Raw genomic sequence first — 57,671 nt, forward strand, 5'->3', positions numbered from 1 at the left:
CCTGCACCTGCGAGATAGCGGTGGCACCCACACACCCTCCAGAAGATCGTTGCACCGCGCCGCCCAGCATAATGACATCAAACAGTGGTTTTTTTAGTAAAACGGCGGCAATCTCCGGGGAATTTGTTACCACGGTTAACGCCAGCTCGGCGGGTAGGGCTTCAGCCATCGCCAGATTAGTACTGCCTGTGTCGATAAAAATGCAGCTTCCGGATTTGACCATCCGGGCGCATCTCTGCGCGATATTGCTCTTTTTCGCCACATTAATACTCTTGCGCACGGTGATGTCTTCGGATTCAGGGAGTGCAATGACTGCGCCGCCATAGACTTTTTTACACACGCCATCTTTACTCAGTTCATGCAGATCGCGACGGATTGTATGTTCCGAAACGCCTAACCTACTGGCGAGTTCGGAACAGATGACTCTGCCGTTTTCCTGCAAGATCTGATAGATAAGCGCCTGGCGCTGTTCAGGGAATGCTGCGTAATCGAGCATCAATACTCCAGTGAAATAAACATCGAGCAATAACAAGCATAATTGTGCATTATGGTTCACGATGTCAACATCCCTTTAGGGAACCTATTGTTTGGATACAACAAGAAGAGGTTAGCTATGAAGGTTGCGCATGTGGCGTTATGGACACGGGATCTTGAGCAACAAGCTCAATTCTGGGTCACGTTTTTTGACGCAAAGATCAACGAAAAATACTGCAGTAAAACCAATCCAGGATTTGAATCCTATTTTGTCAAAATTGGTGAGGATATCGCGATTGAGTTAATGACTAAGCCTGGACTGACAAAACATGCTCCCGACAATAACACCTCAGGCTGGGTGCATCTCGCCATTTCAGTTGGCGGCAGTGAAAACGTTGATGCCATGGCGATGCGTGCAAAAGAACAGGGAATATTAGTTTCTGGCCCGCGCACCACCGGTGATGGCTATTACGAAGCGGTGATACGCGATCCTGACGGCAACTTGATTGAAATTGTGGCCTAAGGCTTCACGCCATCTCCAGTAGAAACGTCGTACCTGTTACCGACTATTGATGAGCATGATTCATAAGGTTGTCCTTCTTTTCATCTCTAATCACCCGCCTGTCGAGTCTCTATAATTTTTATAGTTTTCAGCATCCGGTGGCGCGTGCTGCCACCGTTTTGGAGAGTCGAAATGCAAAATCAACGGAATACCGTCTCCAGCGCCGGCGCGGAGATTATGAATCAACAATTTGATGGTAACAGCGTCTTTCCTCGCGGAGAGAAAAATGAAGCGTATGCGAAATATTTCACTGGCGACAGCTATCTGACCATGCTCTCCATGGAAGGCGTGGTCATTGGCAACGTAGCATTTGAGCCGGGCTGTCGTAACTTCTGGCATATCCATCATCAAGGGGGACAAATCTTGCTGGTGACCGGCGGCAGAGGCTGGTATCAGGCGTGGAATCAACCGGCGCGTGAACTGAAAACCGGTGACGTCGTACACATCCCGGCGGGAATGAAACACTGGCACGGCGCCGCGCGTGATAGCTGGTTTGCCCATATCGCTGTGGAAATCCCGGCCGCTGGCACATCGAACGAGTGGCTTGAACCGGTAAGCGACGCTGAGTACAACCGGCTCCCCTGAGCTGTGCGGGGCACGCGTTCTGCAGGTAAAGAATCCGATGCCCGAAGTGAATCAGTTTGAGCTGATTATTGATACAGTCCCGTATCTACATGACCTGAATCCGTATATTCCAACGCTGGCGCTGGTACTGCTTTGTCATTGATATTGCCTCATTGAAATGAGTGCAGAAAAAAGACGCGGATTTCCGCGCCTTTTCTTTTGTTAGTGTGTCGATGGAGCTGCTTCAGGATTATCCATATACAGCGTCTGGCTGGGGAACGCAAAGTCGGCGTCGTGTGCCTTGACTATCGAAATAATCTTTAAATAAACGTCCTGCTGTACCGCAAGCCATTCCTGCCACACGGTGGTTTTCGTGAAGCAATACACCATGATATTCAGCGATGAATCGGCGAATTCATTAAAATAAACCAGCAGGGTTTGTTTCTGGTCTATTCCCGGATGGTTTTGCAGCATTTCTCTGACCGACTCGACAACGGCACTGACTTTATCAGCATCTTCATATCGTAACCCGATCACCGTTTTGATGCGGCGATTCGTCATCCTTCCTGGGTTTTCTACGCTGATAGAGGAGAAAATCGAGTTTGGGACATATAACGGACGATGATCGAAGGTGTTTATTTTGGTCATTCGCCAGCCGATTTCCGTAACTGTACCTTCAATATTGCGGTCCGGGGAGCGGATCCAGTCGCCGATGCTAAAGGGTCTGTCGAAGTAGAGCATAATCCCTGAGAAAAAGTTGCTCAGAATGTCTTTGCCTGCCATACCTACAGCGATACCGCCAATGCCGCCGAAGGTTAACAGGCCGGATAAGCTCATACCGAAATGTTCGCCATACAGCAAAATGATGGCAACCACGATGGTAATCTTGATGATTCGCGACAGGATCCTCGCGCTGGTGATATCTCTGCCTTTATTAATCTGCGTCTTTTCAAACTGATTAATTACCAGAAAAAGTTTGATGGTAAGGATCAGCGCAATCAACGAGGTGCAGATAAAGTCGACCACGCTGGAGGAGATAAATTTCAGGCTGTAATTTTCGATAACGTTATTAGCAATACTGCCTAACGTCCCGATGATAATGGCATAGACAAAAAATTGCGCGGCATGAAATATGAATCCTTTGCAGCGACGCTCTCCACGATGATACCAGACGCTCATCAGAACCAGCGCGGCACAGCAGCTGAGAATTACCGTCAAATTAAACGCATTATTTATAAACAGTTCAGCGATCATGATTCTTCCAACAGCTCCGTGGTAGTGAAATATCTTCTGATATCCTAATCCTCGAATATTTTACTCAGTTCTGGCGGTCAAATCATTAATCCATAGGGGAGATATATAATGCAATTAGCGCTATTTTCGGCGAAATAGCGCTGGTATCCACCCTGAAAGCGGTTTATGTAGCAGACAGTCAGTTGATGTCATGGTATTGTTAGCGCAAAGTAACAAGGTTTTCATCTGCAAAAGGACAGTACTATGATCATGGCTAAGCTGAAGACAGCGAAGGGACGGAAGTTTCTGTTGTGCCTGCTTGGGGTGTTTATTATCGCAGCGTCGGTCGTGACGCGAGCGACGATCGGTGGTGTGATTGAACAGTATGACATTCCGCTATCCGACTGGACCGCTTCAATGTACGCCATTCAATCGGCAATGATTTGTGTCTACAGCATGGTGTTTACGATTCTGTTGGCTATCCCGCTGGGAATCTATTTCCTCGGCGGCGAGGAGCAACACTAAGCGTTTGTTATGCCGGATGAGATCGCCATCCGGCATTGAGTTGTGTGGTTAATCGTCTTCTTCGTCATCCAGTTCAACTGGCGTCTGATATTCATCCGGCTTGATGACCAGCAGGTCGCAGCGTAGGTGATCGATAACCTGTTCAGCGGTGTTACCAAGGAACGCGGCAGAAATACCGGTACGACCGACGGTACCCAGTACTACAATACCCGCCTGCAAGTGCTCGGCTAAATCAGGAATGACCTCTTCAGGCAATCCTTTTTCAACGTGCGTCACTTTCTCATCGATACTGAATTTCTGGCGCAACGCCTTCATGGCCAGCAGATGCTGTCCACGGATCGCGTCGTTATAAACGCTGGGGTCAAACTCAGGTAGTTCAATTGCGATATTGATTGGCGTAACAGGGTAGGCGCCAACCAGATGCACTTCAGTATGGTTAACCTGTTCTGCTAGTTGCAGCGTCTCTTTGACCAGTTTTTCATTGAGCGCGTTGTGATAAGGCTCTTCACTGGCGAGGTTCACCGCAACCAGCGCTTTACCCTCTTCAGGCCATGGCTGGTCTTTAACCATCCATACCGGGCTTGGACATTTGCGCAATAAATGCCAGTCGGTAGGCGTGAAAATTACGGCTTCGAGGCGGTCGTGTTGGTGTGCCATTTTGAGGACCAGGTCATGCTGAGCGCTAATGACTTCCTGGATGATGGCTTCAAAGGGACGGTTGTGCCATACCACTTTAATTTCAAGAGGGATCCCTGCTTCGATGTAGTATTTTGCTTGTTCACGGATCCATGCTGTTCGCTGGCTGATGACCCCCTGACGCATTGCCGTACGCTCATCGGGCGACAGCAGGGTAGTCATCTCGTAGGAAAAGTCATAGATTGGCAAAAAGGCTTTAATTTTGCCACCAATCCGTTGATGCAAATAAACAGCTCGCCGTAATGCTGGTTGATCGTCCTGGTTTGGATCGATGACGACCAGCATATTTTTATACATAGCCATACAGGGTCTCCTTACAACTGTCATCGCAGTTTGTAATTAAAAGAGTAACCCAATAATGTGGATTGAAACAGGGGAGAACCTCCTGCCAGATCAATAAATCGGGAAAATTTAGCGATTTGACAGAAGGATAACAGAAATGCTTGCGGAAAGATTACGCTACGTTACGCGTGTGGCCAGCAAGAACTGCCAGCGCGTCGCTATTCTCAATAGTTATGTATTTGCCTTTCACTGCCAGCATACCGCTTTTCTGGAAACGACCCAACAGGCGGCTGATGGTTTCAACCGTCAGACCCAGGTAGTTACCGATGTCGCCGCGGGTCATGGTCAGGCGGAACTCACGAGGCGAGAACCCGCGCTGGGCAAAGCGGCGAGACAAGTTGTAGATAAAGGCCGCCAGGCGCTCTTCTGCATTTTTCTTCGACAACAGCAGGATCATATCCTGGTCGCCTTTGATTTCGCCACTCATCAGACGCATCATCTGCTGACGCAGATTCGGCATTTTTCCGGACAGGTCATCAAGGGTTTCGAAAGGAATTTCGCAAACCATTGAGGTTTCCAGCGCCTGGGCAAAGCTCGGGTGATGTCCGCTGCCAATCGCGTCAAAACCGACCAGATCACCCGCCAGATGGAAGCCGGTAATTTGCTCATCGCCTTGTTCGGTAATGGTATAGCTTTTAATCGTTCCGGAGCGGATAGCGTAGAGTGATTTAAGTTCATCACCTGCTTTAAAGAGCGTTTGCCCCTTTTGGATAGGCTTTTTGCGCTCGATGATGTTATCGAGCTGGTCAAGCTCATGCTCGTTAAGTGTGAACGGGATGCAAAGCTGGCTGATGCTGCAATCCTGGCAATGGATAGCACAACCGCCAGACTGAATGCGCCGTATAATTCGCTTTTCCGGGATCATAGGTCTGCTCAAGCCGTAATTGATATTTGTCAATTTTAACATCTTTTTGGTGAGCACGTAAGCCTGAGCTACTCCCAATAGAGAATAATTCAGGTATAACCGGAATGAATGTTTGTAACTCCTTGATTAACCGCATTAAATTTGTGGTCACATTATGCGAAAGTGTGACGAATAAGGCATTAATTGCCTGGAATCTAGAGTAGCAAATAACCTTCGTGACGCAATAACCACTCTTTTCGCTGCACGCCGCCAGCATATCCAGTCATGGTGCCGTTACGCCCAATGACGCGATGGCAGGGGACCACAATGCTTACCGGGTTGGCGCCATTGGCCGCACCGACGGCTCTTGCTGCACCGGGGCGCCCTAACTGTTCGGCCAGTTGACCATAGTGCATGACCTGCCCACACGGGATAGTGCGTAATGCTTGCCAGACTTCACGCTGGAAAGGCGTGCCAGCCGTTGCCGTTTCCAGCGTGTCAATAATGCTGAGATTCCCGGCAAAATACTCCGACAGTTTATCGCTTAATCCGCCAGGGTTTTTGGCTGTAATACGCTGATAACCTTCTGTGCGGTAATGAATATCCAGCAATTGTTCCATGCGATCGCGGTGCTGATCCCATTCCACCGCGCGCAGGCGAAATTGCTCATCACAAATAACCCACAGCGGGCCCAGCGGCGTGTCGATGGTGTCTTCCAGTAAGTTCAGCATCCGTTTCTCTCATTACAGCGTTCAGGCGAGGTTACACATTATCACGGCAGCAACAGTTGCAGCTATACCCCTAAAAACGGATATCTGTATGTCGTGAGTAGATCTTTTCAGCGGAGCGAGCCAGGTGAATTATTGGAAATAATCGTAAACCGTTGTCGGTATAATAGTGCGCGGTTATGATAATGCTCGTCGTAATTCGCTGGAGGAAGAAACATGAATCTTGATGATGCTTCGCTGTTTCTGGATGCTATGGGGGATGTCCAACCACTGAAGGGCTGCGCCGATGTACACTGGCAGCCAACGCGTAATATCCGCACTCCGGCGCGTATCGATACGCTTCAACTGGATAACTTTCTCACGACGGGGTTTCTCGATATTATCCCGTTGAACGAGCCGCTGGAGTTTCGTCGCGAAGGTTTACAGCACGGCGTGACTGACAAACTGCGAACCGGAAGATATCCGCAGCAGGCGAGCCTTAATCTCATCCGCCAGCCCGTAGAAACATGCCGCCAGATGCTATTCAGTTTTATTCTGCAGGCACAGCAAGATGGATTACGTAATGTGCTAGTGATACACGGTAAGGGGCGTGACGATAACGCTCATGCCAATATTGTTCGCAGCTATGTGGCGCGCTGGCTGACAGAATTTGATGACGTCCAGGCCTACTGCGCCGCTTTGCCGCATCACGGCGGCAGCGGGGCATGCTATGTGGCATTACGTAAAACCGCGCAGGCAAAACAGGAAAACTGGGAGCGTCACGCTAAGCGCAGCCGTTGAGCCACGTATTCATCAGGCGGCCAATACTCTGTTCCTGCCTTCGTGCTTGGCTTTGTACAACGCGTCGTCCACGCGTTTGAATAATTCATCAATACTTTCGTTCGTTTCGTGCCGCGCAACGCCAATGCTGACGGTAAAGCGGGGAAGACCAGGGAGAGTAACCTTGGCTACCGTTGCGCGGATCACTTCTGCAAGATTGAGGGCGACATCCAGCGAGGTTCGCGGCAGCAGCAGCACAAATTCTTCACCACCCCAGCGAAAAATAAGATCGTCTTTTCGTGCACAGGATTCCAGTGTGCGGGCCAGAGCACAAAGCACTTCATCGCCTTTTAAATGACCGAAGAGATCGTTAATGCTTTTAAAACGATCGGTGTCGATCAATAAAAGGCTGTAGTCCTGCGTCAATGATACCGCATGCGTCTGCTCCGGCTCGGTTACCTGATAAAAATGTCGGCGATTAAGTAATCCCGTTAAAGGGTCACGCAGAGCGGCATGCTCAAGCTCCTGTTCCAGCCGTTTTTGTTCGGTAATGTCATGAATAATGCACAACATGAGTTTATTACCGTAAATTTCAATCGGTCCGGCGTAGGTTTGTACATGACGTGAGGTGCCGTCTGCCAGTTTATGGACAAAGTGCAAAGGCTTATGGCCGCCGGGCAGATGGGCGATTTCATGCATTACCGGCAATATATGGCGGCCCAGCATGTTGATCTCCCAGGTATGTTTCTGGCACATCACATCAAGGTTGTAACCATAAAAATTCAGGGCACTGAGGTTTGCATCAACGATCAGGCCATCGCGGGACGGATCAATCAGTAACATTGGCGCGGAGTTGGTCTGGAAAAAACGCGCATAAAAGCCCTGTTTTTTTCGTTGATAAGTTGCTGAACGGCTGGCTTTCAGACCTTGCGCAGTTGGCGTTTCAATGCCTTCGAAAAGGATAACATCCCCCACGCCCGGCAGAGATTTAATGGACAGGCGGCTGGCCAACGCGATTTCCTCACCATCGCGGTAAACCGTGAGGATCTCAACAACGTGATGATGATTGCTCAAGTCACTGAGATACATGGTTAAATCATTTTGAGAATGCGTTGAGAATATGCCCTTGCGCAGTGGGGAAAAACAGAGATCCTGCATTAACTCACGTGCAACGATATTAGCGAACACCAGTTCTTCGGTTTGTGGCGAAACAATCCACACCGGAAAGGTTAACAAATCCAGTGAATGCAGCTCGGTTGTGCTCATCGATAATCCCGTTATCTTTATCTGCTGTGTTGCCCGTTTAATGGCGAATATTTTAGATATTACAGTCTCACAAAGTTATTGATTGTCGGTGAGACAAGGGTTGTACGACTGGCTTTTGTTTGATGCTGTTTTCTGATTGGATCAGTTCATGAATCTTATGCGCTGGCAGCGGTTTTGCAAACAGGAAACCTTGCAGCATGCTACATCCCATCTGGGTAAGAAGTAATTCCTGCTCCTGGGTTTCTATTCCTTCAGCCACCACGCGCATATTCATGGAGTGAGCTATGTCAATAATGGTAGACACAATTTTTGTATTTTTACTGTTCTCGCTAATATCTTTGACAAATATCCTGTCGATTTTTAATTCCCGTGCCGGAAGTGACTTCAACATCAATATATTTGAATAACCAGTGCCGAAATCATCAATAGAAACGGTGATCCCCAAAGCAGAGAAAGCATTCAGGATTTCAATACTGCGTTTTAAATTTTTAAGTGCAGTGCTCTCCGTGAGCTCCAGCGTGAGATAGGCAGGTGAAAGTTGGTATTGCGCCAGGGCGTTGCAAACAACATCAATAATATCATGCTGTTCAAACTGGGCGGGGGAGAGGTTAACGGCGAGCGTCCATTCTGTATTCCCTTGTAATGTCCACTGATGCAACTGCAAACATGCCTGTTGGATAACCCATTTGCCGACGGGAATAATCAGGCCCGTTTCTTCCAGCGCAGGCAGAAATTCAGCCGGTAGCAGCATGCCGCGCTCCGGATGATGCCAGCGTAATAACGCTTCAAAACCAGTCAGGGAATGATCTCCGGCGGTATATTTAGGCTGATACCATAGCTCAAACTGGTTGCGTTCAAGCGCTTGTGAAAGTTCCTGTAGAAATGTCGGCGGCGTATCAGCGATAGCTTCCATCTGGGGACTATAAATAGCCCAGCCGTTTCTGCCCGCCTGTTTGACATGATACATCGCCATATCGGCCTTCACTTTTAGCTCATGCAGTGTCGAGCCATGTTCGGGATAAATACTGCTCCCCGCACTTAACGAAACCCGAATGGTATGACCGAATAAGGTAAAGGGGTCACCGATCGCATCTGAAATTCGCGCAAGTAAGGCGGAGATAGCCTGCTGGTTGCAGTCTGGAACCAGCAAGATAAATTCATCTCCCCCCAGTCTTGCCAGCGTCATTGAATCATCAAGGCAACTGTAGATACGCTGTGTACTGGCAATCAGCAGTTGATCGCCGATGTGATGCCCCCAGGTATCGTTAACGACTTTAAAACGATCGAGGTCGATAAATACCAACGCGAAATGCTGTTGATGCAATTTGGAATGCCGCAGGCAGGCCTGTAAGCGGGTATCTATTTGCGTTCGATTAGCAAGTCCGGTCAGTGCGTCGAAGTGGACCTGATGTTCAAGCTGGCAGTTCAACTGATGCAGGTTGTCAGCCAGTCGGGAAGTGCGCAGTTGTGAATCCACCATCGAGACGACCAGCATGATACCCAAAATAATTAGCGTGACGGCACAGACCCAGACAGAGAGTTCCAGCGTACTGAGCCCATCGTGCGCAGTGTGTCCAAAATGGGTGAACGTTGCCGCTCCCATACCGGTGTAATGCATAGAAGCAATTGCCAGCGCCATAATAAGGGCAGCAATAAGTCGGTTAATCAGTACGCGACGAGTGTTTTGGCGTAAATGGAAGGCGAGCCATAAACCTACGCCAGACGCAACGACGGCAATAATCACAGAGAGCAAAATCAGCGAGCGATCCCATGAGATGGCCACATGTTCGATAATGGCATACATGCCAACGTAGTGCATCGTGACAACGCCGGCACTCAATATGCTGGTGGCAATGACCAGTCGTTTTGTTGATAACGTATTACCGGAAATAGCGATATTGATGGCGAGGGTTGCAGAAATGAGCGCAATAAAGAACGAAAACGCGGTGAGTGATAGGTGATAATTGATCGGCATAGTCATTTTCATGGCCAGCATACCGATAAAATGCATCGACCAGATCCCCATACCCAGCGTAGCGCCGCCAGATAGCCGCCAGAAGGTAGATTCACGTTTGCTGGAGATTGCTACCTTACCCGCACTGTCGAGGGCAATAAAGGAGGCAATAAATGCGACAACAAAGGAAATCCCAATCAATACAGGGTCCCACGACACGTGCAACATCTTGCTACCTATCGAAAAAAAGCCGTGATGATAAATCTAGCAGGTTTTGTCCAGTTAACCTGATAAAACCAGGAATGTTCTTGTGTTTTTACAATGAGTATTAGAGCGAAGAGCAAGATATTGAAAATGACAAGCCATTACTTATATAAACATTCATAAAAATTATGTTTCTGTGTGTTTTATGCTCGTCACGTGCTCGCCATCACAATAATCTGATGGTGGGGAACATTACCGCCATTGGCGGGATAAAGTGCTGAACTATTATGAATGGCTAGTGTAATTTATTGACTTAAGTAAAAGGGCTGCTGGCTCTCATTGAAAGTTCAGCTTTCGTCACAGAGCAATGGAAATCTGTATTGCAGATGCTATAAAAATAACATCCACGTTATTTCTTGGTGCACAGGGTTAAAATGTTAAATGATATTAGCGTCAGAACCTTTATTGTTTTATTTCTGCTCATTACAGCGGTTGCGCTCAATGTTGTTGAAATGATTTTTTCGGCTACCCCAGAAATTATTATTGGCACTAATGCGGTAAGCATTATTTCTATATTATGTTTGTGGTGGTACATGACGAAATATCTGGTCATGCCGATTAATACGGTTAAAAGAAGCATTGAAGAAGTAACATCCGGGAATCTGGCAATCAGTATTCCCGAATTTGGTAATAACTGTGCGGGTAGACTAATTCCTGGCATCAATAGCTTATCAAGTAATATTTCAGCACTCGTTAATGAGATCAGAACATCCTCGCAAACGGCGATGACGCTTTCTGAACAGCTGGCGGAACGCAGCGCCGAGCTTTCAGTGAAAACAGAACAGCAATCCGGAGCATTAATGCAGACGGCTGCCAACATGGATGAAATAGCGGTTAATACGCGGAATAATGCTGATAACACGCAAATAGCCAGCGCTCAGGCAACAATTGCCACGCAATGCGCCCGTCAGGGTGGCGAATTAATGGTGCAGGTTGCGACAAATATGCGTTCAATCACCGAATGCGCACAGCAAATGACAGAAATTATTACGCTGATAGATGGTATTGCATTCCAGACAAATATTCTGGCATTGAATGCTGCTGTGGAAGCTGCAAGGGCCGGTGAACATGGCAAAGGGTTTTCCGTGGTGGCCGGTGAGGTAAGAATGCTTGCACACCGTAGTGCAGATGCTGCTAAGAATATTAAGCAACTGATTGCCCAAACCCATCAAAATGTTCAGCAAGGCGCTGCTATTGTGCGTGAAGCTGAAAAAAACATGCATGATATTGTCGGGGGGGCCGGGCAATTAAACCAACTGATGGGCGAGATATTAACCACTACGCAGGAGCAGGAGAAAGGAATTATCAGAATTACCCATGCTCTGGCCGAACTGGAGAACGTCACCCAAAGTAATGCCATTATGGTTGATGAGCTTTCTGACTCCTCAGGTATCCTGAAAAATCAGGTGATTGACCTTCAATCGCGAACGCATAAATTTCGCTTAAGTCATGCGCTTGAATCAGAGAGACACCAGCGGGCCTGAGAGGGGCATCTCGTAACCAGCGCCGCATTCGTCGGCGCTTTTCTTATTATCAGATACTTTTTATGAATCATTTCAGCACAATGGGACAATGAGATATTGCTTAACATATTCTGACAGCTAGACTATCGAAAAAAGCTGAATGTTTGTGGAGGCGCTGTGGAAGCCATTAAGGGAACGGATGTTAATGTGCCGGATGCTGTGTTTGCCTGGCTGTTGGATGGCCGTGGTGGGGTGAAGCCACTGGAAGATAACGATGTTATCGACAGTCAACATCCCTGCTGGCTGCATCTTAATTATACCCATCCTGAAAGCGCGCAATGGCTGGCGACAACGCCTTTACTTCCCAATAACGTGCGTGATGCGCTGGCGGGTGAAAGCACGCGCCCACGCGTAAGCCGGGTAGGGGAAGGTACGTTGATTACGCTGCGCTGTATTAACGGCAGCACCGACGAGCGACCTGACCAACTGGTTGCGATGCGCTTATATATGGATGAACGTCTGATTGTCTCAACGCGTCAGCGTAAAGTCTTGGCGCTGGATGATGTGGTCAGCGATCTCCAGGAAGGCACGGGAGCGGCTGATTGTGGTAGTTGGCTGGTGGATGTTTGCGATGCACTAACCGATCATGCCAGTGAGTTTATCGAACAACTGCACGATAAGATTATCGATCTGGAAGATAACCTGCTTGATCAGCAGATTCCGCCGCGTGGTTTCCTGGCATTGCTGCGTAAGCAGTTAATTGTGATGCGCCGCTATATGGCGCCTCAACGCGATGTCTATTCCCGGCTGGCGAGCGAACGTTTTTCCTGGATGACCGACGACCATCGGCGGCGGATGCAGGATATCGCTGACAGGCTAGGGAGAGGGCTGGATGAAATAGATGCCTGTATTGCCAGGACCGGTATTATGGCGGATGAAATTGCGCAGGTTATGCAGGAGTCTCTGGCTCGCCGAACGTATACAATGTCATTGATGGCAATGGTTTTTCTTCCCAGCACATTTTTAACCGGGCTGTTTGGCGTTAACCTAGGCGGTATCCCTGGCGGTGGCTGGCAGTTTGGCTTCTCACTTTTTTGTATTCTGTTAGTGGTCCTGATTGGTGGTGTTACTTTATGGTTGCATCGTAGTAAATGGTTGTAACAACAACGTTTTTTAGTGACTTTTGCGCATGAAAACGTCCTGGTTTTTGAGCGAAGTCAATAAACCATCTACCTATTCGGGGCAATATCTCTCTCGCAGGTGAATGCAACGTCAAGCGATGGGCGTTGCGCTCCATATTGTCTTACTTCCTTTTTTGAATTACTGCATAGCACAATTGATTCGTACGACGCCGACTTAGATTAGTCGGCTTTTTTTTGCCTGCAGGAAATCAGCGTCTACCCTAAAAGAGCCAACCTGAATAACTGGAGGGGTATATGAACTGTCTGATTGCAACGCCGCACACTGATTCGCTACCGACCGACCCGGTTCCCATTCCCGATCCCATACCTCGTCCGCAGCCAATGCCGGATCCGCCACCGGATGAAGAGCCGATTAAATTGTCGCATCGCGGGCGCAGATCTGCGAGGATACGCGCCTGCTGATTGTGAGTTTTTACCGCGAGATTAAATTGTGACCGCTTTTTCAACCCTGAATGTTTTACCTGCTGCCCAACTCGAGAATCTTAACGAGCTGGGTTATCTTGAAATGACGCCTGTTCAGGCTGCTGCGTTACCGGCAATTCTGGCGGGGAAAGATGTTCGCGTGCAGGCTAAAACCGGCAGTGGCAAAACGGCGGCTTTTGGTCTTGGATTATTACAGCATGTTGATGTCGCGCTGTTTCAGACGCAGTCCCTGGTGCTGTGCCCAACGCGCGAGCTTGCTGACCAGGTGGCGGGTGAGCTGCGTCGCTTAGCGCGCTTTCTGCCTAACACCAAGATCTTAACGTTGTGCGGTGGGCAGCCCTTTGGCGCACAACGTGACTCCCTGCAGCATGCGCCACATATTATTGTCGCCACGCCGGGGCGTTTACTCGACCATCTGCAAAAAGGCACTGTTTCTCTGGATGCCCTGAATACGCTGGTGATGGATGAAGCCGATCGCATGCTGGATATGGGCTTTAGCGATGCGATTGATGATGTCATTCGCTTTGCGCCAGCTTCGCGTCAGACCTTACTGTTTTCTGCGACCTGGCCGGAAGCCATTGCTGCCATTAGTGGCCGGGTGCAACAAAATCCATTAACGATCGAAATTGATACCGTTGACGCGCTGCCGGCGATTGAGCAGCAGTTTTTCGAAACTTCCAGCCACGGCAAAATTGCGCTGTTGCAGAAATTGCTCAGTCAGCATCAACCTGCATCATGCGTAGTTTTTTGTAATACCAAAAAAGATTGTCAGGCCGTGTGTGACGCACTGAATGCGGCGGGGCAAAGCGCGCTCTCACTGCATGGCGATCTTGAGCAGCGTGATCGCGATCAGACGCTGGTACGTTTTGCCAACGGTAGCGCGCGCATTCTGGTTGCTACCGATGTGGCCGCGCGTGGTCTGGATATTAAATCACTTGAGCTGGTGGTTAACTTCGAACTGGCGTGGGATCCGGAAGTCCACGTCCATCGTATCGGACGTACCGCGCGTGCCGGCAACAGTGGTCTGGCGATTAGCTTCTGTGCACCGGAAGAAGCGCAGCGGGCCAATATTCTTTCTGAAATGCTGCAACTGAAGCTGAACTGGCTGCCAGCCCCAGCTAACGGCCCAATCCTGCCGCTGGAAGCTGAGATGACGACGTTATGCATTGATGGCGGTAAAAAGGCTAAAATGCGTCCCGGCGATGTTCTCGGCGCGCTGACCGGTGATATTGGTCTGGAAGGCGCCGATATCGGCAAAATTGCCGTTCATCCGGCGCATGTCTATGTCGCTGTTCGCCAGACTGTAGCGCATAAGGCATGGAAGCAATTGCAAAACGGTAAGATAAAAGGCAAGACTTGCCGGGTTCGGTTATTGAAATAACCACTCGTCGGAGCGCCTGATGGCGCTCCGCTTATCCGGTACTATCGACTTACTTCACTTCCACGACGTTCAGGCGCAGCTCATCCAGTTGAGCATCATCTTCTTCTGGCTGCCAGCCCGCAGGCTGCAGCGGGATCTCTTCACGATCGAACGCTAAATCACCGCCGTCCACAACCTCTGAACCGTGCCTGATACCTTTAAAATCGAACAGATTGATATCGCTAAGATGTGAAGGTACAACGTTCTGCATTGCGCTGAACATGGTTTCAATACGCCCTGGATAGCGTTTGTCCCAGTCGCGCAGCATATCGGCAATGACCTGACGCTGCAGGTTAGGCTGTGAGCCGCACAGATTACATGGAATAATCGGGAAACCTTTCGCTTCGGAGAAACGCTCAATATCTTTCTCACGGCAGTAAGCCAGCGGACGGATAACGATATGTTTACCGTCATCGCTCATCAGCTTCGGTGGCATACCTTTCATCTTCCCGCCGTAGAACATGTTTAAGAACAGCGTTTGCAGGATATCGTCGCGATGGTGACCGAGCGCAATCTTGGTGGCACCTAACTCAGTTGCCGTGCGGTACAGAATGCCGCGACGCAGGCGAGAGCAGAGCGAGCAGGTCGTTTTGCCTTCAGGGATTTTATCTTTGACGATCCCGTAGGTGTTTTCTTCGACAATCTTATACTCAACGCCCAGTTGCTCCAGATACTCCGGCAGAATGTGCTCCGGGAAGCCAGGTTGTTTCTGATCGAGGTTAACCGCAACTAAGGAAAAACTGATCGGGGCGCTTTGCTGCAAATTACGCAGGATCTCCAGCATGGTATAGCTGTCTTTCCCCCCGGAAAGGCACACCATAATGCGATCGCCGTCTTCGATCATATTGAAGTCGGCAATCGCTTCGCCCACGTTACGGCGCAGACGTTTTTGCAATTTGTTCAGGTTGTATTGTTCTTTCTTTGTAACTTGTTGATTTTCTTGCATTATTTACTGTCTCTGACTCCAGGAGGGGCATATAAGGGGCAAAATTTTTTTACAGGGCAAGTTTGGCGTTGAGCATTTTCACCTGTTCGCCGTTCAGTTCTTCAATCCATGCACTGTAAATTTCGTATACCATCTGCGCGTTTTCATGCCCCATCTGATTAGCTATAAATGATGGGTTCGCTCCAGCCGATAACAGCCAGCAAGCAAAAGTATGCCGCGTATGGTACGGATTACGGCGACGAATACCAGCACGTTTTACAGCAGCGTTCCATCTGGCACCTATGCTACTCATAGAGTAGTAGGGTTTTTGTTCCCCCTTGCGCATCCTGGGCATGAAAACAAAGTGCACTTTCTGGATCTCGGTAGCGCCATATTCACGATGGTGAAAGATTATTTTTGTCTTAGGGTGCGCAAAAGCGCTAGTTAGTATTCTCAACGAGGCGTTAGCGGACGATGATGCAGATTTTATGGAGCAGTGCGTGCTGGAGGCGTTCGAACAGAATGATCCGGTTTATATTATTGGTGTGAGCTACTACACGACGAGAAAAAAAATTTCGGACCTGACCCGGGATATTCAGCAGATTGCGCCCTGGCTGACAGCAGACGAGGCCCGCAAGCGCGTGCGCTGGTGCGTTGAGATATTCGGAGCGCGGGTGTATCTGGAGGCCCGCCGTCAGTTGCGTACTGATAAACGCTAACCAGGAACCGGGTAAACGTAATCCTAAAACACCGAGTAGCAGTATGTTTCCCTAAACTCATGGCTCATCATGAAAAAACCTAAAATGAATAGGGTTTATCATGAAAAAAATATCATTGTGTTGTTTGTGTGTTTTAGCGCTATCCGGCTGTACCGTTCAAAAACAGATGACGCCTGTCGGTGGGAGCAAAGCCGACGGGACAATTAGAATGGGCTATCACGTTGGTGATAGCTACGGAGCATTTGAAAAGGCGAATGTTGATATGACGCAGGGGCAATCCCTGGCGGCACAAAAGTGCAGGATTTGGGGGTACGAGGGGGCCGAGGCATTCGGTGGCCAAACGTCACAATGCACAGATCCTGGCCCTATGGGGTGCAGGCAGGCGGATGTCTATATTGAGTATCAGTGCACTAAAGCCCGTTTTACTGAGCATCTGATCATCGCCGTGATTAAGTCGGTTGAAGCCGGACGAACTGTTAAGGATGTCTGCCGGGAGACCGGTATCTCTGAAGCCACCTACTACAACTGAAAGTCCAGATACGGCGGTATGGAGGCTTCTGATATTAAAAAATCAAGGATCTTGAGGATGAGAACCGGGCGCTGAAAGACGTTATCGAAAAAAAGCTTTAAAACCAGCCTTTAAGCGTGAGCTGGTCACTCATCTGATAACGACGTTTGGACTCAGTATCCGTCAGGCCTGCCGGAGTCTGAACCTGAGCAGAACGGTTTACCATTACCGCCCAGATACCACGCGGGACGAACCCGTTATGGTCGCGTTGCAGGCAGTGGCAGAGCGATACCCACGATACGGTTTTCCGAAACTTTTCCAGGTTCTGCGGCGGCAGGGATACTCGTGGAATCACATATTTACTGTCTGCTGAAGCTGAATTTTCGCCGTAACGGCAAACAGCGGTTGCCGGTACGTAATCCCTCACCACTGGCCACACCGGAAGCGCTGAATCAGAGCTGGCCTGTCGATTTTATGCATGATGCCCTGGTCTGTGGCCGTCGTTTTCGCACGTTCAATGTCGTTGATGACTTTAACCGTGAGGCGTTGTCGATTGAAATCGATCTGAATCTGCCAGCTCAGCGAGTGGTCCGTGTACTCGACAGGATCGCGGCAAATCGCGGGTATCCGGTCGGATAATGGTCCGGAATTTATCTCTCTGGCACTGGCCGAATGGGCAGAGAAACATACAGTAAAACTGGAGCTTATCCAGCCAGGTAAGCCGATGCAGAACGCTTTCATTGAGCGCTTTAACCGGACATACCGTACAGAAATACTCGATTTTTATCTGTTCAGAACGCTGAATGAAGTGCGGGAAATCACGGAAAAATGGTTGTCAGAATATAACTGTGAACGCCCGCATGAATCACTGGACAATATGACGCCGGAGGAATATCGACAACACCATTATTTGGCCGGGATCTCAAAAAATGCATGGAACTAAAACGGGTCTATTTACACGCTTATCTTTTTGATTATTCGATAAAAAATAGTCTTATCAATTAGCTACGTTTTTTAATCCTTCATGTTCAGGTTGTATTGTTCTTTCTTGCTAATATATTGATTTTGCAACATTTAATAGAGGCTCAATTCATAGTGTGGCATAAGAAGAGTATGCATCACGCCGGATGGTCCGGCAAAAGAAGTCTGATATAAAAACTGTGGCGTGTATGGTACGGATAAGCGGGAAAAATGTCAGCACATTTAGGACAGGAATCGTGGGGTATAAGAGGTAGAAACAAAAAGCCCGCAGCGATGTGCGGGCCAGACAGCTTAGCGGACTACCAGTACCGAACACTCCGCATGACGCACCACGGCTGCGGCGTTAGACCCCAGCAGGTAGGTGGTGATGTCAGGTCGATGTGAGGCAATAATGACCATATCAGCCGGTAATTTTTTGGCCATCTCCAGAATCTTATCTTTTGGCGCACCTTCTGTGACATGAACGTGCACTCTGTCCGTTGGGATATTGAACTTCTTGATAATCTCTTCCAGTTGAGATTTTGCTTCGGCTTTCAGATCTTCCATGGCCGGTAACTCTGCCGAGTAGGCCAATCCCAGGGAAGCATAATAGGGCAGTGACGGAATTACGGTCAAAAAATGAACCTGTGCATCGTCAATTTTTGCCTCTGCTTCAACATGGGCAATAACACGTTGAGTTAATTCTGAGTCTGAAATATCGATGGGTACAAGAATCGTTCTGTTCATAAAACCTCCTGTTTAAGTATCCACCCAAAGCTTACCGCGTAATGGCACTTTATGTACAATGACAAAGATCACATTTTGGCATCACTTTATTTTTATTTCAGGAAACTTTCCTTTTATTACTCCATCGTAAAATCGACCTTTAGAAACGACGCTCAGGAAATCACGAAAAATACGAGCAGGGACATGCTGATATTGCAGAGTAGCCAACTGGTGAAAGCGAATTTCTAGCGTGCGGGAGGATTCGTCATAGCCGACGGATGCAATACGGGATGATTTTACAGGATGATGATTCATTGCAGGTATCCTCTACTACAGGTCTTAATGCAAGATATCATCTATCAGAGATGTGTTTTAGCGCAACAGATATAATGTTTTGATCTGGATAAAACAGAATTGTTAGAACATAAAGAGAGCCCGCTGTTGCCAGCGGGCTGACGGATTAGAACTGGTAAACCATACCCAGTGCTACTACGTCATCGGTAGAGATGTCGTTTTGGCTGTAGAAGTTTTTATCTTCATCCAGCAGGTTGATTTTGTAATCAACGTAGGTGGAGAAGTTTTTGTTGAAGTAGTAAGTAGCGCCAACGGATGCGTATTTCACCAGATCCTGGTCGCCATCAGATCCGTTTACACCCAGATCCTTACCTTTAGACATCAGGAAAGACACTTCCGGACGCAGACCGAAGTCGAACTGGTATTGCGCAGTCACTTCAAAGTTCTGAGTTTTGTTGGCAATCGTATTATCACTACCGTTTGAGCCACCATAAGGGGTCATGTTGCGGGTTTCGGAGTACATTGTTGCCAGGTAGATGTTGTTCGCGTCGTATTTCAGACCGACTGTCCACGCGTCAGCTTTATCACCGCCCGCGGTAGAATCGTTAACCTGCTCGTTAGTACGGTCAGAAGAGGTGTATGCTGCACCGAAGCTTACACCCATACCCAAATCGTAGGTCGAGGAGATACCGAAGCCGTCACCGTTGGAGTTCTTCATGTTACGATCGTCGCCACCGTTATTGGTGCCTTCCTGCTCTGGTGACTGATTTTCGTTCGCGCCCTGATACTGCAACGCCACGTTCAGACCGTCAACCAGACCAAAGAAGTCGGTATTACGGTAGGTCGCCACGCCGTTTGCACGACCGGTCATGAAGTTGTCTGCTTTGGTGTAAGAGTCGCCACCGAATTCCGGCAGCATATCGGTCCAGCCTTCAACGTCGTACATTACGCCGTAGTTACGGCCGTAGTCGAATGAGCCGTAGTCGCCGACTTTAATACCTGCGAATGCCAGACGAGTCCAGGAGTCGCCTTTATCACCTTCGGTGCCGTTAGCCTGAACCTGATATTCCCACTGGCCGTAACCGGTAATCATATCGTTAACCTGAGTTTCGCCTTTGAAGCCCATACGCATATAAGTCTGATCGCCATCACTGTTAGCGTCATCAGAGAAATAATGCAGGCCGTCTACTTTGCCATAGAGATCTAATTTGTTGCCGTCTTTATTATAAACTTCAGCAGCGTGAGCAGCGCCTGCAGCCAGCAGGGCAGGAATTACGAGAGCCAGTACTTTTCTGTTCATTGAAATAATCCTTTAGTTTTTTTATTAACCTGTGACTACCCATGTAGGGAGTAAAAGCATGCTAAAGGAGAAGTTCCGTAAAGGGATAAATATGAATTGTTACGCCTTAAGTAAAACCTTAAAGAAATAATTCTACGGAAATGATGATAATTGTGGTGAATGTATTGTTGGTAAATATATAAAATAAAAATTATACAATTGAAGTGTGTTGGGCTATTCTGCGCGTGTTATATGCCTTTATTGTCACGTTTTATTTTTCGTTGACGTATTGATAGCTATTATTAATTAGCCAGCGAATAAATTGACAAGCCCGAACAACTGTTCGGGCTTTTTTTTTGGGTTCCAGGTTAATACTGAGATAAACGCATTACTCGGTACCGCTCTTTTCCGCTTTTCCAGCCAACTGCGCAAGGAAGTCGTAGCGTTTTTGCAGATCGGCTGCGGCGTCTTTCCAGAGCTGTTCTGCGACTTCTGGCTGTTGGGTATTCAGACGACGGAAGCGCTGCTCGTTAAGCAATGTTTCGGCCAGGGCGTCTGACGGTGGCCGAGAGTCCAGCGCCAGCGGCAGCTTACCTTCATCTGCTCGACGCGGATCAAAGCGGTACAGCGGCCAGAACCCGGTTGCCGTGAGCTGACGCATCTGATCATGGCTTAGTGCGAGATCGTAACCATGCTCTTCACATGGGCTATAGGCGATAATCAGCGACGGACCTGGATAGGCTTCCGCTTCCTGGATAGCTTTCACCGTCTGGTTCAACTGCGCGCCCAGAGAGATTTGTGCAACATACACGTGCCCGTACATCATCATACTGACGCCAAGATCTTTGCGAGCTTTGCGCTTGCCATGCTCACCAAATTTAGTGACGGCCCCGAGCGGCGTAGCTTTCGACGCTTGTCCGCCTGTATTGGAGTAACACTGGGTATCCAGAACCAGAATATTGACGTTCTCGGTCAGGCTCAGGACGTGATCCAGGCCACCAAAACCAATATCGTAAGCCCAGCCATCACCGCCAATCAGCCAGATAGATTTCTCGACCAGCGCATCGGCATCGGTTAACAACTGCTGTGCGCCGTCGACATCTTTCAGGTGCTGGCGCAGTGCTGCAACTTGCTCACGGCGCACCTCTGGCGTAGCTTCAGCGTGCAGGGCGTCATTCAGTTCAGCCGGAATGTTATCGGCAAACTGTTCCACTAAACGCATGACGCGTACACGGTGCTGATCCACCGTCAGGCGGAAGCCCAGCCCAAACTCGGCGTTATCCTCAAACAGGGAGTTTGCCCACGCAGGCCCGCGACCATTGGCGTCGGTGGTATAAGGCGTTGAGGGCAGATTACCGCCATAAATTGATGAACAGCCGGTCGCATTGGCGATCAGCATGCGGTCGCCGTACAACTGCGTAAGCAATTTGATATACGGCGTTTCACCACAGCCAGAGCAGGCCCCAGAGTACTCAAACAGCGGCGTTATCAACTGCGAGGTACGAATATCAATGCGTTCCAGTTTAGTGCGATCGATTTCCGGCAGATTGAGGAAGTAGTCATAGTTAACTTTTTCTTCTTCCACGTGCTCAAGGCGCGACATCATATTGATGGCCTTGATCTCCGGGTTCTGGCGATCTTTCGCCGGGCATACTTCGACGCACAGATTACACCCGGTGCAATCCTCTGGCGCAACCTGCAGGACATATTTCTGACCGCGCATATCGCGTGATTTCACATCCAGAGAATGCAGGCTGGCAGGGGCATTTTCCATCGCTTCTGGTGAAACCACTTTGGCGCGGATAGCCGAGTGCGGGCAGGCGGCTACGCAGTGGTTACACTGGGTACACAGCTCTTCTTTCCAGATGGGGATCTCTTCAGCGATATTGCGTTTTTCCCAACGCGTGGTGCCCATCGGCCAGGTGCCGTCTGGCGGCAGCGCTGAAACGGGGAGGGCATCGCCCAGACCGGCGAGCATTGCCGCGGTGACGGTTTTCACGAAATCAGGTGCAGCATCAGAAACCACTGGTGGGCGATTAGCGCTATGTGGATCAACCGGCTGAAGCGCCACTTCGGCGACGGATTCACGCGCCAGGGCCAGCGCCTGCCAGTTACGTTCAACCAGATCCTGCCCTTTACTGCTGTAGCTTTTCGCAATCGCACCCTGCAATTCAGCCAGAGCGCTGTCGCCTGGTAAGATTTGCGTCAGATGGAAGAACGCCATCTGCATAACGGTGTTAATACGTGCAGCCAGACCGCACTCGCGGGCGATTTTGGCCGCATTAATCACGTAGAAACGCGCTTTCTTCTGATTCAGAACAGCCTGAACTTCCTGCGGCAGACGTGTCCAGACTTCATCCACACTGTACGGGGTATTAAGCAGGAATATACCGCCAGGTTTCAGGCGCTCAGCCATCTGATACTTATCGATAAATTGCAACTGGTGACAACCAACAAAATCGGCTTGCGACACCAGATACGCTGAGCGAATAGGTTGTTCACTAACGCGCAGGTGAGAAACCGTCAGACCGCCTGCTTTTTTCGAGTCATAGACGAAATAACCCTGCGCATACCACGGCGTAGAGTTACCGATAATCTTGATGTTGTTTTTGGTGGCCGACACGCTACCGTCACTGCCCAGCCCGTAAAACAGTGCCTCGAGCTTCGCGGTACCGGGCAGGGTGTTTTCCGGTAACGGTAGCGACAAGTTGGTGACATCATCATAGATACCGACCGTAAAGCGAGATTTCGGCTTCGCGCTACTCAGCTCATTAAAGACCGCCATGACGCAGTCCGGGCCAAACTCTTTGGAAGAAAGGCCATAACGCCCGCCAATCACCCGCGGTAGCGTTTCTCGTTCGCCGCAGTTAAAGGCTTCCGCCAGCGCGGTCATTACATCCAGATACAACGGTTCAGCTTGCGCGCCGGGCTCTTTGGTGCGATCCAGGACGGCGATGCTCCGTACCGTTTCCGGCAGGGCGCGCAGTAAATGTCTGGCAGAGAATGGGCGGAACAGACGCACTTTCAGAACGCCAACTTTCTCGCCGCGTGCCAGCAGCTCTTCGACGACTTCTTCACTGGTTCCAATCGCCGAGCCCATCAAAATAATGACGCGTTCTGCCTGCGGGTGACCGTAGTATTCAAATGGCTGGTACTGACGGCCCGTCGCAGCAGCGAAATCGTTCATCGCCTGTTCTACGTGATCGTAAACCGCGTTGTACCACGGGTTTGTTGCTTCGCGTGACTGGAAGTAGGTGTCCGGGTTCGCAGACGTACCGCGAATAACCGGATGCTCCGGGTTGAGTGCGCGCGCGCGGTGAGCATCGATTTCCGCCTGCGGCATCAGCCCGAGGATTGTGTCATCGGCCAGCGGCACTATTTTATTAATTTCATGCGATGTGCGGAAACCATCAAAGAAATGAATAAACGGGACCCGGCTTTTCAGGGTGGCCATTTGCGAAATTAGCGCAAAGTCTTGAGCTTCCTGAACGCTGCTGGCGCACAGCATTGCGCATCCCGTCTGGCGCACCGCCATCACGTCGGAATGATCGCCAAAGATGGATAATGCGTGAGTGGCAATCGTACGCGCCGCAACGTGCAGCACAAACGGAGTCAACTGACCGGCCAGTTTGTACAGCGTCGGGATCATCAGCAACAGGCCCTGCGATGAAGTAAACGACGTAGAGAGCGCACCGGTCTGCAACGCGCCGTGAACGGTCGCTATCGCACCGCCTTCCGACTGCATTTCTACGACACGAGGGGTATCCCCCCACACGTTTTTAAGCCCGTTCCCGGCCCAGGCATCCGCCTGTTCAGCCATCGTCGAACTGGGCGTAATCGGGTAGATGGCGATAACCTCGCTGGTACGAAATGCGACCGAAGCAACCGCACCATTACCGTCAATTGTGATCATACTGACACCCTTACATTGCGCAAAAAAAGGGACACGCGTAACAGCGGCGAATCCTGTAGTTATCCTTTTAGTTTAGCAAAAGCGCTAAAGACAGATTTTCGCTTTTGTGTCCCCCGAATAAACAGAATGAATGGTTTGATCAAAGGAGCAGCCAAAAAATTGCCAGAAAATGTAAACAGTGCGCATAAATGCGCATATTGCCTCTCGACGGCGGTGTTTCCGCTGCCTATTATTTATGGCTGTGTCGTTTGGTTAATATTCAGAGGGGAGTAAGATGCGCGCAGCGTTTTGGGTAGGGTGTGCCGCGTTATTATTATCGGCTTGTAGTAGTGAACCTGTTCAGCAGGCAACCGCCGCGCATGTCGCACCGGGGATGAAGGCCGCAATGTCCAGTTCTGGAGAAGCTAATTGCGCCATGATTGGTGGTTCGCTCTCCGTTGCCCGTCAGCTGGATGGTTCAGCTATCGGAATGTGTGCGTTACCCAACGGCAAACGCTGTAGTGAGCAGTCGCTTGCCGCCGGAAGCTGTGGCAACTATTAAGCCACCGCGTTTCCTACATTAAATCCGCGAGTTTATACGTCAGCGTTTGTTCTGCTGTCGCCAGTGTTAACTGGTCAGCAGTCAGATCGACCTGTGCGCCTTGCTTAAACATGTCGCTGACGATCCCGTCGAGCGCGTTAAGCTGTGGATCGGCGCACATCATGCGGGTCATCGCCATATCTTTAACCTTCAACTCGCCGTCGGACAGTTTGCCCTGACCGTGGAATTGATTACACATCTTTCCCGATACCGTCATGTTTTCGCCAAAACTCAATTCGGGTTGGTTATTAGCGACGGTGACGGCTTTACCATTCACGCTCTGCAAAACGAAGCGGTGATGCTGCAACTGTTCGCGATTGACGGAAACTTTTCCATTGCTCACACAGCCAGCCATCAGCATGCTGAGCGCAATCAACGTGACAACTTTTTTCATTCAATTTCTCTACGTTTGTGACGGGAATATATTCAATATAATAATGATACTGAAGATTTTAGCATCGGTGATTATCTGAAAATGCCCCCCTGAATCCAGGGGAGCATAGGGATTAGAAGAGGGCGTTTGGACAGGTTTCGCCTTTGGAGATCTGTGCCAGATTTTGCAGCGTTGTCTCAGAAATGCTGGTCAATGCTTCGGCCGTCAGGAACGCCTGGTGACCGGTGAACAGCACGTTATGACAGGCCGACAGGCGGCGGAACACATCATCCTGAATCACGTCATTGGATTTATCTTCAAAGAACAGGTCGCGTTCGTTTTCATACACGTCCATACCCAGAGAACCAATTTTCTGGTTTTTCAGCGCATCGATAGCGGCTTGTGAATCGATCAATGCCCCGCGGCTGGTGTTAATAACCATCACGCCATTTTTCATTTGCTCAAAGGCTTCGTGATTGAGCAGGTGATAATTCTCCGGCGTTAACGGACAGTGCAGGGAGATGACATCGGACTCCGCGAACAGCGTTTTAAGATCGACATATTCGACGCCTAACTCCAGTGCGGCAGCGCTTGGATAGGGATCAAACGCCAGCAGGCGCATCCCAAAACCTTTCAGGATCCGCAGTGCCGCAATCCCAATCTTACCGGTACCGATCACCCCAGCCGTTTTGCCATACATGGTAAAGCCGGTCAGCCCCTCAAGAGAGAAGTTAGCATCACGAGTACGCTGATAGGCGCGGTGAATACGGCGATTCAACGTCATCATCATGCCAATCGCATGTTCAGCGACGGCTTCCGGTGAATAGGCTGGCACACGGACGACCTGCAGGCCGAGCTCTTTTGCCGCGTCGAGATCGACGTTATTGAAGCCGGCGCAACGCAGCGCAATATATTTCACGCCATGCTTTTTCAGCTCTTCCAGAACCGGGCGGCTGCCATCGTCGTTGACGAAGATACAGACGGCTTCACAGCCATGGGCTGTTTTGGCTGTTTTCTCCGTCAGCAGAAAGTCAAAGAATTCAAGTTCAAAACCAAAAGCCTCGTTAACCTGCTGCAGATACTTCTTGTCGTACTGTTTTGTACTATAGATGGCGAGTTTCATAAGACTTTCTCCAGTGATTTTGACGTCACATTAATCCAATTCAAATTATTTTACAAAATCTAAAAAGTTATTGATAGTCATAGGCGTAATGAATAATTTCAGCGCATCTGTTGTTAGTGTGGGCAGGTTACTCAATTTCAACAACTGGATATTTTTCCGTCCAACTTAATACCCGTAATCGATGCAGGTAAAAAGCCAGCCGAATCACATCCAGACAGCTACGCTTATACAGGTAGCAAATATCGGGAGGGGTCATGTTAACTCACTCTGAAGCAAAGCGATGGGCCACCTTAATGCTTAAGGCGGCATTATGTGATGGTATGAAACCTGAGGAGATTTCCCGGCAGGTACATCTGGTCTGCGATCATCATGGTAGGGAGTGCCTCGAAGAGCTCATTGAGGAAATTCTGATAGAAGCTGGTCGTTTAGGACCTAAACATAGCGATGGAGAACTGAGGCCTCATTGAGTCTGAGTTCTTTATATTCCCGACGGCACGTGTAACAGCGTGCCATATAAAATAATGCACTATATTATTGAATTGATTATTATTTTATTAATTCTCGTTGATTGATAAATAGTGCATATACTTCATGGGAATTTATTCTTAATGTGGGCATATCCTGTTAAACATGCCACAATACTGGCCTAAACCGGCTTAAATTTTCGCTAAATCAGGATATTAACTACCCATGAAGGGTAAATATAAAGCCGCTCTGGCACTTCTCTTATTATTGATTCTCGTGCCGCTGACGTTGGTCATGACGCTTGGCCTGTGGGTTCCTACGCTGGTGGGCGTCTGGTTACCTGTTGGCACGCGCATCGCGCTGGATGAGAGCCCACGGCTGACACGGCATGGGCTGCATATCCCGGAACTCCGCTATCTGGTCGATGATTGCCCGCTAGCGCGCATTACTCAGGCCGATCTTTCCCATCCCAGCCGCTGGTTGCTTAATGTCGGGACAATTGAGCTGGATTCCGTTTGCCTGGCTAAATTACCGCAGACAGAAGCGTCTCCGGCAGCGCCCAAAACGCTGGCTGAATGGCAATCGATGCTGCCCAATACCTGGATTAACATCGACAAAGTTATTCTCTCCCCCTGGCAGGAGTGGCAGGGAAAACTGTCTCTCTCGCTAACGCCATCGACCCAGCAACTGCGCTACCAGGGTGAAAAAGTGAAATTCCAGGGGCGTCTGCACGGGCAAAATCTCACGGTAAATGAGCTGGATATAGCCGCATTTGAAGGGCAACCGCCGGTAAAACTGGTCGGTGAATTTACCATGCCGCTGGTTCCTGATGGACTACCGGTGAGCGGTCATGCGGTTGCTACTCTGAGCTTGCCGCAGGAGCCCTCACTGGTGGACGCCGAACTGGAGTGGCAAGAAAACAGCGGACAACTGATCGTCATGGCGCGGGACAATGCCGATCCGTTGCTCGATCTTCCGTGGGAAATAACCCGTCAGCAATTAACCATCAGCGACGGTCGCTGGAACTGGCCTTATCAGGGATTCCCGCTCAGCGGGCGGTTGGGCATGAAAGTTGAAAACTGGCAGGCCGGGCTGGAAAATGCGGTGGTGAGTGGGCGTCTGAACATACTGACCCAAGGCGATGCAGGTAAAGGAAACGCCGTATTAACGCTGGGGCCAGGTAAGCTGGGTGTGGATAGTAGTGATATGCCGTTACAGTTGATAGGCGAGGCGAAACAGGGTGACCTGATCTTCTACGCCAAATTACCCGCCAGACTCACCGGAAGCCTGAACGACCCGCAGCTGGCTTTCGAGCCAGGAGCGCTGCTGCGTTCGCGTGGACGGGTGATTGACTCGCTGGATATTGACGAAATTCGCTGGCCGCTGGCGGGCGTAAAAGTAACACAGCGCGGCGTAGATGGCCGTCTGCAGGCTATATTGCGCGCGCATGAAAACCAGATGGGCGGTTTTGAATTGCATCTGGATGGTCTGGCAAATGATTTTCTCCCTGACGCGGGTCGCTGGCAGTGGAGGTACTGGGGCAAAGGCAGCTTTACGCCAATGCATGCGCGTTGGGACGTGGCGGGTAAGGGCGAATGGCATGACAACACCCTGAAGCTTTTTGATCTCTCCACCGGATTTGACCACCTGCAATACGGCACCATGAAGGTGGAAACCCCACGCCTGGTGATGGACGAGCCGATCGTCTGGGTACGGGATGCCAACAAACCGACTTTCAGCGGCGCGCTGTCGCTGGACGCAGGGAACACCACCTTTACCGGGGGGAGCGTGTTACCGCCGTCAACCCTGAAGTTCAGCGTGGAAGGCACCGACCCGACGATTTTCCAGTTTAAAGGACAGCTTCACGCGGGCGCGATAGGTCCAGTACAGGTAAATGGCCGTTGGGACGGGATCCGCCTGCGCGGACAGGCCTGGTGGCCAAAACAATCGTTCACCGTATTCCAACCGCTCATCCCACCAGACTGGAAAATGAAGCTACGTGAAGGTGAACTGTATGCGCAGGTTGCGTTTTCGGCTGCCCCGGAACAGGGCTTTGAAGCGGGCGGCCATGGGGTATTAAAAGGCGGTAGCGCCTGGATGCCCGATAACCAAATTAATGGCGTCGATTTTGTGTTGCCTTTCCGGTTTAGTGAAGGCGCATGGCAACTGGGTACGCGTGGACCTATTTCACTGCGTATTGCGGAAGTGGTGAATCAGGTGACGGTGAAAAATATCGCCGCCGATCTACAGGGGGCGTATCCCTGGAGTGAAGACAATCCGTTACTGTTAAGCGATGTCAGCGCCGAACTGCTGGGGGGCAAAGTCATCATGCAACAACTGCGGATGCCGCAGCACGATCCGGCATTATTACGGGTGCAGAATATCTCTTCCAGCGAGCTTATCAGCGCGGTTAATCCCAAGCAATTCGCCATGTCTGGCCCGGTCAGCGGTGCGTTGCCGTTATGGCTGGATAACGAAAAGTGGATCATTAAAGACGGCTGGCTGACCAATCCGGGGCCTATGACGCTGCGTATTGATAAAGACACGGCGGATGCCGTCGTCAAAGATAATATGGCAGCCGGTGCGGCCATTAACTGGCTGCGTTATATGGAAATAAGCCATTCCTGGACGAAAATAAATTTGGATAATCTCGGTGTCTTAACCATGCAGGCAACCGTAACTGGCAATAGCCGGGTGGATGGCAAAGTGGGGACGGTTAATTTGAATTACACCCATGAGGAAAACGTCTTTACGCTATGGCGTAGTTTGCGTTTTGGCGACAATTTACAGGCATGGCTTGAACAAAATGCAGCGCTGCCGGAATCCCATTGCCCGGAAGGCAAGGAATGTGAGGAACAACAATGAAAACGATAGCTGCCATGCTGGGTCTGCTGGCTTCATCTCTGCTGATCGGGTGCACACCCAGAATCGAAGTGGCTGCGCCTAAAGAGCCGATCACTATTAATATGAACGTCAAAATCGAGCATGAGATCCATATCAAAGTCGATAAAGACGTTGAGAGCTTATTAAAATCGCGCAGCGATTTGTTCTGAGGTCACGATGAAAAAACAGCTTGCAGTGATCCTGGTGGCATTGAGTTTATTCAGTGGCAATGGGTGGGCATTGACCTTGAATGAAGCCAGATCCCAGGGGCGGGTGGGCGAAACGCTTAATGGTTATCTGGTGGCATTGCAAACCGACGCCGAAACGCAGGCGCTGGTGAGTGAGATTAATAAAGCACGCAGCGCCAGCTATCAGCAACTGGCTGAGAGCAATAACATTCCTCCAGATGAAGTGGCGAAAATGGCCGGACAAAAGCTGGTCGCTCGGGCTAAACCGGGGGAGTACGTCCAGGGCATCAATGGTAAGTGGTTGAGAAAATAATAAATTTTCTCTGCACACAACCAGAGAGGCACGACGCTGACTTATTCATCGACATCGCAATAGTTGCCACACGGCATCAAACTGAGGCTGATATAGTTCAACACCGGTCGCGTTGCGGAGTGAAATCATGTGGCTTTTCAAGTGGTATGTCTGGAATCGTTGGATATTCAAGCTGTTAAGCCGGGATGTTGCCGAGCCAGAACAATTTTTGCTGCATTGCTGGGAAGAGAATCTGGCGAAGTGCAGAGATTATGCAACCATCTGGCGTGATATTAACCGCATTCACGGCAAACAGGTGCAGGTAAAGAAGTAAATGCTGGAGAAACCCTCCCACCGGATGGTGAGAGGGGGAATTATCAGGCAGCGACGACGCTGTCGATAGCGGCTTTCGCATCGGACTGCGCTTTGGACGCCACTTCCGGGCCGTACGCAATGCCTTCAGCAAAGACGACGTTCACGTCGGTGATGCCGATAAAGCCCAGGAATACGTTCAGATACGGCGTGATCAGGTCGGTCGGCGTATCTTTATGGATACCACCACGGCTGGTCAATACGACTGCGCGTTTACCCGTCACCAGACCTTCCGGACCTTTCTCGGTATAACGGAAAGTCACACCTGCACGGGCAATCAGATCGAAATAGTTTTTCAGCTGGGTTGGGATGTTGAAGTTATACATCGGCGCGGCGATAACAATCACATCATGCGCTTTCAGCTCAGCAATCAGCTCATCGGACAACGCCAGCGCTTCCTGCTGACGCGGTGTCAGCGGTGCATCGCTCGGGCGCAGCGCACCCACCAGTTCGCCATCCAGTACCGGAACAGGATTTGCAGCCAGGTCACGGACGGTGATTTCATCAGCGGAGTGCTTTTCACGCCACTGTTCAACAAAATAATCAGACAACTGACCAGACTGAGAGTACCCTGCCAGAATACTGGATTTAAGAACTAATACCTTGCTCATGGGTGTTTCCTTTTATGTGTTTGAAGGGGGAGTGCCCCGTTGCTTGTTGACACTTTATTCACAATCCTGTCGCAGTGATAGCGCAATATATCGAATCCTATGTTCGAAATTATTGAACAACACATGAAAAGCGCTGATGTGGTACTCTATACCTATCATCTAAAAGAGATTTAACCCGGCAGAGCACTGCCTTTTAACGCTATGACAGAACAACAAAAATTAACCTTCAACATGTTGCAGCAACAGCTGGATTCACTGATGCTGCGTGACAGACAGCGTTTTGCCCGCCGCCTGCAGGGCGTGAAGAAGGTTAAAAATCCTGATGCACAACAGGCCATTTACCAGGAGATGGCAAAAGAGATTGATCACGCTGCAGGTAAAGTTGTGCTGCGTGAAGCCGCGCGTCCGGTCATCAGCTACCCGGAAAACCTGCCCGTCAGTCAGAAAAAACAGGATATTCTGGAAGCGATCCGCGATAACCAGGTGGTGATTGTCGCTGGGGAAACGGGATCAGGGAAAACCACTCAGTTACCCAAAATCTGTATGGAGCTCGGGCGCGGGGTAAAAGGGCTGATCGGCCATACCCAGCCGCGTCGTCTGGCGGCGCGTACCGTGGCGAACCGTATTGCAGAAGAGCTGCAAACCGAGCCGGGCGGTTGTATCGGTTATAAAGTCCGTTTTAGCGATCATGTCAGCGACAACACCATGGTTAAGCTGATGACGGACGGTATCTTGCTGGCGGAAATCCAGCAGGATCGGCTGCTGATGCAGTACGACACCATCATCATCGATGAAGCGCATGAGCGCAGCCTGAATATCGATTTTCTGCTCGGCTATCTGAAAGAGCTTCTGCCGCGCCGTCCGGATCTAAAAATTATCATCACTTCGGCGACCATCGATCCGGAGCGTTTTTCAAAGCATTTCAATAATGCCCCGATTATCGAAGTCTCTGGTCGAACCTATCCGGTGGAAGTTCGCTATCGTCCAATTGTTGAAGACGCAGATGACACCGAGCGTGACCAATTGCAGGCAATTTTTGATGCCGTAGATGAGTTAGGCCGTGAAAGTCAGGGCGACATTTTGATCTTCATGAGCGGCGAGCGCGAAATCCGCGATACCGCCGATGCGCTGAATAAGCTGGATTTGCGCCATACCGAAGTGCTACCGCTTTATGCGCGTCTTTCCAACAGCGAGCAGAACCGTGTGTTTCAGTCGCACAGCGGTCGCCGTATCGTGCTGGCGACCAACGTGGCGGAAACCTCGCTGACCGTTCCGGGGATCAAGTATGTGATTGATCCGGGTACTGCGCGTATCAGCCGTTACAGTTACCGCACCAAAGTTCAGCGCTTGCCGATTGAACCGGTGTCGCAGGCCTCTGCCAACCAGCGTAAAGGCCGTTGCGGTCGTGTTTCGGAGGGGATCTGTATTCGTCTGTATTCTGAAGACGATTTCCTGTCGCGCCCGGAGTTTACCGACCCGGAGATCCTGCGTACCAACCTGGCGTCCGTTATTTTGCAGATGACTGCCTTGGGGCTGGGCGATATCGCGGCGTTTCCGTTTGTTGAAGCGCCGGATAAACGTAACATTCAGGACGGTGTACGCCTGCTCGAAGAACTGGGGGCGATAACCACCGACGAACAGGCAACAGCTTACAAACTGACGCCATTGGGCCGTCAGCTCTCGCAACTGCCGGTGGATCCACGCCTGGCTCGCATGGTGCTGGAAGCGCAAAAACATGGCTGCGTACGTGAGGCGATGATTATCACCTCGGCGCTGTCTATTCAGGATCCGCGCGAGCGCCCGATGGACAAGCAGCAGGCCTCCGACGAGAAGCATCGCCGTTTCCACGACAAAGAGTCTGATTTCCTCGCATTTGTGAATCTGTGGAACTATCTCGGCGAGCAGCAGAAAGCGCTGTCGTCAAACCAGTTCCGTCGTCAGTGTAAACTTGATTTTCTGAACTACCTGCGCGTGCGTGAATGGCAGGATATCTACACGCAACTGCGTCAGGTGGTGAAAGAGTTAGGGATTCCTGTTAACAGCGAACCCGCTGAATACAGAGAGATCCACGTCGCGTTGCTGACCGGTTTACTGTCACATATCGGGATGAAAGATGCCGATAAACAGGAATTTACCGGGGCGCGTAACGCTCGCTTCTCGATCTTCCCAGGCTCTGGTCTATTTAAAAAACCGCCGAAGTGGACGATGGTAGCGGAGTTGGTGGAAACCAGCCGCCTGTGGGGACGTATTGCTGCACGCATCGATCCTGAGTGGGTCGAACCGGTTGCCCAGCATCTGATCAAACGTTCATACAGTGAACCGCACTGGGAACGTGCGCAGGGCGCGGTGATGGCAACAGAAAAGGTTACCGTTTACGGTTTACCGATTGTTGCAGCCCGTAAGGTGAACTACAGCCAGATCGATCCCGCGTTGTCGCGTGAACTGTTCATCCGCCATGCGCTGGTGGAAGGCGACTGGCAAACGCGCCATGCGTTTTTCCGTGACAATTTGAAGTTACGCGCTGAGGTGGAAGAGTTAGAGCACAAATCGCGCCGTCGCGACATTCTGGTTGATGATGAGACGCTATTTGAGTTTTACGACCAACGCATCAGCCATGATGTGGTCTCCGCGCGTCACTTTGACAGCTGGTGGAAAAAGATCAGCCGTGAAACGCCGGATCTGCTCAACTTTGAAAAGAGCATGCTCATCAAAGAGGGCGCGGAAAAAATCAGTAAGCTGGATTACCCGAACTTCTGGCATCAGGGCAATCTCAAACTACGGTTAAGTTACCAGTTCGAACCCGGGGCCGATGCGGACGGTGTGACCGTGCATATTCCGCTCCCGCTGCTCAATCAGATCGAAGAGAGCGGTTTTGAATGGCAAATTCCGGGGCTGCGCCGTGAACTGGTTATCGCCCTGATTAAGTCTCTGCCGAAACCGGTACGACGCAACTTTGTGCCCGCGCCGAACTATGCGGAAGCGTTTTTAGGCCGCGTCACGCCGCTGGAACTGCCGCTGCTCGACTCGCTGGAGCGTGAACTGCGCCGCATGACCGGCGTGACCGTTGACCGTGAAGACTGGCATTGGGATCAGGTGCCCGATCACCTAAAAATCACCTTCCGGGTAGTGGATGATAAGAACAAAAAGCTGCAGGAAGGACGTTCGCTGCAGGATCTGAAAGACGCACTGAAGGGTAAAGTTCAGGAAACATTGTCTGCGGTGGCGGATGACGGTATCGAACAGAGCGGGTTGCACATCTGGAGCTTCGGTCAGCTTCCGGAGAGTTACGAGCAAAAACGCGGTAACTATAAGGTAAAAGCCTGGCCAGCGCTGGTGGATGAGCGTGACAGCGTTGCCATCAAACTGTTTGATAACCCGCTGGAGCAACAGCAGGCGATGTGGTGCGGTTTACGCCGCCTGTTGTTGCTGAATATTCCTTCACCAATCAAATATTTGCATGAGAAACTGCCCAACAAAGCCAAGCTGGGGCTGTATTTTAACCCGTACGGTAAAGTGCTGGATTTGATTGACGACTGTATATCCTGTGGTGTGGATCAACTGATCGACGCCAACGGTGGTCCGGTGTGGACCGAAGAAGGCTTTGCGGCGCTGCATGAAAAAGTGCGGGCTGAACTGAACGATACGGTGGTGGATATTGCTAAGCAGGTCGAACAGATCCTGACCGCGGTGTTTAATATCAACAAACGTCTGAAAGGGCGCGTGGATATGACCATGGCGCTGGGGCTTGCGGATATCAAATCGCAGATGGGCGGGCTGGTGTACCGTGGATTTGTTACCGGCAATGGTTTCAAGCGTCTGGGCGATACGCTGCGTTATTTGCAGGCTATCGAAAAGCGTCTGGAAAAACTGGCTATCGATCCGCATCGTGACCGTGCGCAGATGCTGAAAGTGGATAGCGTGCAGCAGGCCTGGCAGCAGTGGTTCAATAAACTGCCTCCCGCGCGCCGTGAAGATGACGATGTCAAAGAGATCCGCTGGATGATAGAAGAGCTGCGCGTCAGCTATTTTGCCCAGCAGCTTGGTACGCCGTATCCGATTTCCGATAAACGTATTTTGCAGGCGATGGAGCAGATTTCGGGATAAATCGGTACCAGACAGCATACCGGGTAAGGTGACGTCACCGCCCGGTATGCAACCCGATAAAGTATTAAGATCAGGAGTCATGAGTATGAGCCAGTTTCCGACACTTTACGCAACCACGCTTGCGGCGATCAATACCGTAGGGCGATGGTTGGCGCAGAATGATTTTACGGGGAATATCACCGTTCAGTCAGATTGCGTGATTCTGGCAGGGAACGCGGTTATTCCGACCATCGACGCCGCCTGCCGGATCGCGAAAGAGCAACAGGTTCCCTTGTTGATTAGCGGTGGCATCGGTCACTCCACACGATTTCTGTATGACGCGATTGCAGAGCATCCTCGTTACAACATCATTCGTACCACCGGGCGCGCGGAAGCGGCGATCCTTGCCGATATCGCACATCAGTTCTGGCAAATCCCGGGGGAGAAGATTTGGGTGGAAGACCAGTCAACAAACTGCGGTGAGAATGCCCGTTTTAGCTGTGCATTATTGAATCAGGCGACGGAAAGTATTCATACCGTCATTGTGGTACAGGATCCCACTATGCAACGTCGTACGATGGCAACCTTTCAGCGCGTAACCCGCGATGAGCCGCATGCGCCGCGATGGTTGAGTTTCCCTGGATTCATCCCTGAGCTGGCCCCACAGCAAGACGGCGTGGATTTTGTGCCAGCAGCAGAAGGTTTGTGGTCAGTGGATCGCTATCTGTCTCTCATAACCGGTGAACTTCCTCGCCTGCGTGATGATGCCACCGGTTATGGGCCGTGCGGCCGCGATTTTATCGCCCATGTTGATATTCCTCAGAACGTTGAGCAAGCCTGGCAGCAGTTGCAAAATGACATCGTGCTGACTGACTTACTGGAGAGCCGCTCTCTGTAATTCCTGTTGCCCGTTTGTCGGCGTTTTGCGGCAAACGGGCAAAAATCACACCTGTTTTTTCCCTTCATCATCACTTTGCCAGACGCTTTTATGAAGCCGCTCACAGAACAGCCACTCCAGCCATAATACGACCTGCATGATTGATATTAATTAACAATAGTTTTACTTGTTAAAAACAAATCAATCACAGGAGAGCCGCATGTCAGTACCCGTACAACATCCTATGTATATCGATGGGCAGTTTGTGACCTGGCACGATGATGCCTGGATTGATGTCGTCAATCCGGCCACGGAAGAGGTGATCTCGCGTATTCCCGATGGACGTGCCGAGGATGCGTGTAAAGCGATCGATGCTGCACAGCGCGCTCAGCCGCAATGGGAAGCGCTGCCTGCCATTGAACGGGCGAACTGGTTACGCAAAATTTCTGCGGGTATCCGTCAGCGAGCCAGTGAAATCAGCGCCCTGATTGTGGCGGAGGGGGGAAAAATACAGCAACTGGCTGAGGTCGAAGTCTCGTTTACCGCCGACTATATCGATTATATGGCGGAGTGGGCGCGTCGCTATGAAGGCGAGATCCTGCAAAGCGATCGTCCGGGCGAGAATATTCTGCTGTTTAAGCGCGCTTTGGGCGTGACTACGGGCATTCTGCCGTGGAACTTTCCATTTTTCCTGATTGCCCGCAAACTGGCTCCCGCACTGTTGACGGGTAATACCATTGTCATTAAGCCGAGTGAATTTACACCGAATAACGCCATCGCCTTTGCCAAAATTGTTGATGATATTGGCTTGCCGCGCGGCGTATTTAATCTGGTGCTGGGACGTGGTGAAACGGTCGGTCAGACGCTGGCCGCAAACCCGAAGGTGGCCATGGTGAGCATGACCGGTAGCGTCGGGGCGGGTGAGAAAATTATGGCTGCGGCGGCTAAAAATATCACCAAAGTTTGTCTGGAGTTGGGTGGCTAGGCCCCGGCTATTGTGATGGATGATGCCGATCTTGAACTGGCCGTAAAGGCAATTGTTGACTCGCGGGTGATCAACACCGGACAGGTATGCAACTGTGCCGAGCGCGTGTACGTTCAGAAAGGTATTTATGACCAATTCGTCAATCGTCTGGGTGAGGCGATGAAAGCCGTGCAGTTTGGCAATCCGGCTGAGCGCAATGATATTGCAATGGGGCCGCTGATTAACGCCGCTGCGCTGGAGCGTGTAGAGCAGAAAGTTGCACGAGCGGTGCAGGAAGGCGCCAGAGTGGTGCTGGGCGGTAAGGCCGTTTCCGGCAAAGGGTATTACTATCCACCGACGTTACTGTTAGACGTGCGCCAGGAGATGGCGATTATGCACGAGGAGACGTTTGGTCCGGTGCTACCGGTGGTAGCGTTTGATACGCTGGAACAGGCGCTGACGATGGCCAATGACAGCGATTACGGTCTGACCTCATCGATCTATACGCAGAATCTGAATACGGCGATGAAGGCGATTAAAGGGCTGAAGTTTGGCGAAACCTATATTAATCGTGAAAACTTCGAGGCGATGCAGGGCTTTCATGCTGGCTGGCGCAAGTCCGGGATTGGCGGGGCTGACGGTAAACACGGTCTGAACGAATATCTGCAAACGCAGGTGGTGTATCTGCAGTCCTAAGTTTTCGCCGGGTGAGCCTGTACGCCACCCGGCGCAATTCTCACACTTTGCTGGCGATCCATAAGAATAAGCCGGGTGAGCAAAAGTTAATGAATTTTTAACAAAAGCCCGTTATGGTGACGCATTATTGTTTTTATTCAGGAAGTGTTATGGGGAATAAGTATTCTGGCCTGCAAATTGGCATTCACTGGCTGGTCTTTTTGTTGGTCATTGTGGCCTACAGCGCTATGGAGTTTCGCGGATTTTTCCCGCGCAGCTATCGTCCCTTATTTAACATGGTGCACGTATCCTGTGGCATCACTATTTTAACGCTGATGGTGGCGCGTCTGCTGGTCAGGCTAAAATATCCGGCACCGCCGATTGTGCCAAAACCGAAGCCGATGATGACCGGAATGGCGCATCTGGGGGGAACCGCAGAATTCGGAAAAAATCGTACGCTAAGCTAAGGAAGGTCTGAAAAAGCCCCCGCTCGAGAAATGCATCCCAGCAACCATGCGGGTTACAGAGCGGTGATTTCGCGAAACATGGGCTTTTTCAGAGCTTCCTTAGCGTTACGATAAAGCTAGCATGGAAACGATAGGTGCAAGCAAGTTAAGGGTTGCATCGCGCATGTCAATCTAGGCTATACCCTAACTTGATGTCAGGCAGGGCCGCGCCGCTTCGTCAGAATAGAGTCTGCTTTCCCATTTTTTGACACATGCCCGCGAAGGTTATAGATTTCAGCCTGACAGAAATGGGCTTTGAGGCACAACGGAACAGAAAGTGCACTTAAGCCGCCTTCAACCAAGGAGACATCGTGCAGGGGCACCGCATCGGCTACGTCCGGGTCAGCAGCTTTGACCAGAACCCGGAACGCCAGCTGGAACAAACCCAGGTGAGCAAGGTGTTCACCGACAAGGCATCGGGCAAGGACACCCAGCGCCCCCAGCTCGAAGCGCTGCTGAGCTTCGTCCGCGAAGGCGATACAGTGGTGGTGCACAGCATGGATCGGCTGGCCCGCAACCTCGATGACCTGCGTCGCTTGGTACAGAAGCTGACTCAGCGCGGCGTGCGCATCGAGTTCCTGAAGGAGGGCCTGGTGTTCACTGGCGAGGACTCGCCGATGGCCAACCTGATGCTGTCGGTGATGGGGGCCTTCGCTGAGTTCGAGCGCGCCCTGATCCGCGAGCGGCAGCGTGAGGGCATCGCCTTGGCCAAGCAGCGTGGCGCGTACCGGGGCCGCAAGAAAGCCCTGTCCGATGAGCAGGCTGCTACCCTGCGGCAGCGAGCGACGGCCGGCGAGCCCAAGGCGCAGCTTGCCCGCGAGTTCAACATCAGCCGGGAAACCCTCTACCAGTACCTCCGCACGGACGACTGACACATGCCGCGTCGCTTGATCCTCTCGGCCACGGAGCGGGACACCCTGCTTGCGCTGCCGGAAAGCCAGGATGACCTGATCCGCTACTACACCTTCAACGACTCCGACCTGTCGCTGATCCGCCAGCGACGCGGCGACGCCAACCGCCTCGGCTTCGCCGTGCAGCTCTGCCTGCTGCGCTACCCCGGTTACGCGCTGGGAACCGACAGCGAGCTGCCCGAGCCGGTCATCCTGTGGGTGGCGAAGCAAGTCCAGGCCGAGCCGGCGAGCTGGGCAAAGTACGGCGAGCGCGACGTGACCCGTCGCGAGCATGCCCAGGAACTGCGCACCTACCTGCAACTGGCCCCGTTCGGCCTGTCCGACTTCCGCGCCCTGGTGCGCGAGCTAACCGAGCTGGCCCAGCAGACCGACAAAGGCTTGCTGCTGGCCGGTCAGGCCCTGGAGAGCCTACGGCAGAAACGACGCATCCTGCCGGCGCTGAGCGTGATTGACCGGGCCTGCTCGGAAGCCATTGCGCGAGCCAATCGGCGGGTCTACCGCGCCCTGGTCGAACCACTCACGGACTCGCATCGGGCCAAGCTGGACGAGCTGTTGAAGCTCAAGGCCGGCAGCAGCATCACCTGGTTGACCTGGCTGCGCCAGGCACCGCTGAAACCCAACTCTCGGCACATGCTGGAACACATCGAGCGGCTGAAGACATTTCAGTTGGTGGACTTGCCCGAAGGCCTGGGCCGGCACATCCACCAGAACCGCCTGCTCAAGCTGGCCCGCGAGGGTGGGCAGATGACGCCCAAAGACCTCGGTAAGTTCGAGCCGCAGCGCCGCTACGCGACCCTGGCCGCCGTGGTGCTGGAGAGCACCGCGACCGTGATCGATGAGCTGGTCGATCTGCATGACCGCATCCTGGTCAAGCTGTTCAGCGGCGCGAAGCACAAGCATCAGCAGCAGTTCCAGAAGCAGGGCAAGGCGATCAACGACAAGGTGCGCCTGTACTCCAGGATCGGCCAGGCGCTGCTGGAAGCGAAGGAAAGCGGCAGCGACCCCTATGCCGCCATCGAGGCGGTGATTCCCTGGGACGAGTTCACCGAGAGCGTCAGCGAGGCCGAGCTGCTGGCCCGGCCGGAAGGCTTCGACCACCTGCACCTGGTCGGCGAGAACTTCGCCACCCTGCGCCGTTACACGCCGGCCTTGCTGGAGGTGCTGGAACTGCGCGCCGCGCCGGCCGCGCAAGGCGTGCTGGCAGCCGTGCAGACCCTGCGTGAGATGAACGCCGACAACCTGCGCAAGGTGCCGGCCGATGCACCCACGGCCTTCATCAAGCCGCGCTGGAAGCCGCTGGTGATCACCCCGGAAGGCCTCGACCGGAAATTCTACGAAATCTGCGCCCTGTCCGAGCTGAAGAACGCCCTGCGCTCCGGCGACATCTGGGTCAAGGGCTCGCGGCAGTTCCGCGACTTCGACGACTACCTGCTGCCGGCCGAGAAGTTCGCCGCACTCAAGCGCGAGCAGGCCCTGCCCCTGGCGATCAACCCGAACAGCGACCAGTACCTGGAAGAGCGTTTGCAGCTGCTGGACGAGCAGTTGGCCACCGTCACCCGCCTGGCCAAGGACAACGAGCTGCCCGATGCCATCCTCACCGAGTCAGGGCTGAAAATCACCCCGCTGGATGCGGCGGTGCCGGATCGGGCGCAGGCGCTGATCGACCAAACCAGCCAGTTACTGCCGCGCATCAAGATCACCGAACTGCTGATGGACGTGGACGACTGGACGGGCTTCAGCCGCCACTTCACCCACTTGAAGGACGGGGCCGAGGCCAAAGACAGGACGTTGCTGCTGTCCGCAATCCTCGGTGATGCGATCAACCTCGGGCTGACCAAGATGGCCGAGTCGAGCCCCGGCCTGACCTACGCCAAGCTGTCCTGGCTGCAAGCCTGGCACATCCGCGACGAAACCTATTCGGCGGCCTTGGCCGAGCTGGTCAACCACCAGTATCGCCACGCCTTTGCCGCCCACTGGGGCGACGGCACGACCTCATCCTCCGATGGCCAGCGCTTCCGCGCGGGTGGCCGGGGCGAGAGCACCGGGCACGTCAACCCGAAGTACGGTAGCGAGCCGGGACGGCTGTTCTATACCCATATCTCCGACCAGTACGCGCCGTTCAGCACCCGCGTGGTGAATGTCGGCGTCCGCGATTCCACCTATGTGCTCGACGGCCTGCTGTACCACGAGTCCGACCTGCGGATCGAGGAGCACTACACCGACACGGCCGGCTTCACCGATCACGTCTTTGCCCTGATGCACCTGCTAGGCTTCCGCTTCGCGCCGCGCATCCGCGACCTCGGCGAAACCAAGCTGTACGTGCCGCAGGGCGTGCAAGCCTACCCGACGTTGCGCCCGCTGATCGGCGGCACCCTGAACATCAAGCACGTGCGTGCCCACTGGGACGACATCCTGCGCCTGGCCAGCTCGATCAAGCAGGGCACCGTCACCGCCTCGCTGATGCTGCGCAAGCTCGGCAGCTACCCGCGCCAGAACGGACTGGCCGTGGCCCTGCGCGAGCTGGGCCGGATCGAGCGCACGCTGTTCATCCTGGACTGGCTGCAAAGTGTTGAACTGCGCCGCCGCGTGCATGCCGGCCTGAACAAAGGTGAGGCGCGCAACTCGCTGGCCAGGGCGGTGTTCTTCAACCGCCTTGGGGAAATCAGGGATCGGAGCTTCGAGCAGCAGCGCTACCGGGCCAGCGGCCTCAACCTGGTGACGGCGGCTATCGTGCTGTGGAACACGGTGTACCTGGAACGCGCCACCCAGGGGTTGGTCGAGGCCGGCAAGCCGGTGGACGGCGAGCTGCTGCAATTCCTGTCGCCGCTGGGCTGGGAGCACATCAACCTAACCGGCGATTACGTCTGGCGGCAGAGCCGCAGACTGGAAGACGGGAAGTTTCGGCCCTTACGGATGCCCGGAAAACCTTAGCGTACGATTTTTTCCGAATTCTGCGGGCTCCCCATCTGGGGCATCTGGTTATCTATCTGCTGTTTATTGTTCTGCCGATTATTGGACTGGTGATGATGTACAACCGGGGTAACCCGTGGATTGCATTCGGCATCGTTATGCCGCATGCGGCAGAGGCCAATTTTGATGTAGTGGATATGCTGAAGTCCTGGCACGTGACGCTGGCAAATCTGGGCTATTTTGTTATTGCTCTGCATGCCGCTGCGGCCCTGATGCACCACTATTTCTGGAAGGACAATACGCTGCTGCGCATGATGCCGCGAAAACGCTCCTGATGTAATGCCCCGCAAATGCGGGGTATTTTTTTAGCCGATTATTTTTCCAGACATCATAAAAACTTACCGACAAGATGGTTAAACAACGTCCAGTTCATCACACTCGCTACTTGATTGCTGCTCTTATTAAAACTACTGTATATAAATACAGTAAATGAGAGGCAGATTATTATGTTGTTTTTCCAGCCTGCGGAACGCCGCGAAATTAAACACTTTCCGTTATTTAGCGATCTTGTGCCCTGCGGTTTTCCATCTCCTGCACAGGACTACGTTGAGAAACGTATCGACCTCAATGACCTGCTGGTACGGCATCCCAGCGCAACCTATTTTGTTAAATCATCTGGCGACTCTATGAGGGGAGCAGGGATCGGCGAGGGTGATTTACTGATTGTCGACAGCGCCAGAAAACCTGTCCATGGAGACATCGTTATTGCCGCCGTTGAGGGCGAATTCACCGTTAAACGCCTGCAATTACATCCGGTTGTGATGCTGAAGCCAGAGAACAGCGCCTACGCGCCGATCATGATTAGCAGCGAGGACACGCTGGATATATTTGGCGTGGTGACATTTATCATTAAAGCTGCGGGCTGATGATGTTTGCACTGGTGGATGTTAACGCGTTTTATGCCAGTTGTGAGTCGGCATTCCGGCCTGATCTGAAAGGGAAGCCCGTTGTCGTTCTTTCAAATAACGATGGCTGCGTTATTGCCAGCAGCGTAGAGGCAAAGGCGCTTGGCGTTAATATGGGCGCTCCGTACTTCAAACAGAAAGATCTGTTCAGGCGCTATGGCGTGTTCTGTTTTAGTTCGAACTACGAACTGTATGCGGATATGAGCAGCAGGGTGATGTCGATTCTGGAGGAGTTATCGCCACGCGTGGAGATATACAGTATTGATGAAGCCTTTTGTGATTTAACGGGCGTGCGAAACTGCAGGGATCTTACGGATTTTGGTCAGGAAATCAGAGCAACCATTTTGCAGAAAACACGTCTCACGGTTGGGGTCGGTATCGCTCAGACCAAAACCCTGGCCAAACTGGCGAACCATGCGGCCAAAAAGTGGCAGGAACAGACGGGCGGAGTCGTGGATCTCTCAAATATTGAACGCCAGCGTAAGCTGATGGCAGCACTCCCGGTTGATGAAGTCTGGGGCATCGGACGCCGTATCGGCAAAAAACTGGACGTTATGGGTATTAAAACGGTTCTCGACCTGGCGGATACCGATATTCGCTTCATTCGTAAACATTTCAGCGTCGTGCTTGAGCGAACCGTCCGGGAATTGCGCGGTGAGCCTTGTCTGGCGCTGGAAGAGTTTGCGCCGGATAAGCAGGAAATTATCTGCTCAAGATCGTTTGGTGAAAAACTCACGGATTACAACGCCATGAGAGAGGCCATTTGCACCTATGCTTCACGTGCTGCGGAAAAGCTGCGCAGAGAACACCAGTACTGCCGGTTTATCTCTACGTTTATCAAAACCAGTCCGTTTGCCCTGAATGAACCTTATTACGGTAACAGCGCATCGATAAAACTGCTGACGCCAACTCAGGATAGCCGGGACATTATTACAGCAGCCACGCGCAGCCTGGACGCCGTTTGGCGAGAGGGGCTACGTTATCAAAAAGCGGGCGTTATGCTGGGGGATTTTTTTAGCTCTGGCGTTGCACAGCTGAATCTTTTTGATAATAACGCCCCGCGGCGTAACAGCGATAAATTGATGGACCTACTGGATACTCTTAATGCTGAAAAGGGGAAAGGAACGCTCTACTTTGCTGGGCAAGGGATACAGCAGCCGTGGGCGATGAAGCGAGACATGCTTTCACCACGTTATACAACGAGATACAGTGATTTGCTGCGGGTAAATTGATAGCCAAACAAGGCTTCCTCCCACCTTATTTATACCGGATCAATTATCCTTTCAATGACAGGACGTTGTAAATTGCCAACGATTCCATAACCTTGGATACCTTTCCAGCGCGGCTAAATTAGCGCTCCTTTAATACTTCGATAAGATACAAAGTTGATATGCAAAAAGTTGGATTGTTGTGAACTCAGGAGTAGGATTATTTCTATCTGATAGAACCAGTTATCGAACTGGCTTATACGAGTTGTTTGTTTTTCACTTACGAAAAGGTGGTGCTGGTAATGAGTACATTCATCATTCGTTTATTATTTTTTTCTCTCTTATGCGGTTCTTTCTCAATACATGCTGAAGAGCAGAACGGTATGAAACTTGAGCGGGTTGTGATAGTGAGCCGTCATGGAGTAAGAGCACCTACGAAGTTCACTCCAATAATGAAAGATGTCACACCCGATCAATGGCCACAATGGGATGTGCCGTTAGGATGGCTAACGCCTCGTGGGGGAGAACTTGTTTCTGAATTAGGTCAGTATCAACGTTTATGGTTCACAAGCAAAGGTCTGTTGAATAATCAAACGTGCCCATCTCCAGGGCAGGTTGCTGTTATTGCAGACACGGATCAACGCACCCGTAAAACGGGGGAGGCGTTTCTGGCTGGGTTAGCACCAAAATGTCAAATTCAAGTGCATTATCAGAAGGATGAAGAAAAAACTGATCCTCTTTTTAATCCAGTAAAAATGGGGACATGTCAAGGCTCAATTGAAATGTCCGTTATCCAGCTCAATTAAAATGACCACTTTGATCTCTCATTCTCTTTACTGATAGACTTTCCTCCGACTGAAACAACAGGATGATTGAGCCCATGCTTCGATACGAGTTAACGCCGAACAATGCAGGTTTTATACTGTGGGGAGATTCAGAAGCCCTGAATGAATTACATGAACTCATTCATTACATCGTGGATGAAAGCCCACTGATTAAAGTTAAAGACGGATTTATGTTATCCCTTGCCTATGATATTCGTAAAGCACGGGAAGGTAATCGTCGTGTTGAGCAACATCAGTATGATCAACATGATACATATAAGCTTTATGGTGTTGAGCTTTTATGGCCTCTGGTCCTGGTACAGTCCTCAATACTCAGAAACTCAATGGGTTATATTCAGACAGACAAAAACCAGCTGTCTGTCATGTATGCCTTTGAATACCTGATAGAATCAGCATTAACAGAGTCTGAGAGAACAACGTCGAATGATATTATGCTAACAGTAAAATATGCATCAGACTCTGATTTTAATTTCATTGAGGATAATATTGACAGCAGGTGCTGCTATTTTATCAGCCTATCTCCGGAGCAAAGAAAAAAGCAGTTAATCAGTATTGTTCGTTCTTTTCATTCATTATGGGGTAAGTATGCCCGTGAAAAGCAGGACATAAAGATGCTGAACGAAATGAATAATACATCATGGGTCTGGCCGGACAATATCAACTGGTGAGCAACCACTGTCCGGCCAGTGAGTACCATCAGCGGGCTCTTTTACCAAAAATGTCCTCTGAACGTGACTGAAGCTGTTTGAGTGCTTCGAGCATGTCATCATTATCCAGTGAGCGCTGGGATTTCTTCCCTTCCTGCTTTGGCCGTCGTCGGGAAGGGCCATCTCCAGCGGGAATTGACTGAGAGCGCGTGTTATCCCGCTTGCTCTGCACCAGACTGATAAACTCCAGGGTTCGGCCAAGACGCTTGTTATCGACAATCGCGCCCTGGTCGATTTCTGACAGTCGGTCGTAGGTAGAGTAGGGAAGTAGCGTACCGTTCAGGCGCAGCTCTTTTCTGCCATCAGGATAGTGATACACATCGATATATTTACCTATTGCACGGCGACTCAGTTCGCTGTCTTCAATCAGGTACAACATTTTATCATATTGTATCGTCAACGATTTTGAGACTTTACGTTTTTCACGAACAGTGAAAATAAGCCCCAGGTCCTCATCATGTTCTACAGCACGGTGTACGTCAAAATCATGTCGCGGTACTTTGCCAAAACGGCGGTTATAGTCAGCCATATAGGCCTCAGCGAAGTCATTTGCAGCCTCCATTGAACAAATGCCCTGTAACCGCAGCTCTTTGACCAGACGATCCTGTAAAGTGAGGTGAGCTCGTTCTACACGCCCTTTGGCGGGACTGGTTTCTGCACAGATAGTCTGGATGTTCAGTTCATGCATGGCTCGCCCAAACTGAGTATGCCCGTCTCCGCCTGTGGCGTGTTTATTGTTAACACGAAAAACACCGGCTTTATCGCTGTACAGTGCCAGCGGTTTACCATGCTTATCGATATAGCGCCGCGTGGCTTCGAAGTAAGAAAACGTGGACTCCGATTTAACAAACAACAGTTCCATCAGTTTGCTGGTTGCATCATCAACATAGACCAGCGCGGTGCAGGCCGGGCCACGGCCTTCAAACCAGTCGTGATCACAGCCATCTATTTGTATCAGCTCACCAGTACACGGACGCCGGTACCGTGGTTGAGGGATCCTTGCGGCACGTTGTTTACGGGGAACCCATAAGCCAGCCCGCACCATGATGCGCCGGACAGTTTCTTTGCCAAGAAACAGTCCGTGGAGTTCTTCGAGCTTTTCACGCGCCAGAGTCGGACCGAAATCAGCATAACGCGTCTTGATCAGTTCCAGAGCCTGATCTGCGAGCCCGGGTGGCAACTGGCGGTTACCACGCATGCCACATCGTCTGCTGGCCATACCAAGCGGTCCGCCTTCACGGTAACGGGCAAGAAGTCTGCGGCATTGCCTGTCGCTGATACCGAGGTGCTCGGCCGCACGGCGCGTTGTGATGCGACGTTCAATGACGTCCTGTATAATCTTGATCCGGTTGATCTCTTTCAAAGTAAACACTCCTGAGCTTTCTGCGCTCATGATATGCCTCCCGGTAGTTTAAACGGACCAGTGAAGCTTACCATAGCGCGGACATCTGAATTGAGCCACAGGCGGACATTACTATTGAGCCATTACAACATTAGTGCGCATAATGTATATTATGTTAAATGCAATTTAGTATTTGATGGATGCTTAGTTCATACCCCTTAGCTGACGCCGTTCCATCAAATCCTTACCCTTCCCTTATCTGCTACGGTAAAAAGTTTTCGTCAGATGACCCCGAATGCAGATCCCTCTTTAGCCATTCTCAGTTTGGCGGTTCCGGTTGGTACACAGTGATGAAAAACGATAAGGTCAGAGCTGTTGTCGCCTTCGAGTCAGGAAGCCAGGAAGCGGTTTTTTTCATTCCTGGAAAAGCTCCCCCTGCTAATCCTGACTGAAAACTGCTGGACATGACTGTCTGCCTTGAGCAAAAGCAGACAGTCACTTTGATTTTCTACCGTAAATTTTTTCTTTTTTTATAATCAATGTATCGGGCTAGATATTTTTGTAACAACTTTATAAGTTAAAGATCTGCCGCAATAACAGATTCCTTTATTTATAATTAGAGGTTTGCAACGTTGTGATAGACTTTTTGAACATCATCGTCATCTTCAAGGGCATCAACGAGTCCTGCAAAGATTTCTAAATCTTCTGGTGAAAGTTCAACTTCTGATTGAGCAATCATTTCTAATTCTGTTGTTGAGAATTCATTAATCCCAGCGGCTTTCAGGGCTGCAATTCCTTTATGAAGGTCTGTAGATTCAGTATAAATAACGATGTTTCCCTCTTCTTCGGTTACATCGCGAACATCTACATCAGCATTAAGCAAAATTTCAAAAATATGGTCAGGATCTGTTCCTGCAAATACAATCACCCCGGTATTGTCAAACATATAGCTGACAGCACCTGCCGCTCCGATATTCCCGCCTTTTTTATTGAAAATTGAGCGGACATTAGCAATCGTACGGTTAACATTTGACGTCAATGTTTCAGCGATAATCAGTGAACCACTTGGACCAAAGCCTTCATAACGCCCTTGCACGAACGTTTCATCGCTGCCGCCTTTGGCTTTATCAATTGCTTTATCAATAACGTGTTTAGGAACCTGTGCTTGTTTCGCACGTTCAATAACGAATTTTAAAGCTGAGTTTGATTCTGGGTCTGGTTCACCTTGTTTGGCAGCAGCATAGATTTCTACACCGAATTTTGCATATATATTAGACGTTGCACCGTCTTTAGCAGTTTTTTTAGCAACAATATTTGCCCATTTACGTCCCACTGGAATAGTCTCCTCAGAAATTCATTTACATTACATGCAGATTAATAGCCTGCAATTTTTTTCCGCAATATTATATCATGATATGTAAACTCTCGTCCATGAAAAACAAAATACCCATGTTTTACTAAATGTTACTTTAATTTTATCAATAGTTAACATTATGGATATGTTATTTTCGGTTTTTTTAGATCTTTTGTTTTTTTATTTTAATAGTCGAATGACAGCGATAATACATAAATAAAGAGAAGCTGGAGTAACAATCCAAGTATAAATACCCACTTAAGATTAATGAACGCATCTAATCCAGATCTTTTCTTCAGCAATGTTTGGCTGATGTTTACTTCTTAATCATGAAAGCCTGAGGAACAGATGCCATTGCTGGTCGCCCCGCTTTCTTGTAACCTTCTTCCCGTTGCACTACTGACAAAATCTGGAACCACTGAACTGGACTTCATATGAATGCTCATATTTCTAAAGACCCTTTACATGGCGTAACGCTTGAAATGCAGGTCAATGCACTGGTTGATCGTTATGGTTGGGCTGAGCTGGCGCAACGTATTAATATCAACTGCTTTAAAAATGAGCCGAGCGTTAAATCCAGTCTGAAGTTTCTGCGCCGCACGCCGTGGGCGCGGGCAGAAGTTGAAGCGCTGTACCTGGATTCACTGCATGATCTGGCCTCAAATAACACCACCGAACCGGCGTTCGATCCCTGGGCTAACAGCCGCAACAAGAAGAATTAAGAGCAAAATCTGATGTCAGCATCCGGTTTTATTTCAGCAAATTATCAAAAAAAACTGGCGAATATTCTCGCCCGTTCCCGAGCCAGGCTGCCGCGAACCAACATGAAATGGTTCGCGCTGCTCGTAGGCAGTATGTTGCTACTTGGCAGTTGTTCTTCACAGCCGCCCGGTTCAAAAATCACCCCACTGCCCCCGGTGGGCAAACCGCAGCAGAGCAAGGAGCCGGTGCGCGGTATCTGGTTGGCAACGGTTTCGCGTCTTGACTGGCCGCCGATTTCATCCGTCAACATCAGCTCGCCTGCCGTTCGTATCAGCCAGCAGCAAAAGGCGCTGACGGACAAGCTGGATAACCTGAAACGTCTTGGTATTAACACCGTTTTTTTCCAGGTGAAGCCCGATGCCACTGCGTTGTGGCATTCTACAATCTTGCCGTGGTCAGATACCCTGACCGGTAAGATTGGTCAGGATCCGGGTTACGATCCGTTACGGTTTATGCTCGATGAAGCGCATAAACGCGGAATGAAAGTCCATGCCTGGTTTAACCCCTACCGCGTGTCCGTGAACACTAAACCGGCAACGGTTACCGAATTAAACAACACGCTGTCACAGACGCCTTCCAGCGTTTATGTCCTGCATCGGGACTGGATCCGTACCTCGGGCGAGCGTTTTGTGTTAGATCCCGGTATTCCCGAAGTGCGTGACTGGATAACCAGTATCGTGGCTGAAGTCGTTGAGAATTACCCGGTTGACGGCGTGCAATTCGATGATTACTTCTATACCGAGTCTCCCGGCTCTGCGCTCAACGACAGCCAGACCTTCAGAAGATACGGCCAGGGATTCGTCTCCAAAGCTGACTGGCGGCGCGATAACACGCAACGCCTGATCGCTCAGGTTTCACGAACCATTAAGAAACTCAAACCTGAAGTTGAATTTGGCGTCAGCCCTGCGGGCGTGTGGCGCAACCGTTCGCACGATCCGGCGGGCTCCGACACGCGCGGCGCGGCAGCCTATGATGAATCGTATGCGGACACCCGCCGCTGGGTGCAACAAGGCTTGCTGGACTACATCGCCCCGCAGTTGTATTGGCCTTTTGCCCGCGACGCGGCGCGTTACGATGTGTTGGCAAAATGGTGGGCAGATGTCGTCAAATCAACCAACACCCGCCTGTATATTGGGGTGGCGTTGTACAAAGTCGGTGAGCCGTCGCGAAAAGAACCTGACTGGACGGTCAAAGGCGGTGTGCCGGAGCTGAAAAAACAGCTCGATCTGAACGAGTCTGAACCGCACATTAACGGCACAATTTTGTTTCGCGAAGATTACCTTAATCAGCCGCAAACGCAGGAAGCCGTGACCTATATTCGCAGTCGTTGGGGGCGTTAATGGTCGTCCGTATTGGATTTATAACGCAAGAGCGTCCGGTTATACGGACGCTCTTAACCGATTCATCAGGCAACTGAAGGCTCAGGCAATCTGAATGATGAGACCAGCATCGCCAGCTGTTCCGCCTCCTCTTTCAGCGCCTGCGTTCGCGCGGCGGCATCATCTATTAACGAGGCGTTTTGCTGAACGGTGCTGTCCATTTCGGTAACAGCCAGCGTAACTTCGGAAACGCCCTTGCGTTGTTCTTCACCCGCAACGCGTATTTCCCCCATTAACTGACGTACCTGACGTACATTACTGACCAGTTCTCCCAGACGTTCGCCCGCATTGTGAATTTGCTGGCTTCCGCTACCTACATGAGAAACGGATTCATCAATCAACGCCTTTATTTCCTGCGCGGCGGTGGCGCTGCGCTGGGCCAGCGTGCGCACTTCGGAGGCCACAACGGCAAACCCTCTCCCGGCATCACCTGCTCTGGCGGCTTCAACCGCGGCATTCAGGGCGAGAATATTGGTCTGGAACGCAATGCTGTCGATAACCGCGACAATTTCCACCATTCTGCCGGATGAGGCACTGACGTTATCCATTGTAGAGATAACACCCTGCATAACATCGCCGCAGCGGTTGGCCGTTTGCGCGGTGCTATCAGAGAGTTCATCCGCCAGTTGTGTATTACTGGCATTTTGATGAACGGTCGCATTTAACTGTTCCATCGCCGCTGAACTCTCTTCCAGCGCAGCGGCCTGTTGCGTCACGCGAGATGAAAGTTCCATATTACTGTCTGCCAGGCTGACAGCGTTATTCGCCACCACTACGCTACTGCTTCTGACAGTGATCAGAATGGCTGAGATTTTATCGACGAACAGGTTAAACGCTTCGGCGATAGCGGAAATCTCATCTTTGCCACGCACATCCAGGCGACGGGTAAGATCGCCTTCTCCCTGCGCAATGTCATCGAGAGCCTGACGGGTATCATCGAGACGTGAAATCAGTCGGCGAACCACCAGCCAGGATCCCACCAGCAACAGGGTCATGATCGGGATCAACACTTCCAGCACGTCCTGCATCATCACTTTGGCAAGGCCGACGATACGCGATTCAGGCGTCGCAAGACCAACAACCCAACCGGTATCCGCCATCGGGAACAGCATCACCCGTGAAGCCGAATTCAGGACGTTATCATTTGCAAGCGTAATCGTTTTCACCCCGTCCGCTGGGCGCAGATATTTCAGACCGTTTTCCACCGGGATAAGCCATTGCGCGCTTTGCGCCAGATCGTTAATGGTTTTATATTTCGCCAGATCGGTCTGCGGGAAATAGAGGATTTGTCCCTGCTTGTCCACCACAAACGCGTAACCACCGGTGCTGTTTCCCTGCTGCTGCATGAAAGTGGCGACGTTATCCAGCCGAATATCGGTGGTGGCGACACCGGCAAACTTGCCCGCCAGTTGATAAGGTACGCTGCACGTCACCATGTTGACGCCTGAACTGGCGTCCTGGTAGACATCAGACCATAAGCAACTGTTTTGTGAATGTCCTTTAGCATGCTGATACCAGTTTTCATTGTGGTATCCGCTTGACCCTTCGACGTTATAGTCGTTGGAATACACCAGTTTACCTTCAGCATTACGCGCCCAGAAAAAGCTTCTTTTCTCCACACCTGCGGTGAAAGCGTCTGGTTCTGGCCAGATACCGCCGCCGGTAATAATCGAATCTTTATCTTCACCAATCAGATGCGGAACGACGCTTTGATAAAGAGATTCATCATTTGGCAGCACCTCAGCCAGTCGTGACAAGCTAACGGTCTCACCTTCAATTCGGGACAATACGGTACTCAACTGGCGGGTTAAACCTTGCCCTGTTTCTTCGATCAGGGCGGTGTTGATTTCAACGACGCGCGGTTGACCACGCCAGAGCATAATCACCACAATAACAAGGGTCGTGACTGCAAGCAGCAGAATGCCGCCGATGGTTAAACGCGTTGAAATACGAGTAGGATACCAGGCCATACAAACTCCTTCTGCAAAAGGCTAACTTTTATCCAGTATCGGCACAGGCGTTTATATCTTTATAAAGTTTTCTTAAGTATCACAAAATAAATAGGTGACATTGTCACAAATAGCAAAACCCAGCACTTTGGCTGGGTTTTAATAATGACTTAATCTTATTTGGATAATTCTTTTTTGATTTCGTCTTTTATTTTACTTAATTCGCTCTGCGGATGTTTTTTACAAAGTTCAACGGTCAGAGGAACTGCAGTCGTCACGGTTTCGTTATAGTCTACGTAATCGCCACCCTTGAAATCTTCATCTTCATTGAGCACCCAGAAAGCCACCGGGGCCATAGTTTGCGGGTTCAAATCAATAAACTCCTGGCAATTCATGCCTTTTGGAGTCACTTCAGTTTTAGCGTTATCAGTTGCTGCATTGACGCTGACACTGGTTAACAGCGCTGCGACCAGAATACCTGCTGTAGAAAGGGAGAATTTATTCATTGTAGTACTCCATTTATAATATAAATAATATCTACACTTGCGCTTCAAACCGTTAATGTAGTTCGCAAAAAATAATACCCCTAACGTCATAAGAATAAAGATTGCCACCATTGATATGGCTGAAATTTATATTTCACATTACTGATTCTGATGTCTGGGCGTAAAACGTGGCCACAATGTGATCGTTCCGACGAAATCAGCAGATTCATCCCCTTCTTCCCCTGTCGCTGCACCAAAACTGAACTACGCTGCACAAATGTTGATCATTAGTTAACGGATATGGGCTAATTTTTAACAAAAATGGTCGGCGTGCCGCTGTTACCAACATGGCACGCGTCCTGCATTGTTAATTTGCTAACAGTGAACCGTACTCTGACAAACAATTAACAGCGAGAAGGTAATGACAGCGAAACCGGAGTTATTTACCCGCATAGAGCAGACCTTTAGCCAACTGACGCCCAGCGAAAAGCGCGTGGCCGGGTGGCTGTTAGCCCATGCTGTGCAGATCCCTTTTGAAACCGCGGATGGTATTGCTAAAGCGACCGGAACCAGCGGCATTACCGTTGGACGCTATCTGCGTAAACTGGGTTTTCGCAATCTGGAAGATGCAAAAGCCAGCCTGCGGGAGCTACCCGTCGTCGCCTATCAACCCTGGGGGATGAACGAGCGGCTGGACTCCTGGCACCAGCAACAAAGCCTGCCAGATCGCGCGCAGCAGTCGCTGTTACTGGAAATCGACGCCATTACCTATGTCTATCAACTCGCGCAAGGCGAAACGTTTTTACGCATAGCCCAGCGGCTGGCACATGCGGAAGCCGTGTATATCCTTGGGATCCAGTCCACCCGCGGGATCGCTAACGCCTTTTTCAGTCACCTGGAATACCTGCGGCCTAAAGTCAGCTACTCCGAAGGGCTTTCCGGCAGTTGGGTCGAGTCGCTGAACTCAGGATTCACCCAGCCTTACGTGGTGATCACCGATATGCGCGCCTATTCCGCTATCTCGCGACAATATTGCCGCGTTGCCACAGAACGCTGCATTCCGCTGGCGTTAATCACCGATGTGTGGTGCCCGTGGGCCAGAGACTATTCCATTGACTTACTTCAGGTGAAAACTGACACCGGACATTTCTGGGACTCACTGGCTCCGGTGAGCTGTCTGTTCAACTTATTACTCTCTGCGGTGGTGGCACAACTGGGTGACTCCCTCGCAGAACGCCTGCAAACCAATCGCCAGTTACAACAACAATTTGGTCAATTCGAACAATAAACAGGAAACGTGCTATGTCAGAAACCCCAGAACTGGTCGATCTGTCGGTGATATTCCCGTCGCTACATATCGATCTTAAATACGCTACGGCAGACAACATTACCGGCGCCCCTATCTACCGGGAAGCTCGTTGCCTGTTGCACACCGAGGCGGTCACTGCGCTGGCGAAAAGCATCAGTATTGCGCAACTGGCGGGCCTGAAACTTGTGGTATACGACGCGTATCGCCCGCAGCAGGCGCAGGCGGTGCTGTGGAATGCGTGTCCGGATCCTCAGTATGTTGTCGATGTGGCGATAGGATCCAATCACAGCCGCGGGACGGCCATTGACGTTACGCTAATGGACGATCGTGGCAATCTTCTCGATATGGGCGCGGGCTTTGATGAGATGCACGACCGTTCCCATGCCTGGCACCCTTCTGTTCCTCCGGCTGCGCAGCGCAACCGCCTGCTGCTCAATGCCATTATGTTCGGCGGCGGTTTTGTCGGTATCACCAGCGAGTGGTGGCATTTTGAATTACCTGATGCCGCCCGCTATCCGCTGCTTGACGATCAGATAGATTGTTACACTGTCACACCCATAACAACACAACATTCCCTTTAATTCTGGAGCCTGGTTATGAAGACTACACTTGCGTTAAACGCGTTTTTTCGCCCCGCTCTGATAGCCGTTGCGCTGGCGTTTGCCCTGCCCGCTGCGCAGGCCGCCGTTCCCAAAGATATGCTGGTAATCGGCAAAGCTGCCGATCCGCAGACGCTCGATCCCGCCGTGACCATCGATAACAACGACTGGACGGTCACCTATCCCTCTTATCAGCGGCTGGTTCAGTACAAAACGGATGGAGGTAAAGGCTCCACGGAAGTTGAAGGCGATTTGGCCAGCGGCTGGAAGGCCTCTGACGACCAGAAAGAGTGGACGTTTATCCTGAAAAACGATGCCAAATTCGCCGACGGAACGCCGGTGACGGCTGATGCGGTAAAGCAATCTTTTGAACGCCTGCTCAAAATCGGCCAGGGGCCTGCAGAAGCGTTCCCGAAAGATCTGAAGGTTGAGGCTATCGATAACAATACGGTGAAGTTTACCCTCAGCCAGCCATTTGCGCCGTTCCTGTATACGCTGGCCAATGACGGGGCCTCAATTATTAACCCGGCCGTCTTAAAAGAGCATGCCGCAGACGATGCCCGCGGATTCCTGGCGCAGAACACGGCAGGCTCCGGTCCCTTTATGCTCAAAAGCTGGCAAAAGGGACAGCAGTTGGTACTGGTTCCTAACCCATATTATGCCGGTGTAAAACCGGCGTTTAAGCGGGTTTCGGTAAAAATCATCGGTGAAAGCGCCTCTCGCCGTCTGCAATTGTCGCGGGGTGATATCGACATTGCCGATGCGCTTCCGGTTGACCAGCTTGCCGCCTTAAAACAGGAAGGCAAAGTTAACGTGGCGGATTATCCCTCGTTGCGCGTGACCTATCTGTATCTAAATAACAGTAAAGCGCCGCTCAATCAGGTGGATTTACGCCGCGCCATCTCGTGGGCCACCGATTATAAAGGCATGGTAAACGGGATCCTGAGCGGCAACGGTAAGCAAATGCGGGGTCCGATCCCTGAAGGCATGTGGGGTTTTGACGACAAGGCCATGCAGTACAGTTTCGATGAAGCCAAAGCGAAAGCGGCGTGGGAGAAAGTTGCCACCAAACCTGACAGCCTGAGCTTCCTGTACTCGGATAATGACCCCAACTGGGAACCTATCGCGCTCGCGACCCAGGCAAGCCTTGGCAAACTGGGCATTAAGGTCAAGCTGGAAAAACTGGCGAACGCCACCATGCGTGACCGCGTGGGCAAAGGAGATTACGACATTGCCATTGGCAACTGGAGCCCAGATTTCGCCGATCCGTACATGTTTATGAACTACTGGTTTGAGTCAGATAAGAAAGGCTTGCCGGGTAACCGTTCATTCTATGAAAACGGTGAGGTCGATAAGCTGCTGCGTAGCGCGCTGGCCACGACCGATCAGGTTGCCAGAACCAATGACTACCAGCAGGCGCAAACTATCGTGATTGATGAAGCCGCCTACGTCTATTTATTCCAGAAAAACTATCAGTTGGCGATGAACAAAGACGTCAAAGGATTTGTATTCAACCCCATGCTGGAACAGGTCTTCAATATCTCCACCATGAGTAAATAAGCCACGTTAATGCGGAGCCGCTCTGGCTCCGCAAGGGGAAGCTAATGACGTTCTGGAGCATTTTACGCCAGCGATGCTGGGGACTTATTCTGGTGGTTATCGGTGTTTGCGTAATCACTTTTATTATTTCGCACCTGATACCTGGCGACCCCGCGCGGTTGTTGGCGGGCGATCGCGCCAGCGATGAAATTGTCGAAAATATTCGCCAACAGTTGGGGCTGAACCAGCCGCTGTATGTCCAGTTTTTTCGCTATGTCAGCGACATTTTTCACGGCGATTTAGGCACCTCTATTCGCACCGGACGTCCGGTGCTGGATGAGCTGCGCATCTTCTTCCCCGCCACCCTTGAGCTGGCTTTCTGCTCCTTGTTGCTGGCGCTGGTTATCGGTATTCCTTTGGGCATTTTATCTGCGGTCTGGCGCAACCGCTGGCTAGATCACCTCGTTCGTCTGATGGCAATCACCGGTATCTCCACGCCAGCATTCTGGCTGGGGCTGGGGGTTATCGTGCTGTTTTATGGTCATCTGCAAATTTTACCCGGCGGTGGACGTTTAGATGACTGGCTGGATCCGCCAACTCACGTCACCGGGTTCTATCTGATTGATGCACTGCTGGAAGGCAATGGCGAAGTCTTTTTCAATGCGCTTCAGCACCTGATCCTGCCATCACTGACGCTGGCCTTTGTGCACCTGGGGATCGTTGCCCGCCAGATTCGCTCCGCCATGCTGGAGCAACTGAGTGAAGATTACATTCGCACCGCTCGCGCCAGCGGGTTGCCGGGCTGGTACATCGTGTTGTGTTACGCGTTGCCAAATGCGCTTATCCCCTCGATAACCGTTCTCGGCCTGGCATTGGGCGATCTGCTCTACGGTGCGGTGCTGACTGAAACGGTCTTCGCCTGGCCGGGAATGGGCGCCTGGGTGGTGACGTCGATTCAGGCGCTCGACTTCCCGGCGGTAATGGGATTTGCCGTGGTGGTCTCTTTCGCCTATGTGCTGGTTAACCTGGTGGTGGATTTACTCTACTTGTGGATCGATCCACGAATTGGACGCGGAGACGCACAATGATGCTCACACAAGAAACGCCAGCCGCGCCTCAGACAACACGCCGTCGCACGGACTGGGCTAAACTGTTCTGGATGATGAAAAGCAGCCCGCTGACGCTGGTTGGCGGGGTCATCATTGTGTTGATACTGCTGCTGATGGTGCTGTCGCCGTGGATAACCCCTCACGACCCTAATGCCATCAATTTGAGTGCGCGCCTGCTGCCCCCGTCAGCCGCTCACTGGTTTGGTACCGATGAAGTCGGCCGCGATCTGTTCAGCCGCGTTCTGGTGGGTAGCCAACAATCG

General features: G+C 51.1%; 47 protein-coding genes and 8 pseudogenes (2 of these 55 only partly in view). 35 read left to right on the top strand and 20 right to left on the bottom strand.

What is annotated here, in order from left to right; translation table 11 throughout:
• Window positions 1-496, bottom strand: the 5' portion of a protein-coding gene (locus tag HV314_RS12335; protein WP_065554831.1) for a DeoR/GlpR family DNA-binding transcription regulator. The gene continues 275 nt to the left of window position 1, outside the view; only the first 496 of its 771 coding nucleotides appear in the window; the start codon lies at window positions 494-496; its stop codon lies off the left edge, out of view.
• A 117-nt stretch (window positions 497-613) separates the two neighbouring features.
• Here HV314_RS12335 and HV314_RS12340 point away from each other — a divergent pair, with 117 nt between their 5' ends.
• Entirely contained in the window at window positions 614-997 is a 384-nt protein-coding gene (locus HV314_RS12340; protein WP_047358107.1) for a VOC family protein, read from the top strand.
• Between the two features lie 216 nt (window positions 998-1,213).
• Window positions 1,214-1,621 carry a cupin domain-containing protein gene (locus tag HV314_RS12345; protein ID WP_181548104.1) on the top strand — a complete coding sequence of 136 codons (408 nt, stop codon included), beginning with the start codon at window positions 1,214-1,216 and terminating at the stop codon, window positions 1,619-1,621.
• Between the two features lie 201 nt (window positions 1,622-1,822).
• Here the strand turns inward: HV314_RS12345 and HV314_RS12355 are convergent, their stop codons facing one another.
• Window positions 1,823-2,854, bottom strand: a complete 1,032-nt coding sequence (locus HV314_RS12355) for a mechanosensitive ion channel family protein (protein WP_181548068.1) — start codon at window positions 2,852-2,854, stop codon at window positions 1,823-1,825.
• A gap of 243 nt (window positions 2,855-3,097) precedes the next feature.
• Here HV314_RS12355 and HV314_RS12360 point away from each other — a divergent pair, with 243 nt between their 5' ends.
• A complete protein-coding gene (locus HV314_RS12360) occupies window positions 3,098-3,358 on the top strand; it encodes a DUF2534 family protein (RefSeq protein ID WP_003020403.1) in 261 nt (86 codons plus the stop codon).
• 48 nt (window positions 3,359-3,406) lie between these two features.
• Here HV314_RS12360 and uspE read toward each other — a convergent pair whose 3' ends face one another.
• The 3 genes from uspE to ogt form a co-directional block, all read right to left on the bottom strand.
• Entirely contained in the window at window positions 3,407-4,357 is a 951-nt protein-coding gene (gene uspE / locus HV314_RS12365) for a universal stress protein UspE (RefSeq protein ID WP_016153204.1), read from the bottom strand.
• Window positions 4,358-4,508: 151 nt separating this feature from the next.
• Window positions 4,509-5,261 (bottom strand): fumarate/nitrate reduction transcriptional regulator Fnr, encoded by a 753-nt coding sequence (fnr, locus tag HV314_RS12370; protein WP_003020397.1) that lies wholly within the window; start codon window positions 5,259-5,261, stop codon window positions 4,509-4,511.
• Window positions 5,262-5,455: 194 nt separating this feature from the next.
• The gene (ogt, locus tag HV314_RS12375; protein WP_075848156.1) at window positions 5,456-5,971 is read right to left on the bottom strand and encodes a methylated-DNA--[protein]-cysteine S-methyltransferase; all 516 of its coding nucleotides are present in this window, start codon (window positions 5,969-5,971) and stop codon (window positions 5,456-5,458) included.
• Window positions 5,972-6,184: 213 nt separating this feature from the next.
• Here ogt and smrA point away from each other — a divergent pair, with 213 nt between their 5' ends.
• The gene (gene smrA, locus HV314_RS12380) at window positions 6,185-6,748 is read left to right on the top strand and encodes a DNA endonuclease SmrA (RefSeq protein ID WP_053388543.1); all 564 of its coding nucleotides are present in this window, start codon (window positions 6,185-6,187) and stop codon (window positions 6,746-6,748) included.
• 12 nt (window positions 6,749-6,760) lie between these two features.
• Here smrA and HV314_RS12385 read toward each other — a convergent pair whose 3' ends face one another.
• Together HV314_RS12385 and HV314_RS12390 are read right to left on the bottom strand one after the other, a co-directional pair.
• Window positions 6,761-7,993 (bottom strand): GGDEF domain-containing protein, encoded by a 1,233-nt coding sequence (locus HV314_RS12385; RefSeq protein ID WP_016156622.1) that lies wholly within the window; start codon window positions 7,991-7,993, stop codon window positions 6,761-6,763.
• 67 nt (window positions 7,994-8,060) lie between these two features.
• Window positions 8,061-10,175 (bottom strand): putative bifunctional diguanylate cyclase/phosphodiesterase, encoded by a 2,115-nt coding sequence (locus tag HV314_RS12390; protein WP_181548069.1) that lies wholly within the window; start codon window positions 10,173-10,175, stop codon window positions 8,061-8,063.
• 410 nt (window positions 10,176-10,585) lie between these two features.
• Between HV314_RS12390 and HV314_RS12395 the strand changes: the two genes are divergently transcribed.
• The 4 genes from HV314_RS12395 to dbpA all read left to right on the top strand — a co-directional run bounded on the left by HV314_RS12395 (window position 10,586) and on the right by dbpA (window position 14,680).
• Window positions 10,586-11,695, top strand: coding sequence for a methyl-accepting chemotaxis protein (locus tag HV314_RS12395; RefSeq protein ID WP_181548070.1), 1,110 nt, complete (start codon window positions 10,586-10,588; stop codon window positions 11,693-11,695).
• A 156-nt stretch (window positions 11,696-11,851) separates the two neighbouring features.
• Window positions 11,852-12,835 (top strand): zinc transporter ZntB, encoded by a 984-nt coding sequence (zntB, locus tag HV314_RS12400; protein WP_016153198.1) that lies wholly within the window; start codon window positions 11,852-11,854, stop codon window positions 12,833-12,835.
• A gap of 275 nt (window positions 12,836-13,110) precedes the next feature.
• Window positions 13,111-13,278 carry a proline-rich small protein YnaL gene (ynaL, locus tag HV314_RS12405; protein WP_016153197.1) on the top strand — a complete coding sequence of 56 codons (168 nt, stop codon included), beginning with the start codon at window positions 13,111-13,113 and terminating at the stop codon, window positions 13,276-13,278.
• A gap of 28 nt (window positions 13,279-13,306) precedes the next feature.
• Window positions 13,307-14,680, top strand: coding sequence for an ATP-dependent RNA helicase DbpA (dbpA, locus tag HV314_RS12410; RefSeq protein WP_181548071.1), 1,374 nt, complete (start codon window positions 13,307-13,309; stop codon window positions 14,678-14,680).
• A gap of 49 nt (window positions 14,681-14,729) precedes the next feature.
• Here dbpA and ttcA read toward each other — a convergent pair whose 3' ends face one another.
• Both ttcA and HV314_RS12420 read right to left on the bottom strand, forming a co-directional pair.
• Window positions 14,730-15,665 carry a tRNA 2-thiocytidine(32) synthetase TtcA gene (ttcA, locus tag HV314_RS12415; protein WP_016153195.1) on the bottom strand — a complete coding sequence of 312 codons (936 nt, stop codon included), beginning with the start codon at window positions 15,663-15,665 and terminating at the stop codon, window positions 14,730-14,732.
• Window positions 15,666-15,714: 49 nt separating this feature from the next.
• Window positions 15,715-16,074 (bottom strand): annotated as a pseudogene (locus HV314_RS12420) (tyrosine-type recombinase/integrase); the annotation flags it as partial.
• A gap of 58 nt (window positions 16,075-16,132) precedes the next feature.
• Here HV314_RS12420 and HV314_RS12425 point away from each other — a divergent pair.
• The 3 genes and pseudogenes from HV314_RS12425 to HV314_RS27380 all read left to right on the top strand — a co-directional run bounded on the left by HV314_RS12425 (window position 16,133) and on the right by HV314_RS27380 (window position 17,814).
• Window positions 16,133-16,363 carry a hypothetical protein gene (locus HV314_RS12425; RefSeq protein WP_181548072.1) on the top strand — a complete coding sequence of 77 codons (231 nt, stop codon included), beginning with the start codon at window positions 16,133-16,135 and terminating at the stop codon, window positions 16,361-16,363.
• Window positions 16,364-16,571: 208 nt separating this feature from the next.
• Window positions 16,572-16,712: pseudogene (gene yecR, locus HV314_RS27375) on the top strand (YecR family lipoprotein); the annotation flags it as partial.
• Between the two features lie 18 nt (window positions 16,713-16,730).
• A pseudogene (locus HV314_RS27380) lies at window positions 16,731-17,814 on the top strand (IS3 family transposase).
• A 329-nt stretch (window positions 17,815-18,143) separates the two neighbouring features.
• Here HV314_RS27380 and uspF read toward each other — a convergent pair.
• From uspF to nifJ, 4 genes are all read right to left on the bottom strand, one after another.
• Complete coding sequence (gene uspF, locus HV314_RS12450; protein WP_016153190.1) at window positions 18,144-18,578, bottom strand: universal stress protein UspF; 435 nt, start codon at window positions 18,576-18,578, stop codon at window positions 18,144-18,146.
• A gap of 81 nt (window positions 18,579-18,659) precedes the next feature.
• Window positions 18,660-18,872 carry a KTSC domain-containing protein gene (locus tag HV314_RS12455; RefSeq protein ID WP_043016208.1) on the bottom strand — a complete coding sequence of 71 codons (213 nt, stop codon included), beginning with the start codon at window positions 18,870-18,872 and terminating at the stop codon, window positions 18,660-18,662.
• A 145-nt stretch (window positions 18,873-19,017) separates the two neighbouring features.
• Window positions 19,018-20,151 (bottom strand): porin OmpC, encoded by a 1,134-nt coding sequence (gene ompC, locus HV314_RS12460; protein ID WP_016156616.1) that lies wholly within the window; start codon window positions 20,149-20,151, stop codon window positions 19,018-19,020.
• 367 nt (window positions 20,152-20,518) lie between these two features.
• Entirely contained in the window at window positions 20,519-24,043 is a 3,525-nt protein-coding gene (gene nifJ, locus HV314_RS12465; protein WP_181548073.1) for a pyruvate:ferredoxin (flavodoxin) oxidoreductase, read from the bottom strand.
• 274 nt (window positions 24,044-24,317) lie between these two features.
• Between nifJ and HV314_RS12470 the strand changes: the two genes are divergently transcribed.
• Window positions 24,318-24,584: a putative hemolysin gene (locus HV314_RS12470; RefSeq protein ID WP_003020360.1), complete on the top strand. Its 267-nt coding sequence runs from the start codon at window positions 24,318-24,320 to the stop codon at window positions 24,582-24,584.
• 13 nt (window positions 24,585-24,597) lie between these two features.
• Here the strand turns inward: HV314_RS12470 and hslJ are convergent, their stop codons facing one another.
• Both hslJ and HV314_RS12480 read right to left on the bottom strand, forming a co-directional pair.
• Window positions 24,598-25,017 carry a heat shock protein HslJ gene (hslJ, locus tag HV314_RS12475; RefSeq protein ID WP_046274558.1) on the bottom strand — a complete coding sequence of 140 codons (420 nt, stop codon included), beginning with the start codon at window positions 25,015-25,017 and terminating at the stop codon, window positions 24,598-24,600.
• A gap of 112 nt (window positions 25,018-25,129) precedes the next feature.
• Window positions 25,130-26,119 (bottom strand): 2-hydroxyacid dehydrogenase, encoded by a 990-nt coding sequence (locus tag HV314_RS12480; RefSeq protein WP_003833196.1) that lies wholly within the window; start codon window positions 26,117-26,119, stop codon window positions 25,130-25,132.
• Between the two features lie 690 nt (window positions 26,120-26,809).
• Here HV314_RS12480 and HV314_RS12485 point away from each other — a divergent pair.
• The 4 genes from HV314_RS12485 (at window position 26,810) to HV314_RS12500 (ending at window position 30,281) form a co-directional block, all read left to right on the top strand.
• Window positions 26,810-29,449, top strand: coding sequence for a YdbH family protein (locus HV314_RS12485; RefSeq protein WP_181548074.1), 2,640 nt, complete (start codon window positions 26,810-26,812; stop codon window positions 29,447-29,449).
• Window positions 29,446-29,637, top strand: coding sequence for a YnbE family lipoprotein (locus tag HV314_RS12490; protein ID WP_016156612.1), 192 nt, complete (start codon window positions 29,446-29,448; stop codon window positions 29,635-29,637). The genes HV314_RS12485 and HV314_RS12490 overlap by 4 nt, the downstream gene beginning before the upstream one ends.
• A 7-nt stretch (window positions 29,638-29,644) precedes the next feature.
• The gene (locus tag HV314_RS12495; protein ID WP_016156611.1) at window positions 29,645-29,968 is read left to right on the top strand and encodes a YdbL family protein; all 324 of its coding nucleotides are present in this window, start codon (window positions 29,645-29,647) and stop codon (window positions 29,966-29,968) included.
• Window positions 29,969-30,095: 127 nt separating this feature from the next.
• Window positions 30,096-30,281 (top strand): hypothetical protein, encoded by a 186-nt coding sequence (locus HV314_RS12500; RefSeq protein ID WP_016153181.1) that lies wholly within the window; start codon window positions 30,096-30,098, stop codon window positions 30,279-30,281.
• Between the two features lie 43 nt (window positions 30,282-30,324).
• Here HV314_RS12500 and azoR read toward each other — a convergent pair whose 3' ends face one another.
• A complete protein-coding gene (gene azoR / locus HV314_RS12505; protein WP_006684422.1) occupies window positions 30,325-30,930 on the bottom strand; it encodes an FMN-dependent NADH-azoreductase in 606 nt (201 codons plus the stop codon).
• 201 nt (window positions 30,931-31,131) lie between these two features.
• Here azoR and hrpA point away from each other — a divergent pair, with 201 nt between their 5' ends.
• The 11 genes and pseudogenes from hrpA (at window position 31,132) to HV314_RS12560 (ending at window position 45,542) form a co-directional block, all read left to right on the top strand.
• Window positions 31,132-35,034: an ATP-dependent RNA helicase HrpA gene (gene hrpA / locus HV314_RS12510; protein ID WP_047498566.1), complete on the top strand. Its 3,903-nt coding sequence runs from the start codon at window positions 31,132-31,134 to the stop codon at window positions 35,032-35,034.
• An 85-nt stretch (window positions 35,035-35,119) separates the two neighbouring features.
• Window positions 35,120-35,911 (top strand): YdcF family protein, encoded by a 792-nt coding sequence (locus HV314_RS12515; protein ID WP_275405680.1) that lies wholly within the window; start codon window positions 35,120-35,122, stop codon window positions 35,909-35,911.
• Between the two features lie 199 nt (window positions 35,912-36,110).
• Window positions 36,111-37,550, top strand: a pseudogene (aldA, locus tag HV314_RS12520) (aldehyde dehydrogenase).
• Between the two features lie 149 nt (window positions 37,551-37,699).
• Window positions 37,700-37,957, top strand: a pseudogene (locus tag HV314_RS12525) (cytochrome b/b6 domain-containing protein); the annotation flags it as partial.
• A gap of 389 nt (window positions 37,958-38,346) precedes the next feature.
• Complete coding sequence (locus HV314_RS12530) at window positions 38,347-38,907, top strand: recombinase family protein (RefSeq protein WP_001161490.1); 561 nt, start codon at window positions 38,347-38,349, stop codon at window positions 38,905-38,907.
• Between the two features lie 3 nt (window positions 38,908-38,910).
• Window positions 38,911-41,877: a Tn3-like element TnAs1 family transposase gene (locus HV314_RS12535; RefSeq protein WP_001138014.1), complete on the top strand. Its 2,967-nt coding sequence runs from the start codon at window positions 38,911-38,913 to the stop codon at window positions 41,875-41,877.
• A 32-nt stretch (window positions 41,878-41,909) separates the two neighbouring features.
• Window positions 41,910-42,191 (top strand): annotated as a pseudogene (gene cybB / locus HV314_RS12540) (cytochrome b561); the annotation flags it as partial.
• A gap of 171 nt (window positions 42,192-42,362) precedes the next feature.
• Window positions 42,363-42,782: a translesion error-prone DNA polymerase V autoproteolytic subunit gene (locus HV314_RS12545; protein WP_181548076.1), complete on the top strand. Its 420-nt coding sequence runs from the start codon at window positions 42,363-42,365 to the stop codon at window positions 42,780-42,782.
• Window positions 42,783-42,784: 2 nt separating this feature from the next.
• Complete coding sequence (locus HV314_RS12550; protein ID WP_029139549.1) at window positions 42,785-44,053, top strand: Y-family DNA polymerase; 1,269 nt, start codon at window positions 42,785-42,787, stop codon at window positions 44,051-44,053.
• A gap of 278 nt (window positions 44,054-44,331) precedes the next feature.
• Window positions 44,332-44,796: pseudogene (locus HV314_RS12555) on the top strand (histidine-type phosphatase); the annotation flags it as partial.
• 113 nt (window positions 44,797-44,909) lie between these two features.
• Window positions 44,910-45,542, top strand: coding sequence for a DUF6904 family protein (locus tag HV314_RS12560; RefSeq protein ID WP_001567369.1), 633 nt, complete (start codon window positions 44,910-44,912; stop codon window positions 45,540-45,542).
• Between the two features lie 28 nt (window positions 45,543-45,570).
• On the opposite strand, the gene HV314_RS12565 is transcribed toward HV314_RS12560, so the two are convergent.
• The gene (locus tag HV314_RS12565) at window positions 45,571-46,974 is read right to left on the bottom strand and encodes an ISNCY-like element ISKpn21 family transposase (RefSeq protein ID WP_001567368.1); all 1,404 of its coding nucleotides are present in this window, start codon (window positions 46,972-46,974) and stop codon (window positions 45,571-45,573) included.
• Window positions 46,975-47,228: 254 nt separating this feature from the next.
• Between HV314_RS12565 and HV314_RS27605 the strand changes: the two are divergent.
• Window positions 47,229-47,363: pseudogene (locus HV314_RS27605) on the top strand (alpha/beta hydrolase); the annotation flags it as partial.
• 176 nt (window positions 47,364-47,539) lie between these two features.
• Here HV314_RS27605 and HV314_RS12570 read toward each other — a convergent pair.
• The gene (locus HV314_RS12570) at window positions 47,540-48,256 is read right to left on the bottom strand and encodes a YebC/PmpR family DNA-binding transcriptional regulator (protein ID WP_046276377.1); all 717 of its coding nucleotides are present in this window, start codon (window positions 48,254-48,256) and stop codon (window positions 47,540-47,542) included.
• 455 nt (window positions 48,257-48,711) lie between these two features.
• On the opposite strand from HV314_RS12570, the gene HV314_RS12575 reads away from it, so the two are divergent.
• Window positions 48,712-48,999: a VF530 family DNA-binding protein gene (locus HV314_RS12575; RefSeq protein ID WP_016153085.1), complete on the top strand. Its 288-nt coding sequence runs from the start codon at window positions 48,712-48,714 to the stop codon at window positions 48,997-48,999.
• A 12-nt stretch (window positions 49,000-49,011) separates the two neighbouring features.
• Entirely contained in the window at window positions 49,012-50,379 is a 1,368-nt protein-coding gene (locus HV314_RS12580; RefSeq protein WP_131405916.1) for a glycoside hydrolase family 10 protein, read from the top strand.
• A 65-nt stretch (window positions 50,380-50,444) separates the two neighbouring features.
• Here HV314_RS12580 and HV314_RS12585 read toward each other — a convergent pair whose 3' ends face one another.
• On the bottom strand, window positions 50,445-52,388 hold the full coding sequence (locus tag HV314_RS12585; protein ID WP_181548077.1) for a methyl-accepting chemotaxis protein: 1,944 nt from the start codon (window positions 52,386-52,388) through the stop codon (window positions 50,445-50,447).
• Window positions 52,389-52,543: 155 nt separating this feature from the next.
• On the bottom strand, window positions 52,544-52,873 hold the full coding sequence (hdeB, locus tag HV314_RS12590; protein ID WP_003019999.1) for an acid-activated periplasmic chaperone HdeB: 330 nt from the start codon (window positions 52,871-52,873) through the stop codon (window positions 52,544-52,546).
• 400 nt (window positions 52,874-53,273) lie between these two features.
• On the opposite strand from hdeB, the gene HV314_RS12595 reads away from it, so the two are divergent.
• The 5 genes in view from HV314_RS12595 to ddpC are tightly spaced (at most 44 nt apart) and all read left to right on the top strand, a layout consistent with a single transcriptional unit that may run on beyond the window.
• Entirely contained in the window at window positions 53,274-54,140 is an 867-nt protein-coding gene (locus HV314_RS12595; protein WP_016156533.1) for a MurR/RpiR family transcriptional regulator, read from the top strand.
• 14 nt (window positions 54,141-54,154) lie between these two features.
• Window positions 54,155-54,742, top strand: coding sequence for a D-alanyl-D-alanine dipeptidase (gene ddpX / locus HV314_RS12600; RefSeq protein ID WP_016156534.1), 588 nt, complete (start codon window positions 54,155-54,157; stop codon window positions 54,740-54,742).
• A 15-nt stretch (window positions 54,743-54,757) separates the two neighbouring features.
• Window positions 54,758-56,320, top strand: a complete 1,563-nt coding sequence (locus HV314_RS12605) for an ABC transporter substrate-binding protein (RefSeq protein WP_181548078.1) — start codon at window positions 54,758-54,760, stop codon at window positions 56,318-56,320.
• Between the two features lie 44 nt (window positions 56,321-56,364).
• Entirely contained in the window at window positions 56,365-57,387 is a 1,023-nt protein-coding gene (locus tag HV314_RS12610; RefSeq protein WP_016153091.1) for an ABC transporter permease, read from the top strand.
• Window positions 57,384-57,671 carry the start of a D,D-dipeptide ABC transporter permease gene (gene ddpC / locus HV314_RS12615; RefSeq protein WP_016156536.1) on the top strand. It continues 609 nt past the right edge of the window, so the window shows 288 of its 897 coding nt (coding positions 1-288); it begins with the start codon at window positions 57,384-57,386; the stop codon falls past the right edge of the window. The genes HV314_RS12610 and ddpC overlap by 4 nt, the downstream gene beginning before the upstream one ends.

Source organism: Citrobacter sp. RHBSTW-00887 (assembly GCF_013728095.1).
GTDB lineage: Bacteria > Pseudomonadota > Gammaproteobacteria > Enterobacterales > Enterobacteriaceae > Citrobacter > Citrobacter braakii.

Bases quoted from the DNA above. Each gene is read 5' to 3' on its own strand.
- HV314_RS12500 (WP_016153181.1), top strand. From the start codon at position 30,096: ATGTGGCTTTTCAAGTGGTATGTCTGGAATCGTTGGATATTCAAGCTG.
- HV314_RS12345 (WP_181548104.1), top strand. From the start codon at position 1,214: ATGAATCAACAATTTGATGGTAACAGCGTCTTTCCTCGCGGAGAGAAA.
- HV314_RS12385 (WP_016156622.1), bottom strand. From the start codon at position 7,993: ATGAGCACAACCGAGCTGCATTCACTGGATTTGTTAACCTTTCCGGTG.
- hrpA (WP_047498566.1), top strand. From the start codon at position 31,132: ATGACAGAACAACAAAAATTAACCTTCAACATGTTGCAGCAACAGCTG.
- HV314_RS12605 (WP_181548078.1), top strand. From the start codon at position 54,758: ATGAAGACTACACTTGCGTTAAACGCGTTTTTTCGCCCCGCTCTGATA.
- HV314_RS12580 (WP_131405916.1), top strand. From the start codon at position 49,012: ATGTCAGCATCCGGTTTTATTTCAGCAAATTATCAAAAAAAACTGGCG.
- smrA (WP_053388543.1), top strand. From the start codon at position 6,185: ATGAATCTTGATGATGCTTCGCTGTTTCTGGATGCTATGGGGGATGTC.
- uspE (WP_016153204.1), bottom strand. From the start codon at position 4,357: ATGGCTATGTATAAAAATATGCTGGTCGTCATCGATCCAAACCAGGAC.
- azoR (WP_006684422.1), bottom strand. From the start codon at position 30,930: ATGAGCAAGGTATTAGTTCTTAAATCCAGTATTCTGGCAGGGTACTCT.
- HV314_RS12610 (WP_016153091.1), top strand. From the start codon at position 56,365: ATGACGTTCTGGAGCATTTTACGCCAGCGATGCTGGGGACTTATTCTG.
- hslJ (WP_046274558.1), bottom strand. From the start codon at position 25,017: ATGAAAAAAGTTGTCACGTTGATTGCGCTCAGCATGCTGATGGCTGGC.
- HV314_RS12490 (WP_016156612.1), top strand. From the start codon at position 29,446: ATGAAAACGATAGCTGCCATGCTGGGTCTGCTGGCTTCATCTCTGCTG.
- HV314_RS12360 (WP_003020403.1), top strand. From the start codon at position 3,098: ATGATCATGGCTAAGCTGAAGACAGCGAAGGGACGGAAGTTTCTGTTG.
- hdeB (WP_003019999.1), bottom strand. From the start codon at position 52,873: ATGAATAAATTCTCCCTTTCTACAGCAGGTATTCTGGTCGCAGCGCTG.
- ynaL (WP_016153197.1), top strand. From the start codon at position 13,111: ATGAACTGTCTGATTGCAACGCCGCACACTGATTCGCTACCGACCGAC.
- uspF (WP_016153190.1), bottom strand. From the start codon at position 18,578: ATGAACAGAACGATTCTTGTACCCATCGATATTTCAGACTCAGAATTA.
- HV314_RS12495 (WP_016156611.1), top strand. From the start codon at position 29,645: ATGAAAAAACAGCTTGCAGTGATCCTGGTGGCATTGAGTTTATTCAGT.
- HV314_RS12565 (WP_001567368.1), bottom strand. From the start codon at position 46,974: ATGAGCGCAGAAAGCTCAGGAGTGTTTACTTTGAAAGAGATCAACCGG.
- ddpX (WP_016156534.1), top strand. From the start codon at position 54,155: ATGTCAGAAACCCCAGAACTGGTCGATCTGTCGGTGATATTCCCGTCG.
- HV314_RS12355 (WP_181548068.1), bottom strand. From the start codon at position 2,854: ATGATCGCTGAACTGTTTATAAATAATGCGTTTAATTTGACGGTAATT.
- HV314_RS12470 (WP_003020360.1), top strand. From the start codon at position 24,318: ATGCGCGCAGCGTTTTGGGTAGGGTGTGCCGCGTTATTATTATCGGCT.
- HV314_RS12390 (WP_181548069.1), bottom strand. From the start codon at position 10,175: ATGTTGCACGTGTCGTGGGACCCTGTATTGATTGGGATTTCCTTTGTT.
- HV314_RS12515 (WP_275405680.1), top strand. From the start codon at position 35,120: ATGAGCCAGTTTCCGACACTTTACGCAACCACGCTTGCGGCGATCAAT.
- HV314_RS12395 (WP_181548070.1), top strand. From the start codon at position 10,586: ATGTTAAATGATATTAGCGTCAGAACCTTTATTGTTTTATTTCTGCTC.
- HV314_RS12480 (WP_003833196.1), bottom strand. From the start codon at position 26,119: ATGAAACTCGCCATCTATAGTACAAAACAGTACGACAAGAAGTATCTG.
- fnr (WP_003020397.1), bottom strand. From the start codon at position 5,261: ATGATCCCGGAAAAGCGAATTATACGGCGCATTCAGTCTGGCGGTTGT.
- HV314_RS12595 (WP_016156533.1), top strand. From the start codon at position 53,274: ATGACAGCGAAACCGGAGTTATTTACCCGCATAGAGCAGACCTTTAGC.
- HV314_RS12340 (WP_047358107.1), top strand. From the start codon at position 614: ATGAAGGTTGCGCATGTGGCGTTATGGACACGGGATCTTGAGCAACAA.
- HV314_RS12485 (WP_181548074.1), top strand. From the start codon at position 26,810: ATGAAGGGTAAATATAAAGCCGCTCTGGCACTTCTCTTATTATTGATT.
- HV314_RS12575 (WP_016153085.1), top strand. From the start codon at position 48,712: ATGAATGCTCATATTTCTAAAGACCCTTTACATGGCGTAACGCTTGAA.
- ogt (WP_075848156.1), bottom strand. From the start codon at position 5,971: ATGCTGAACTTACTGGAAGACACCATCGACACGCCGCTGGGCCCGCTG.
- HV314_RS12545 (WP_181548076.1), top strand. From the start codon at position 42,363: ATGTTGTTTTTCCAGCCTGCGGAACGCCGCGAAATTAAACACTTTCCG.
- HV314_RS12550 (WP_029139549.1), top strand. From the start codon at position 42,785: ATGTTTGCACTGGTGGATGTTAACGCGTTTTATGCCAGTTGTGAGTCG.
- HV314_RS12560 (WP_001567369.1), top strand. From the start codon at position 44,910: ATGCTTCGATACGAGTTAACGCCGAACAATGCAGGTTTTATACTGTGG.
- HV314_RS12585 (WP_181548077.1), bottom strand. From the start codon at position 52,388: ATGGCCTGGTATCCTACTCGTATTTCAACGCGTTTAACCATCGGCGGC.
- HV314_RS12455 (WP_043016208.1), bottom strand. From the start codon at position 18,872: ATGAATCATCATCCTGTAAAATCATCCCGTATTGCATCCGTCGGCTAT.
- ompC (WP_016156616.1), bottom strand. From the start codon at position 20,151: ATGAACAGAAAAGTACTGGCTCTCGTAATTCCTGCCCTGCTGGCTGCA.
- HV314_RS12425 (WP_181548072.1), top strand. From the start codon at position 16,133: ATGGAGCAGTGCGTGCTGGAGGCGTTCGAACAGAATGATCCGGTTTAT.
- nifJ (WP_181548073.1), bottom strand. From the start codon at position 24,043: ATGATCACAATTGACGGTAATGGTGCGGTTGCTTCGGTCGCATTTCGT.
- HV314_RS12535 (WP_001138014.1), top strand. From the start codon at position 38,911: ATGCCGCGTCGCTTGATCCTCTCGGCCACGGAGCGGGACACCCTGCTT.
- ttcA (WP_016153195.1), bottom strand. From the start codon at position 15,665: ATGCAAGAAAATCAACAAGTTACAAAGAAAGAACAATACAACCTGAAC.